This is a genomic window from Microcoleus sp. Pol11C2, from assembly GCF_036701505.1.
In the GTDB taxonomy this organism is placed as follows: Bacteria; Cyanobacteriota; Cyanobacteriia; order Cyanobacteriales; family Microcoleaceae; genus Microcoleus.
The window spans coordinates 54,795-112,465 of record NZ_JAUBQX010000010.1 but is presented as its reverse complement, the minus strand read 5'-3'; the positions used below and the strand labels follow the sequence as shown (position 1 = coordinate 112,465).

At 45.8% G+C, this 57,671-nt stretch carries 51 protein-coding genes, 1 other RNA gene and 2 pseudogenes (1 of these 54 only partly in view); 41 read left to right on the top strand and 13 right to left on the bottom strand.

From position 1 onward, the window contains the following. Positions 1-97, bottom strand: the 5' end (the start) of a protein-coding gene (locus QUA42_RS09120; protein WP_333137006.1) for a putative PEP-binding protein. The gene continues 2,390 nt to the left of window position 1, outside the view; the window shows 97 of its 2,487 coding nt (coding positions 1-97); its start codon is at positions 95-97; the stop codon falls past the left edge of the window. A gap of 72 nt (positions 98-169) precedes the next feature. Between QUA42_RS09120 and QUA42_RS09115 the strand changes: the two genes are divergently transcribed. Next, positions 170-856: a ComF family protein gene (locus QUA42_RS09115; RefSeq protein ID WP_333137005.1), complete on the top strand. Its 687-nt coding sequence runs from the start codon at positions 170-172 to the stop codon at positions 854-856. Positions 857-992: 136 nt separating this feature from the next. On the opposite strand, the gene QUA42_RS09110 is transcribed toward QUA42_RS09115, so the two are convergent. Beyond that, a complete protein-coding gene (locus QUA42_RS09110) occupies positions 993-1,547 on the bottom strand; it encodes a 2'-5' RNA ligase family protein (RefSeq protein ID WP_333137004.1) in 555 nt (184 codons plus the stop codon). A 120-nt stretch (positions 1,548-1,667) separates the two neighbouring features. Here QUA42_RS09110 and QUA42_RS09105 point away from each other — a divergent pair, with 120 nt between their 5' ends. The 16 genes from QUA42_RS09105 to QUA42_RS09030 all read left to right on the top strand — a co-directional run bounded on the left by QUA42_RS09105 (position 1,668) and on the right by QUA42_RS09030 (position 14,992). Continuing rightward, positions 1,668-1,934 (top strand): YciI family protein, encoded by a 267-nt coding sequence (locus QUA42_RS09105; protein WP_006632991.1) that lies wholly within the window; start codon positions 1,668-1,670, stop codon positions 1,932-1,934. A 23-nt stretch (positions 1,935-1,957) separates the two neighbouring features. Continuing rightward, positions 1,958-2,054: signal recognition particle sRNA small type (gene ffs, locus QUA42_RS09100), an RNA gene on the top strand. A 23-nt stretch (positions 2,055-2,077) separates the two neighbouring features. Beyond that, positions 2,078-2,458, top strand: a complete 381-nt coding sequence (locus QUA42_RS09095; RefSeq protein ID WP_333040711.1) for a phasin-related domain-containing protein — start codon at positions 2,078-2,080, stop codon at positions 2,456-2,458. A gap of 198 nt (positions 2,459-2,656) precedes the next feature. Continuing rightward, on the top strand, positions 2,657-3,100 hold the full coding sequence (locus tag QUA42_RS09090; RefSeq protein WP_333137003.1) for a hypothetical protein: 444 nt from the start codon (positions 2,657-2,659) through the stop codon (positions 3,098-3,100). A gap of 34 nt (positions 3,101-3,134) precedes the next feature. Beyond that, positions 3,135-3,710 (top strand): Uma2 family endonuclease, encoded by a 576-nt coding sequence (locus QUA42_RS09085; RefSeq protein ID WP_333137002.1) that lies wholly within the window; start codon positions 3,135-3,137, stop codon positions 3,708-3,710. Positions 3,711-3,800: 90 nt separating this feature from the next. Continuing rightward, positions 3,801-5,147 (top strand): DNA phosphorothioation system restriction enzyme, encoded by a 1,347-nt coding sequence (locus tag QUA42_RS09080; RefSeq protein ID WP_333137022.1) that lies wholly within the window; start codon positions 3,801-3,803, stop codon positions 5,145-5,147. Positions 5,148-5,350: 203 nt separating this feature from the next. Continuing rightward, entirely contained in the window at positions 5,351-5,626 is a 276-nt protein-coding gene (locus tag QUA42_RS09075; RefSeq protein WP_333040705.1) for a hypothetical protein, read from the top strand. Then, positions 5,623-7,689 carry an AAA family ATPase gene (locus QUA42_RS09070; RefSeq protein WP_333137001.1) on the top strand — a complete coding sequence of 689 codons (2,067 nt, stop codon included), beginning with the start codon at positions 5,623-5,625 and terminating at the stop codon, positions 7,687-7,689. Before QUA42_RS09075 ends, QUA42_RS09070 begins: the two co-directional genes overlap by 4 nt. Beyond that, positions 7,679-8,335 (top strand): Uma2 family endonuclease, encoded by a 657-nt coding sequence (locus tag QUA42_RS09065; RefSeq protein ID WP_333137000.1) that lies wholly within the window; start codon positions 7,679-7,681, stop codon positions 8,333-8,335. Before QUA42_RS09070 ends, QUA42_RS09065 begins: the two co-directional genes overlap by 11 nt. A gap of 12 nt (positions 8,336-8,347) precedes the next feature. Next, the gene (locus QUA42_RS09060; protein WP_333136999.1) at positions 8,348-8,668 is read left to right on the top strand and encodes a nucleoside triphosphate pyrophosphohydrolase; all 321 of its coding nucleotides are present in this window, start codon (positions 8,348-8,350) and stop codon (positions 8,666-8,668) included. Positions 8,669-8,760: 92 nt separating this feature from the next. Further along, a complete protein-coding gene (locus tag QUA42_RS09055) occupies positions 8,761-9,231 on the top strand; it encodes a DNA phosphorothioation-associated protein 4 (RefSeq protein WP_333136998.1) in 471 nt (156 codons plus the stop codon). Between the two features lie 10 nt (positions 9,232-9,241). Further along, positions 9,242-10,297, top strand: coding sequence for an endonuclease/exonuclease/phosphatase family protein (locus tag QUA42_RS09050; protein ID WP_333136997.1), 1,056 nt, complete (start codon positions 9,242-9,244; stop codon positions 10,295-10,297). Between the two features lie 51 nt (positions 10,298-10,348). Then, on the top strand, positions 10,349-12,319 hold the full coding sequence (locus tag QUA42_RS09045; protein ID WP_333136996.1) for a DEAD/DEAH box helicase family protein: 1,971 nt from the start codon (positions 10,349-10,351) through the stop codon (positions 12,317-12,319). Between the two features lie 2 nt (positions 12,320-12,321). Next, positions 12,322-12,540: a CxC ATPase DNA modification system associated small protein gene (locus tag QUA42_RS09040; RefSeq protein ID WP_333136995.1), complete on the top strand. Its 219-nt coding sequence runs from the start codon at positions 12,322-12,324 to the stop codon at positions 12,538-12,540. After that, entirely contained in the window at positions 12,537-14,516 is a 1,980-nt protein-coding gene (locus tag QUA42_RS09035; RefSeq protein ID WP_333136994.1) for a hypothetical protein, read from the top strand. The genes QUA42_RS09040 and QUA42_RS09035 overlap by 4 nt, the downstream gene beginning before the upstream one ends. Before the next feature lie 2 nt (positions 14,517-14,518). Next, on the top strand, positions 14,519-14,992 hold the full coding sequence (locus QUA42_RS09030; RefSeq protein WP_333136993.1) for a hypothetical protein: 474 nt from the start codon (positions 14,519-14,521) through the stop codon (positions 14,990-14,992). A gap of 63 nt (positions 14,993-15,055) precedes the next feature. Here QUA42_RS09030 and QUA42_RS09025 read toward each other — a convergent pair whose 3' ends face one another. After that, positions 15,056-16,648: a DGQHR domain-containing protein gene (locus tag QUA42_RS09025; RefSeq protein ID WP_333136992.1), complete on the bottom strand. Its 1,593-nt coding sequence runs from the start codon at positions 16,646-16,648 to the stop codon at positions 15,056-15,058. A 247-nt stretch (positions 16,649-16,895) separates the two neighbouring features. On the opposite strand from QUA42_RS09025, the gene dndB reads away from it, so the two are divergent. The 5 genes from dndB to dndE all read left to right on the top strand — a co-directional run bounded on the left by dndB (position 16,896) and on the right by dndE (position 23,563). After that, positions 16,896-18,029: a DNA sulfur modification protein DndB gene (gene dndB, locus QUA42_RS09020; protein WP_333136991.1), complete on the top strand. Its 1,134-nt coding sequence runs from the start codon at positions 16,896-16,898 to the stop codon at positions 18,027-18,029. A 63-nt stretch (positions 18,030-18,092) separates the two neighbouring features. Next, entirely contained in the window at positions 18,093-19,094 is a 1,002-nt protein-coding gene (locus QUA42_RS09015; RefSeq protein WP_333136990.1) for an HNH endonuclease, read from the top strand. Further along, positions 19,091-20,776 (top strand): DNA phosphorothioation system sulfurtransferase DndC, encoded by a 1,686-nt coding sequence (gene dndC, locus QUA42_RS09010; protein ID WP_333136989.1) that lies wholly within the window; start codon positions 19,091-19,093, stop codon positions 20,774-20,776. Before QUA42_RS09015 ends, dndC begins: the two co-directional genes overlap by 4 nt. Positions 20,777-20,898: 122 nt before the next feature. After that, positions 20,899-22,896, top strand: a complete 1,998-nt coding sequence (gene dndD / locus QUA42_RS09005) for a DNA sulfur modification protein DndD (RefSeq protein WP_333136988.1) — start codon at positions 20,899-20,901, stop codon at positions 22,894-22,896. Between the two features lie 265 nt (positions 22,897-23,161). After that, positions 23,162-23,563, top strand: coding sequence for a DNA sulfur modification protein DndE (dndE, locus tag QUA42_RS09000; RefSeq protein ID WP_190660605.1), 402 nt, complete (start codon positions 23,162-23,164; stop codon positions 23,561-23,563). Between the two features lie 29 nt (positions 23,564-23,592). Here the strand turns inward: dndE and thiD are convergent, their stop codons facing one another. Next, on the bottom strand, positions 23,593-24,399 hold the full coding sequence (thiD, locus tag QUA42_RS08995; RefSeq protein WP_333137021.1) for a bifunctional hydroxymethylpyrimidine kinase/phosphomethylpyrimidine kinase: 807 nt from the start codon (positions 24,397-24,399) through the stop codon (positions 23,593-23,595). Between the two features lie 182 nt (positions 24,400-24,581). On the opposite strand from thiD, the gene QUA42_RS08990 reads away from it, so the two are divergent. Further along, positions 24,582-25,346, top strand: a complete 765-nt coding sequence (locus tag QUA42_RS08990) for an MBL fold metallo-hydrolase (RefSeq protein WP_333136987.1) — start codon at positions 24,582-24,584, stop codon at positions 25,344-25,346. A gap of 56 nt (positions 25,347-25,402) precedes the next feature. Here the strand turns inward: QUA42_RS08990 and ftsZ are convergent, their stop codons facing one another. Both ftsZ and QUA42_RS08980 read right to left on the bottom strand, forming a co-directional pair. After that, entirely contained in the window at positions 25,403-26,677 is a 1,275-nt protein-coding gene (gene ftsZ, locus QUA42_RS08985) for a cell division protein FtsZ (RefSeq protein WP_333136986.1), read from the bottom strand. Between the two features lie 335 nt (positions 26,678-27,012). Beyond that, positions 27,013-27,915, bottom strand: coding sequence for an FtsQ-type POTRA domain-containing protein (locus tag QUA42_RS08980; protein WP_333136985.1), 903 nt, complete (start codon positions 27,913-27,915; stop codon positions 27,013-27,015). A 336-nt stretch (positions 27,916-28,251) separates the two neighbouring features. Here QUA42_RS08980 and QUA42_RS08975 point away from each other — a divergent pair, with 336 nt between their 5' ends. The 6 genes and pseudogenes from QUA42_RS08975 to QUA42_RS27690 form a co-directional block, all read left to right on the top strand. Beyond that, a complete protein-coding gene (locus QUA42_RS08975) occupies positions 28,252-29,583 on the top strand; it encodes a P-loop NTPase fold protein (protein ID WP_333136983.1) in 1,332 nt (443 codons plus the stop codon). A gap of 682 nt (positions 29,584-30,265) precedes the next feature. Next, positions 30,266-35,737 (top strand): WD40 domain-containing protein, encoded by a 5,472-nt coding sequence (locus QUA42_RS08970; RefSeq protein ID WP_333136981.1) that lies wholly within the window; start codon positions 30,266-30,268, stop codon positions 35,735-35,737. Between the two features lie 184 nt (positions 35,738-35,921). After that, on the top strand, positions 35,922-36,728 hold the full coding sequence (locus QUA42_RS08965; RefSeq protein ID WP_333136979.1) for a TPM domain-containing protein: 807 nt from the start codon (positions 35,922-35,924) through the stop codon (positions 36,726-36,728). A 100-nt stretch (positions 36,729-36,828) separates the two neighbouring features. Then, positions 36,829-37,452: a precorrin-8X methylmutase gene (locus QUA42_RS08960; RefSeq protein ID WP_006632961.1), complete on the top strand. Its 624-nt coding sequence runs from the start codon at positions 36,829-36,831 to the stop codon at positions 37,450-37,452. Positions 37,453-37,741: 289 nt separating this feature from the next. Continuing rightward, positions 37,742-37,918: a hypothetical protein gene (locus QUA42_RS08955; RefSeq protein WP_333136977.1), complete on the top strand. Its 177-nt coding sequence runs from the start codon at positions 37,742-37,744 to the stop codon at positions 37,916-37,918. A 12-nt stretch (positions 37,919-37,930) separates the two neighbouring features. Beyond that, positions 37,931-38,221 (top strand): annotated as a pseudogene (locus QUA42_RS27690) (GNAT family N-acetyltransferase); the annotation flags it as partial. 116 nt (positions 38,222-38,337) lie between these two features. Here the strand turns inward: QUA42_RS27690 and QUA42_RS08950 are convergent. Then, on the bottom strand, positions 38,338-39,048 hold the full coding sequence (locus QUA42_RS08950) for a phosphate ABC transporter permease (RefSeq protein WP_333136975.1): 711 nt from the start codon (positions 39,046-39,048) through the stop codon (positions 38,338-38,340). 189 nt (positions 39,049-39,237) lie between these two features. Then, on the bottom strand, positions 39,238-40,065 hold the full coding sequence (gene dapB / locus QUA42_RS08945) for a 4-hydroxy-tetrahydrodipicolinate reductase (RefSeq protein ID WP_333137020.1): 828 nt from the start codon (positions 40,063-40,065) through the stop codon (positions 39,238-39,240). Positions 40,066-40,367: 302 nt separating this feature from the next. On the opposite strand from dapB, the gene QUA42_RS08940 reads away from it, so the two are divergent. The 5 genes from QUA42_RS08940 to ruvC all read left to right on the top strand — a co-directional run bounded on the left by QUA42_RS08940 (position 40,368) and on the right by ruvC (position 45,530). Beyond that, positions 40,368-42,890 (top strand): EAL domain-containing protein, encoded by a 2,523-nt coding sequence (locus tag QUA42_RS08940; protein ID WP_333136973.1) that lies wholly within the window; start codon positions 40,368-40,370, stop codon positions 42,888-42,890. A 116-nt stretch (positions 42,891-43,006) separates the two neighbouring features. Further along, complete coding sequence (locus tag QUA42_RS27685) at positions 43,007-43,153, top strand: DUF6883 domain-containing protein (RefSeq protein WP_445301298.1); 147 nt, start codon at positions 43,007-43,009, stop codon at positions 43,151-43,153. Between the two features lie 199 nt (positions 43,154-43,352). After that, a complete protein-coding gene (locus QUA42_RS08930; RefSeq protein WP_333136971.1) occupies positions 43,353-43,469 on the top strand; it encodes a DUF4926 domain-containing protein in 117 nt (38 codons plus the stop codon). 315 nt (positions 43,470-43,784) lie between these two features. Further along, entirely contained in the window at positions 43,785-44,900 is a 1,116-nt protein-coding gene (gene bchI, locus QUA42_RS08925) for a magnesium chelatase ATPase subunit I (protein ID WP_333136968.1), read from the top strand. Between the two features lie 96 nt (positions 44,901-44,996). Continuing rightward, complete coding sequence (ruvC, locus tag QUA42_RS08920; RefSeq protein WP_333136966.1) at positions 44,997-45,530, top strand: crossover junction endodeoxyribonuclease RuvC; 534 nt, start codon at positions 44,997-44,999, stop codon at positions 45,528-45,530. 7 nt (positions 45,531-45,537) lie between these two features. Here the strand turns inward: ruvC and QUA42_RS08915 are convergent. Further along, a pseudogene (locus QUA42_RS08915) lies at positions 45,538-46,107 on the bottom strand (Uma2 family endonuclease). 261 nt (positions 46,108-46,368) lie between these two features. Between QUA42_RS08915 and QUA42_RS08910 the strand changes: the two are divergent. After that, entirely contained in the window at positions 46,369-46,743 is a 375-nt protein-coding gene (locus QUA42_RS08910; RefSeq protein WP_333136964.1) for a hypothetical protein, read from the top strand. Between the two features lie 106 nt (positions 46,744-46,849). Here the strand turns inward: QUA42_RS08910 and QUA42_RS08905 are convergent, their stop codons facing one another. Further along, positions 46,850-47,119, bottom strand: a complete 270-nt coding sequence (locus tag QUA42_RS08905; RefSeq protein WP_333096050.1) for a hypothetical protein — start codon at positions 47,117-47,119, stop codon at positions 46,850-46,852. A gap of 254 nt (positions 47,120-47,373) precedes the next feature. On the opposite strand from QUA42_RS08905, the gene QUA42_RS08900 reads away from it, so the two are divergent. The 3 genes from QUA42_RS08900 (at position 47,374) to QUA42_RS08890 (ending at position 49,325) form a co-directional block, all read left to right on the top strand. Next, complete coding sequence (locus QUA42_RS08900; protein WP_333136961.1) at positions 47,374-48,597, top strand: hypothetical protein; 1,224 nt, start codon at positions 47,374-47,376, stop codon at positions 48,595-48,597. A gap of 10 nt (positions 48,598-48,607) precedes the next feature. Next, entirely contained in the window at positions 48,608-48,841 is a 234-nt protein-coding gene (locus tag QUA42_RS08895) for a hypothetical protein (protein WP_333136959.1), read from the top strand. A gap of 163 nt (positions 48,842-49,004) precedes the next feature. Further along, positions 49,005-49,325, top strand: coding sequence for a hypothetical protein (locus tag QUA42_RS08890; RefSeq protein WP_333136957.1), 321 nt, complete (start codon positions 49,005-49,007; stop codon positions 49,323-49,325). Between the two features lie 407 nt (positions 49,326-49,732). Here QUA42_RS08890 and QUA42_RS08885 read toward each other — a convergent pair whose 3' ends face one another. From QUA42_RS08885 to QUA42_RS08875, 3 genes are all read right to left on the bottom strand, one after another. Then, positions 49,733-50,068 (bottom strand): ribulose bisphosphate carboxylase small subunit, encoded by a 336-nt coding sequence (locus tag QUA42_RS08885; RefSeq protein WP_333066767.1) that lies wholly within the window; start codon positions 50,066-50,068, stop codon positions 49,733-49,735. Between the two features lie 45 nt (positions 50,069-50,113). Continuing rightward, positions 50,114-50,524, bottom strand: a complete 411-nt coding sequence (rcbX, locus tag QUA42_RS08880) for a RuBisCO chaperone RbcX (protein ID WP_333136955.1) — start codon at positions 50,522-50,524, stop codon at positions 50,114-50,116. A 136-nt stretch (positions 50,525-50,660) separates the two neighbouring features. Further along, positions 50,661-52,091 (bottom strand): form I ribulose bisphosphate carboxylase large subunit, encoded by a 1,431-nt coding sequence (locus tag QUA42_RS08875; protein WP_190660564.1) that lies wholly within the window; start codon positions 52,089-52,091, stop codon positions 50,661-50,663. Positions 52,092-52,703: 612 nt separating this feature from the next. Between QUA42_RS08875 and QUA42_RS08870 the strand changes: the two genes are divergently transcribed. From QUA42_RS08870 to QUA42_RS08860, 3 genes are all read left to right on the top strand, one after another. Then, positions 52,704-54,461, top strand: a complete 1,758-nt coding sequence (locus QUA42_RS08870) for a serine/threonine-protein kinase (RefSeq protein ID WP_333136953.1) — start codon at positions 52,704-52,706, stop codon at positions 54,459-54,461. Positions 54,462-54,699: 238 nt separating this feature from the next. Continuing rightward, positions 54,700-55,992 (top strand): ATP-binding protein, encoded by a 1,293-nt coding sequence (locus QUA42_RS08865; RefSeq protein ID WP_333136951.1) that lies wholly within the window; start codon positions 54,700-54,702, stop codon positions 55,990-55,992. 256 nt (positions 55,993-56,248) lie between these two features. Next, positions 56,249-57,671 (top strand): tetratricopeptide repeat protein (locus QUA42_RS08860; protein WP_333136949.1); only part of this gene is annotated, 1,423 nt, incomplete at its 3' end.

Below are 57,671 nucleotides of genomic sequence, written 5' to 3'. Positions count from 1 at the left end.
GATTTTTCTGGAGCAAACAGCTCAAGTAAAATGCTTTTTCTCCCACTGCATCTCGGTCTGAAGGTTGAATTTTGTCTAACCAGTAGAGGTTTTTCACGCTGCGAGCCTGTCGGTGGAAACTGATTGAAGTTGAAAGTTTTTCCCATTAATCACTTACGACAATTTTAGGATGAACAAGCGACAATGGACGGGATTAGTCAAATCTTTTCTCAATCTATTTCTTAAGTCTAACTGTCCTCTTTGTCAGCGGCCGGCCGCCGGAGAGTTTTGTCCGTACTGTCACAAGCAACTTCAGCGATGTCAGTTAAGCGATCCCGGTCGATTTTGGCATTCAGAGCAGCGTGTTTTTGTGTGGGGTGAGTATGGCGGGGCTCTCAAACGGGCGATCGCAGCTTTGAAATATGACGGCAATCCGCAATTAGCCCAACCTCTAGGCGGCTGGCTAGCAGAAGCTTGGCTGAGTTTTCCGGAATTAGCTATAGACAATCTAACAGTTGTACCGATTCCCATGCACAAAGAAAAGGTCAAGGAGCGCGGTTTTAACCAAGCAGAACTTTTGGCTGAAAGTTTTTGCGAGCTGACTGGTTTGCCTTTGCAGCGGCACGGTTTGGAGCGGGTGAAAAATACTCAGGCTTTATTCGCTCTGACGCCACAGCAGCGCCAAGCGGAAATGAAAAATGCTTTAAGTTTGGGGAAAGATTTTCGTCGTCGCCTTCCGCGCGATCGAGTGCTGTTAGTTGATGATATTTACACTAGCGGTACTACGGTTAAGTCGGCAATTAAAATATTGGAACACTCGGGAATTTCGGTTTATGGAACTGTGGCACTGGCAACTCCGAATAAGAGCGATCGTTAAGTTGTGACTGGCTTTAATTTTAAACAGGTTTGTAGTGAAGAAATGATATTTATCAGGATTTGCTAATAAGATTTTTTTGGGAAAACGAACCGCGAACACGCGAAGTCCGCGAAGGAAGAGAAAGAAGAGAGAGAGTTTAGGCGAAAAGGGGGAATTGGTTGCTGATGTTCCACCGGCTGCCGTCGTGAAGCAGTAAAGTTAACGCGGAAGCGGTAAACTCAAAGTGGAGCGATCGCCCGGAGAATTCCAACCAAGCCGTTTGAAAATTCTCCTTAGTTAAATCGCGAAACGCTACTGTCATGTGCGGTACAAATGGGCGACTTTGAGAAACTCGATCGACTATTCCCAAATTTGCCTCCATATAACTCATCAAATCTTTGTGAATCTCCAGCAATTCGGGCGATTTGACAACATCAGCGTAAATGACGCGGGGCGCGAAAGCAGCAAAACCCGATAGAGTAACCGGAATGGGCAGCCGATTTGCAGAAAACTCCTTCAAACTTTCCTCTAATTTGGGAACATCCTCCGCTAACGAGTGAAAAGGAGGTTGCAGCGTGATGTGCGGCGGCGACTTCAAAGCACCGCGGCTGTTGTAGTGTTCCGCAAAATACTGTTGAATCTCAGTAATCTGCTGTTCAATATCGGGAGGCGGCACTATGGCAATAAAAAATCGCTGTTTTGACTGGTTCATCGGATAACATCGCAGTTAAGAAAGGATGGTGCAAAATGGAATAGAGAGCATTTGCCCTCGATCCCATTGGTGATCACCCATTCCCAATCTAAAATATAAAATCTAAAATCCCAAATAAAAATGCCTTGGTTTGTCAAAATTGAGCAAGGAATTGTCGAAAAGCCTGTCTTTGACCAATACGTGCCAGCTCACAGAGCTTATGTCCGAGAGTTAATTTCTAAAGGACACCGAGCGAAAACTGGCTACTGGGGGAGGCGGGGCGGCGGTATGTTGCTGTTTGAGGCGGGTTCGATGGATGAGGCGAAGGCGATCGTCGCTGAAGACCCGCTGGTGAAGAACGGTTGCGTTATTTATGAAATTTATCACTGGTGTGTGGTTGAAGAATAAATAACTGTGTTATACTCATATATGAACTGGACCCACGCGATTCCAACGCCCAAATCTTGTCAGGACCGGAAGGTAGCAGCAACACGGGATGCTTGTAATAGGCGTGGTCTCCGGTTCACCCAGTTTTATGAGGTGTAGCTCCTATGCCTGGTTTCGGAGATATTTTACAAAAAGCAGTTTACCTTGGTGTCGGGCTAGCTTCTTACGCTGGTGAAAAAGCTGGCAGCAAGTTAACTGAATTACGCACTGAAGCCCAAAAGCTGGCAGACGAATTGGTGAAGCGTGGCGAGATGTCAACGGAAGAAGCTCGTCGCTTTGTTGATGACATGGTGCAACAGGCTCAGCAGCAGCCCCCCGTAGCATCGGCTGGGAACGAAAAACCGGCTGAACCTCGGCGGATTGAAATTATTTCTGAGGAAGAAGATGTCTCGGCAAAAGATGCTAAAGAGACAGGCGGCGTAGACAAGCTCCGCGAACAGGTGCAGAATTTACAAGAAGAATTGCGGCGGCTGAAGCGGGATTAAGCAGGAAAAAGCTCGCTCCGCAAAGCATGAAGGGAACTCAGGATAATACTCTTGAGTTCCCTTTTTGAATATCTCCCCTGTCAGATGTGGACGGATATCAGGCAATAGGTAATAGAATTGAAAGTAGGTGCGATCACTTCACTTGAGGCTGGCTGCACTTGTCTGTAAAATATTTTGTAATAGCCAACTGTCAAATTCATGGAAGATTGGTCTAAAGATTTTTTTGGAGCAATGGAAAATGCTGTTACTGAAGTAGAGCATTTTTTCAGCGAAATGGGCGAAGAGTTTGTCGAAATGCTGGACGTTTTGGCAAAAATGTCGGAAGAGTTTACTGAACAAGTACAAAATAATCTGATTAACGACATTGACGGTTATTTCAATGAATTTGACGGTTTATTGAATGAATTTATCGAACCGATAATTGAAATTTGCCGCGACTTCGACCCGCAATTTGATGAGATAGATTTGTCAATGGTGACTTATGTAGACCCTTCGCCGACGCAGCAGCCGGCTTGTCGCGGTTGTCGCAACTATCACGGTCAAGTTTACGGGGGAAATTTGTTGGTTTGTGCGATGCACCCTACTGGTGTGGAATCGGAGAGTTGTGCTGATTGGGAAACTGACAGCGATGCAGATTTTTGATGGCCCAGTTGAGTTGTTGAGGGGTTAATAGCTTATGGTAACGTCAATTCAGTCTCCGTCAAAGATTTCTCTGGAAGAGTTTATGCTATTGCCAGAGACTAAGCCGGCTAGCGAGTATGTTGACGGTCAAATTTATCAAAAAGCTATGCCCCAAGGAAAACACAGCACGTTACAATTCGAGTTTCCATCTGTTATTAATAGAGTTGGCAAGCCGCAGAAATTAGCTTATGCTTTTCCTGAATTGCGCTGCACTTTTGGGGGACGTTCTCTTGTTCCAGATATTGCCGTGTTTGAGTGGTCGCGCATTCCTATCAATGCTAATGGAGAAATAGAAAATAGGTTTGAAATTGTGCCGGATTGGACAATTGAGATTTTATCGCCGGATCAAAATCCAACTCGGGTCATTAATAATATTTTGTTTTGCTTAAATCACAATGCTAAACTGGGTTGGTTGATTGACCCGGAAGAAAAATTAGTTCTGGTTTTTAAACCGCAGCAGCAACCAGAGGCGAAGGAGAATCAGGATATTTTACCTGTGCTCGATGTGCTGTCGGGTTTGCAAATGTCGGCGGCGGATTTGTTTGGGTTGTTAAGTTTCGATCGCCCGTGAGTTACAGTTGAGTATAGGGAATATTGCATCTAACGGCATTTAAAGGTGAATCGCTCAACGGCTAATAATTCGCAATTTGGATTTCCGAAAATGCCGCCATCGCTGCAATTACGACAGTATCAGCGACTGGCGGTTGCTAATTGGTTTGCGAATCAGGGACGCGGTACGCTGAAGATGGCGACGGGTAGCGGCAAGACGATTACTGCGCTGGCGATCGCCACTGAATTATACAATAAAATTAACCTGCAAGTCCTGCTCGTAATTTGCCCTTACTGCCACCTGGTGAATCAGTGGGCGCGGGAATCCGAGAAATTTGGTTTAAAACCTATTTTGGCTTTTGATAGCGCCCGCAGTTGGCAGAATAAGCTGGCTGGGGGTTTGTATGAAGTGCGATCGGGCGATCGAGCATTTCTCACAATCATCACTACCAATGCTACCTTAATGGGTGATAGTTTGCGATCGCAACTGCGCTATTTCCCAGAAAAAACCCTGATTATTGGAGACGAAGTTCACAACTTAGGCGCGCCCCGTTTAGGAGAAAGTTTGCCGCGCAATATTGGACTGCGACTCGCCCTTTCCGCTACCCCAGAAAGGCATTTCGACGAACAGGGAACCGAAGCTATTTTAGATTATTTCGGCCCGGTTTTGCAGCCGGAACTCACCTTAGCCGACGCCATCCGCCAAAAAGCATTAGTACATTATTTATACTATCCAATTTTAGTAGAATTGACAGAAGCCGAAACCCGCAAGTATTCCCGCTTAACTCAAAAGATTGGCTGGGCGCTTTGGGGCGATGAAAAAGTAGAAGAAAACGATGCTTTAACGACTTTATTAATGCAGCGAGCTCGGTTAATTGGGGCAGCGGCTAATAAATTAACAGCGTTGCGAGAATTAATGATTCACCGTCTCGATACAGCCCATACTTTATTTTACTGCGGCGAGGGTGTGATCGAAGGAAATACGCGCCGAAATAACAACCGCCAACTAACAGAAACTGCGAAGTTATTGGGTTCAGAATTAGGCTACCGAGTTAACACTTATACTGCGGCAACTCCTTTAGCAGAAAGAGAACGATTGCGCCAGCAATTTGAGAGTGGAGAATTGCAAGGTTTAGTCGCGATTCGCTGTTTGGATGAAGGCGTTGATATTCCAGCAATTCGCAATGCTGTAATTTTAGCAAGCAGCAGCAATCCGCGCCAGTTTATTCAGCGCCGGGGACGCATTTTGCGGCCGCATCCGGGGAAGGAAAGGGCAACTTTATTTGACATGATAGTTTTGCCTCCTGATTTGGGCAGAGAAACCTTAGAAGTCGAGCGCAATTTGCTGCGAAAAGAGTTGAAGCGGTTCTTGGAATTTGCCGATTTAGCCGACAATGCTGGGGAAGCTAGAGTTAAATTGCTGCAACTTCAGAAGCGTTACGGGCTATTAGACATTTGACATTTATTAAGGTTCGGTTTATGTTTTAGAAGAGAGAATTATTTGATCGTAGTTTGAGTTGCTAGTTTAGTTCGCGATCGCACGCAGAGTTCAGAAACCAGGTTTCTTTGTAGATTTCTTGTGACTGTTGACAAAACTCGTAGAAACCGGGTTTCTCGCCCATGAGCCTAGACCCTGTATATTTTAATATTTGCAAAAAAAATATGACTGAAAATCTGAATGAAAATCTGATTATGGCATTTAGATATGAAGATAGTGCGATCGCAGCCCTACCGACAAGCATTTTAGCAGAAAAGCGTTCTTCTTATCAAACTCATCAGGAATTCAGCGACGTACAGCAACCTATTACTAGCGCGCCACCGGAAGTGCGACAAATTATTGAGCGGGTATTGGAAATTGAAAAAGATAAGTTGTACATGAGAGCTCCCCGCCACATTAACGATGACATTTTAAAAATTATTAAGGAAGCAATTGTATGAAGTTAATCTCAATTACTCTGTGCAACTTTCGTCAATTTTACGGCAAAAGCCCAGAAATTAAACTAGCTTGGGGTCTGCAAAATATTACAGTAATTCACGGTAATAACGGCGCTGGAAAAACGGCTTTAATGAATGCCTTTACGTGGGTACTTTACGGACAATTTAGCGCGGCTTTTGCGGCGGAAGAACAATTAGTAAACAAGCGCGCTCTGGCTGAGGCGGAAATGGGAAAAGCCGTAGGTTGTTGGGCGGAAATTGTGTTTGAACACGACAGCACGCGCTACCAAGCAAAACGCATCTGTCGTGCTTATAAAAGTGAAAATACTGTAGAACATGGCAAGGCTGAATTGTTTCTGAGTGTAGCAAAAGATAACGGTCTATGGCTGAAGCCGGATCAGCATCCCGATGATATTATCGGGCGGATTTTGCCGGAAAGTTTACATAAATATTTCTTTTTTGACGGGGAGCGAATCGAGCAAATTGTCCGCTATGACAAGAAGGCAGAAATTGCGGAAGCTACTAAGGAGTTGCTGGGGGTGGAAGTCTTGAATCGATCGATACGCCATTTACTAGAAGCAAAAAAATCTATAGAGACAGATTTAAATATAATTGGTAATGCTGAAACGAAGAAACTTTTAAAAGATAAGCAAAAAATTGAGCAAGAATCTGAGCAACTTTCGAGCAGACAAGTAGAAATCGAGCGGGAATTGGCAAACCAAGGGGAGTTAAAAAAAGCAGTTAATGGTAACTTGTTGGAACTTAGCGGTGCTGCGGATTTACAAAAGTTGCGAGACGAATTGGAAATGCAAAAAAGTTTATTGAAGCAACAAATTGTCCAGGCTACAGATGCTCTAAAACGAGCAATTTCTGTGCGCGGTTACACGGTATTTTTGTCCGATGCGGCGGCTGAATTTGAAGTGATTCTCGGGGGTTTACGAGAAAAAGGCGAGTTGCTTTCGGGGATTCAGCGACCGTTTTTGGAAGAGTTATTAGCGCAGCAGCGGTGTATCTGCGGTGCGGAATTAGTGGAGGGTTCTGACTCTCGCCAACAGGTTAGCGGTTGGATGGATAAGGCGGGTGTTGGCGATGTGGAAGAAACAACTATTCGGATTAGCGATCGGGTAAATGAAATTGATAAACAAGTCGCTGATTTTTGGGAGGAAATTGACCGACAGCAAGGCAATATCAGCCGCGACAGAACCGAACTTTCTCGGGTGGAAACGCAGTTAGACGATATTCACAACAAGCTGCGAAATTTTCCTGACGGCGATGTCAGCCGCTTGCAAAAGCGCTTGGATGAAATTGAGGCAAAAATTGGCGATTTGCACCGGGAAACAGGCTCTAACCAGCAGCAGATTGAGAGTTTGAAGGCGTCGATCGCGAATCTGGACAAGCAAATCGATAAGCAGCAACTGAATGAGCAAAGGCAAGTATTAGCCCAGCGCCGGATTGCTGCGACTCAGGATGCGATTGATCGCCTAACAGAAGTGCGATCGCGCTTAGAAAAACAGTTTTGTTCTCAGTTAGAAAAGCGGGTGCAAGATATTTTTAGTCAAATTTCTTTTACTCCTTACATCCCCAAGTTGAGCGATAAATACGAACTGACGCTAGTAGAAAATACGTCGGGAAAAGAATCTTTGGTTGCCGCTTCTACAGGAGAAAATCAAATTCTCAGTTTGTCGTTTATCGGCGGAATTATTGATGGTGTGCGTGAGTGGAGTCAAAAGAATACTTTGATGGGCCCGGATAGCAGTACGTTTCCAATTGTGATGGATTCTCCCTTTGGGAGTTTGGACGAGATTTATCGCAAGCAAATCGCGAATAAGCTGCCGAAGTTGGCGAATCAATTGGTAGTTTTGGTAACTAAAACTCAGTGGCGCGGAGAAGTTGCTCAAGAGATGGAAAGTTGCACCGGCAGAGAATACGTGCTGGTGTACAATTCTCCGAAAGCTGATTGTGAAGAAGATTCGATCGAACTTGGCGGGACGCGCTATCCTTTAGTTAGGCGCAGTCCCAATGAATTTGAATATACGGAAATTGTAGAGGTGGATTATGGCTTCTAATTCGGCAATTACGCAGGTTTTGGAAACGGATATTTGGGTGAAGGCGACGTGGGAAGAGTTTCTGAATTTTGCTGAGGATTCTGCATGGGAAAAGGGCAAGTTTTATTATTATCAAAAACATATGAGGGTAGAAATGTCACCAGTATGGCCATTGCACGGGCGTCAAAATTCAATTATGGCTTGTGTAGTTATTCTGTTTGCAACATTGAGAAATATCCGAGTAGTTCAGTTTACTAACACCAGTTTTCGCAAAGCAGGTATCGGCGAGTTTCAGCCGGATTTAGCTTACTACATTGGTTCCGATTTAAGAGTGCCTCCTGATGATAGCAATTCGGCTGTTGATTTAAATCAATACGATCCGCCTAATTTGATAGTGGAAATTGGGGCGTCTTCTTTTAATGATGATTTAGGCGGCAAGCTGTTGCTTTACGAAGACGCAGGAATTAGCGAATATTGGGTTGAACGTGCAAACACGCGGGAGGTTTTTGCGTTTGCGATTAATGGCGGAGGTAGCGGGAGAATTCAAGAGTCGCGGGTTTTGCCTGGGCTGGAAATCCTGTTAGTAGAGGAAGCTTTGAACCGGAGTCAAACCCACGATGATGGGGAAATTAATCGCTGGTTGATTCAAACTTTTAGTCAAAGTTGAAGGGAGTTGGACGTGGAAAAGGAGTATCATAAGTTGGTGCGCGATCGCATTCCTGAAATTATTCGCCAAAGCGGGAATGAATGCGAGTTTGTAATTTTGTCGGAGGCAGAATACCGTCAAGCTTTGCTGCAGAAATTGATTGAGGAAGCGGGGGAAGCGGCGGAGGCTGATGAGGAATATTTGGTGGCGGAATTGGCGGATTTGTATGAGGTAATAGATGCGGTGATGGCGAGTTTTGGCATTTCGGGCGATCGACTTTTGGCGGAACAAATGAAGCGGCGGGAAGCAAGAGGAGGTTTTGCACAAAAAATTATGTTATTGCGGACATTCTGAAAATTATCTGCGTTTATCTGTGTTTATCTGCCTCTAATCTGCGGTTACTCTCTCAATCAAATTACTCAGTTAAAAATTACATATTAATCCCAATGGCTGCTAACAAAATTAGAATTGCTAAAGATAAAGCCGAGTTAGTCAAATCATTAACTTTATCGGATAACAACTCCGCGCCATTTCAGACTTACGCCGATGTCATCGCGTTTGCCGCAGCGTTGGGAAATCAGCGGAAAAAACGATCGCCCTTGGGAGAAATTTCTAAACGAGAACCGGGGGCAATAGATGTTGATATCTTTGTATCCAGGGGTTACGATATGGCGATTAAATTAATTGCGATCGCCGAAACCAAAAATCCTCAAATTCTCTCCCATCTCGACGAAAAATTGGAAGCACAACGCTTGCAAATTTTTGAAGAATATGCTAATGGTGGACTGGAAATTTTGCGCGAAGAGTTGCGGGGCGCGGCGGATTATACCGATCGCCTTTTGTTGGTTTTGATTTCTGAAAGAGACAACCAACATCGGTCAAATGAAGAATTCGATTTAAGCAAGTTTTTATTTTAATAGGTTCCCAATGATGCACATCCCAAAAGATATAATCAAGAGATGCTTAAAGCAAGCTGAAAAATTTATTGCTTACAGTTACTCAGCATTTATTATCTGCTATTTGCTTCTCAAACTAATCTTTTGGGATCAAATAGGAATTATTGCCTTAGTTAGCACTTTTAGCCCCTTAATTTTCTTACCTACTTTCCTGCTTATCATCATCGCATTGTTAATTATCAAAAAAAGATGGTTCACTGTTATTTCTGCGATAGCCTGCATTCTTCTAATAAGTTGGCTGCACGTCAAATATTTTTCTCCCGCACCCATCAACATCACAGATTCGCAGCCCAGCATCAAAATTTTTTCCCATAACCTGAGTTGGCATAAAACTCAGTCACCTACTTTATTTAAACTGATTCAGAAGCAAAAACCCGATATTATATTTTTACAAGAAATCGTTAGGAAACATACCGAAAGAGCTTTCACCTGGTTAAAAGCAGACTACCCCTATCAAATTGGCACTCCCCCTGTAGGAATTCTCAGTAAATATCCGATTGTATCGAGCGAAATACTGCACTTAGCCGGTCATCCAGAAACGCAGCAGCGGGCTATTATTAAATTTAAGGAACAAGAAGTAGTGATTTATAATATGCAAGCTACTGGCCCGTGGTTGAAACTATCTAAAAAATGGGGTTTTCTCAAAATTCCAGTTTACAAATATGACAAACGTTCGCCTGAAATTCAAGACTTAGTGCAGCGAGTTGAGCGAGAAACTCTGCCAGTAATTGTCGCGGGCGATTTTAATATGACAGACGAAACTCAAGACTATGACAGGGTGCAGAAAGTCATGCAAGATTCTTTCCGAAAATCGGGATGGGGATTTGGTTTTACCTGGCCTCACGGTTGGGAACTTAAATTCTTGGTAAAAAGGTCGAATTGGAGATTAAATTATCCGGTTTTCCGGATTGATTATATTTGGTATTCAAAGCATTGGGGTGCTAAATCTAGTTCGGTTGTGGAGGCAACCGAGTCGGATCATTTGCCTGTAGCAGCCGAACTTATTTTATTGACAGCAGCTAGATAGCGAGAATTAGTCTATACTAGAAAAATTAGCGGGGATTTGGGGGGTGCGGCGTTGAGCTTGAGAGATTTAGCGATTCAAGATGAGTACCGGAGCGATCGCTGCGATCTAATCCAAGAATTTTACATTCCTTGTTTGGAAAAGGCTACAGTCTACAAGCGAGCCGTTGGTTTTTTCTCCAGCACTTCAATGGCAGCCGCCGCAAAAGGACTCACAGCATTGATTCGAGTTGGCGGCAAGATGCAGCTCGTGGCTTCTCCACATTTGTCCCCAGAAGATGCGGAGGCGATCGTGCAAGGAATGCGACAAAAAGAAGAAGTTATTGTCAGTGCTGTTCTGCGAGAATTAGATAAAGAATTTGAGGGGATTGTTCGAGATCGCTGGGCTTGTTTGGCTTGGTTATTGAGTCAAAACATCCTCGAAATAAAACTAGCTGTTACTAAAAATATTCGCGGTCAGGGAATTTATCACGAAAAATTAGGGATATTTGCCGATGCCGAAAACAATATCGTTGCTTTCACGGGTTCGGCAAACGAAAGCTCAACTGCTTTAATTGACAATTTTGAATGCGTTGATGTCTTTTGTTCTTGGCATCCGGGAGTTAGAGAACGAGCCTTAAAAAAAGCCGAAAATTTTCTGAAGTTGTGGAAAAACGAGACGCCGAATGTGGAGGTAATGGAGTTTCCCGAAGCGGCGGCGCGATCGCTGTTGCGGCTATGTCCCGATCGACCTCCTGCACTGGAACCCGGATTGCCATACAAACCTAAATTTTCTGCCTCTGAAGATAAGACAAATTACCAAGTGAACTCCTCAAAAGGAAGTGATTTGTGGGGACATCAAACACAAGCCGTTCAAGCTTTATTGCAGCATCGCTGCGGCATTCTGGAAATGGCAACAGGAACCGGAAAAACGCGCACTGCTTTGAATATTTTGCAGGAATTAACTACAGCACAAGCCATTGAATCTGCCATAATTACTACAATTGGAACCGATTTACTCAACCAATGGGTTAAAGAGTTGTACAGCGTGGCTAGCAATTTAAACCCCCAGTTTCGCGTCCTTCAGCATTATGGCGAATATTGCCAAAAAGATGAGTACGATCTAGACCCCAAAAATAGCGTGTTGGTAGTGTCGCGAAACGCACTGCGCAACGTGCTGCGCTCGCTCAACAACCCCACCAGAAAACGGTTGCTCATAATTCACGATGAAGTTCACGGCTTGGGAAGTCCCGCCAATATTGAAGACTTAGACGGACTATCTCACGGGATTGCTTATCGACTCGGCCTCAGTGCAACTCCAGAGCGAGAATACGATCGCGAAGGAACAGAATTTATTGAAAAAAATGTCGGTGCTGTCATTTATCAGTTTGCTTTAGAGGATGCGATTCGTCGCGGAGTTTTATGTGAATTTGATTACTATCCAATTGAGTATGAATTATCGGAAGAAGACCGACAGCGCATCAAGAATGTCTACAGCCGAAAAGCAGCTCGCAAATCAGAAGGTAAACCCATGTCTAATGAGGAGTTTTGGACGGCTTTAGCAAGAGTTTACAAAACTTCTCGCTCCAAAGTGCCTTATTTTGAAAGGTTTCTCTTGGATCACCCAGAAATTTTAGACAGATGTATTGTGTTTGTAGAAGACCGCCAATACGGCGAATTAGTCTTATCTCTCATTCACCGTTACCGATACGATTATCATACCTATTATGCTGAAGATGACACTAAAAACTTGGTGGATTTCGCTCAAGGTAAAATTTCTTGTTTAGTAACCTGCCATCGCATTTCTCAAGGAATTGATATTCAGTCTCTCCGTTCAGTGGTTTTATTTTCCTCAGCGCGGTCTAAATTAGAAACAGTTCAGAGAATGGGGCGCTGTTTGCGGCGCGATCCAACTAACCCCAATAAACGAGCTGTAGTTGTTGATTTTGTTCGAGTTCAGGATGAAGATACAGAGGAGTTAAATACTGACCAATTGCGCAAACAGTGGCTAACCAGTTTATCTAAAATTAGAGCGGAGGCAGATTAACGATGGCAATAGACAAAAAAATTTATGAGGCAGTTTATGAAGCGGTTAACAACCACAATCAACCGCAAAAAGTAGCTGAAAGAATGATGCTATGGCTCGCACATTTATCAGATGGAAGTGCTACTTTGTCAAATCCAAATGACATTAAAGCTTCGCTGGAAACGATATTAGATGCCCTTAAAGTAGAGGGCGGTCAAGATGAAGAGGAGGAATTAGAATGAGCCGACAATTTACGCTTTTAGGATGGTCGGCTTCGGGTTTAAGATGTCCCGACCATGAGGTGAATCTTTGCCTTCCCGACAATCATCTTTTACCCTATCCAGTAACATTAGTGCAGATGCCTAACGGTACTGGTAAAACAACTACATTAACGATGCTGCGTGCTGCACTATCTGGCTCTGCAAATGAGTGGAACTCAGAAAAGATTCGCGAACTTCGACGCAGCGGTGACTCGGCAACATTTGGTCAGTTTGTGGTCAAAATAGCTGTGAATAACAACCCACTGACGTTTGAGCTGAAGCTAAATTTCGAGCGCGGTAAAGTTGAATACAGAACCAGCTACGGAACTGGAATTAGCGATGGCTTTTTTCCGCCTGCACCGCTGAGGAAATTTCTCAATTCAGAATTTGTTAACCTGTTTGTTTTTGACGGGGAACTAGCTAGTAATTTACTAGATTCTAAACAGACACGCGCTCGCAGTGCAATTGATTCTCTCTTCCAACTATCTTTGTTGGAGGAAGTGGCTAATGCGTTTCAGGAGAATTGGGAAAAACACGCGGAATCGGCTAAAGCAAAATCTAATCAGGGTTTAAATCGCCGCATAAATACACTAAAACGTTTGCAAGAAAAGCGAAAAAGAATTAAGCTCGAACAGGAAAAACTTCTGCGTCACAAATCGCAGCTTAACTTAGGAATACAGGAAGCAGAAACAGACTATGAAACAGCCTTCAGCAAGGATCGGAATATTGGAGAGCAATTACAAAAAATCAAAGTCGATTTAGAGAATAAAGAGAAAATTATTGTTTTAGCGGTGGAAAAGGCGATCGCGAAAATGCGAGACCCTGAAAGACTGCTTCCTAAGTTTGGAGAAGCTCTCAAGGACTTAAAAGCGAATTTAGATAGACTGAAATTACCAACTTCGACTTCAAAAGAATTTTTTGAGGAGTTAGCACAAGCTGAGGAATGCGTGTGCGGCCGCAAAATGAATCAGGTGACTCGCGAGGCCGTGCGCGATCGCGCTAAAAACTATCTAGCCGACGATGAAGTCGGGGTTTTAAATAGCATTAAATCAGATATTGCCATTCATTGCAGCGACGAACCCGAAGTTCCATATCAAGAACTTCAGAAACAGTTAGCAGACTTAGGATACCAAATTACTAAACGAGATAACCTCAAAACAGAAATGAGCGCGATCGAACAAACACGTTTTGCACAAGGCGACTCCGAACTAGAGGAGAAAAAGCAATATTTTGAAAAACTAAAAGAAGAACTTCGCAGTTGTACGGAACGTTTGAAAGAAATTGAGCGATCGCCCCACACCAAACCTAGCGAAGATACAGACTCCCTCAAGGAATTAGATAAACTCATTGAAAAAGCAAAAGATGAAGTCGCTGAAGCCACCAACACCTTAAAGCTCAAATCCCAAACAGAAATTGCTAGGCGCATTCTTGCCGAAGCGCACCAGCAAGCAAGAGAATACCTGCGAAAGTTTATTCTTGAAGAAACCAACCAGCGCATCGCGCAACTGCTATCGAGAGATCCAGTTTTTTTAGAAGACATTCAAGACTCACTGCAACTGCAGGGACAAGGCGGTGCGAGTGTCGGTCAAACCTTATCTGTTAGCTATGCTTTTCTAGCGACTCTTTTTAACCGCAGCGAGCACCAATTGCCTTTTATTGTTGATAGTCCGGCCGGTTCCCTCGATCTCAAAGTCCGTCCCGAAGTAGCGCGCCTCATTCCCTCTTTGTGCGATCAGTTTGTCGCCTTTACTATCTCCAGCGAACGGCAAAGTTTTGTTAATGTTTTGCATCAGGCGGCCAAGCAGCAAGTGCAGTATCTCACTATTTTTCGGAAAACCTCTAGAATGAAGGCGCTTTTGCAGAATGTACCGCCCGATCGCATCAAAGAAACTGTTGATGGAGTCATCGTGAACGGAAATGACTTTTTTGAACGATTCGATCTCGATGAGGAGTTGTAAACATGGACTTTCAATTGCGTAAACAGGCTCGCACGTGGTTTAAGGATATATCTGCTCATTATCCAACTTTGTTTGACTTTTACTATCTTTGTTTGATGGCCGGTTTCGCTTCGGGACGCAGGAATCCTGAAATTCCTTCTGAAGAAGTAGATTCTTTAGTAGAAAACTTTCCGGGTGACTTCCGCGATCGCGGGCGGCGGTTAGTCGGACTTTTAATTCATGCCGATCTAGCTTATTTAGGAATAGATTTAGATGAGCGAGATGCTGTTTACCGCCGAGTCGCAGAGTTAGTCGATCCTAACTCGCCTTCCGATTTGTCTAATGAAGGCATTAAGATAATGAATCAATATGCTCATGGCGGTTTTGATGTTCTGTGCGAAAATTTGAGGGATCGCCCCACATCAATTGAAACATTCGTTAGAAAATACGCTCGCTGCCTCAGCGAGTTACAAACCGCAGATGCAGGGCGATCGTGAAAAAACATCTGCGTTTATAGTGGCACAGGCGTCCCGCCTGTGATTCCAAAAGCGGTGAAAAAATCAACTTAGCACGGGTGGCAATCCCACCTCTTTCGGCTGCACAAATCGGCCGTTAAAACTAATAGCTTTATCCTCAAAAGTCCTCGCTTCCGCTACCGCTTGCCGCAAATGAGCTCGCTCCATATCGTCCTGAATTCCCCCCACCAAATATACAATTAACTTCGTCGCTAAATCCTTTCCAGAAACTAGCACTCGCTTTTTGTTCGGATCGTACAAAATCCCGTACCACGCAGACTCCGGATTGTCCATGTGGCTAAATCCTTCATCCACATCGAATCTGCGGAGTTTGTCGAAAATAGATTTCAGGGAAAGTTTCTTTCTAAATACTAGAATTCCCAAAGCATTAGCTAAAGCAATTTGACCGACTGGACGGAACAAAATATTTCCCTCGCCCCCTGGCTTTTCAAAACTAAATCGGCGCAATTCCGCCGTTTCTTCGCCGCTTTCAATTCTTTGATAGCTGGGTAAAGTTGCTAAATGATCGAACAGTTTTTTAAACTCTTCAATTCCCTCTTTTAGTTCTTCATCTTCGGGACGCATGGGAATTAAACCTTTTCGTTCCGGCTTCCAATGGGGGAATTTGTATTCTAAATACCGTTCGGACATATCTTGCAGCGCTTGCAATGTGGTTAATACAGTTGATTTGGCTGCCACTGTGGCGCTGTCCCAATTGACGCGGGGGTTTCTGTCATCTTGCTCTTTTAATAAGGGATGGGTGACAGCAATTTTTCGGGCCGCGATCGCAAATCCGTTATCCTCGTTCAATAATGCTAGCTGGCCCTGACTCAGCGTTACCGCCATTAGGTTAACGTGCACAAAGATCGATCGCACGCGCCGTTGTGCTTGCTGTCGCGTTTCCCCCGCTACCGCCGCCGGGATAAACTCAATTCCGATTTTTTCGTGAGCTAATTTATACACTGTTTCGGGGTCGATTTGATACTCTTCTGCTAAATCTTCCAGAGTAATTGCAGCGCCGACAGGTTTTTTATTTTTGTTGTATCTTTGCAGGAGTCCGGTTTTAATTAAACTCATTAAACCTTGAACTCCCATCAGCCGATGCTGGCCGTCTAAGGCAAAAATCGAGAGTTCTTTAGAAACATTCAAAAACCCTAAGTTCTCGTTTTTATCAAAGGATGTAAATTCAGTAGCGGATTTGGTTGCTACGCCATTTTTATCCCATTCCTCGGCGTGAGGATTATCTACCCACGGGGGACTGACGACTACTAAAACTGCGGGGAATTTGTGCGATTTTCGGGCTGCTAAATATTGAGTTAGGGCGGCTTGGCGCGACCAATCTAAGGGACGCTGGATAATTTCGTCAATCGTTTCGTCGTCGCGGACGATGTTGTTCGTTTGGAGGTCGAATTTTTGGCGGAAAAGCGGCATTTGCGAGGCGAAACGAACGCGAGAGTCTAACCATTCTAGGGTGACTGAACCGATGTATGCTTCAGTGTTTCCCATCTGGGTTTTTTGTACGAAAATGCGATCATCCTTTCCTAAATAATTATCTAATAAAAGTGCGATTTCCTGTCTGTCGCTATTTTCTTTTTCTAAAATCTTGCTAGCGAGGTCATCCGCTGGATTGGTAGTCATTGGGATTTTTTATATAATTAGGCTATTTTTTTTAAAATATCATGAGTAAAATTTTATGTCAACTCTTGTTTTTTAAAAATTTTTGTGAAATACTGGAGTTATCTGAGAACAGTCCCCGACGGCATACCATATTTGTTGCACGATGTCAATAATTTATTTATTTAAACCGCAGATGAACGCAGATAGACACAGATAAGAGTTATTCCTTTGCGTTTGTCGGCGTGTATTTGCGGTTTCACAAAAAAATATGTCTACTCCTTCCTTTGAATACATTTTGCCGGTCATCCGGGGAATTCAAGCGGGCCGCGAATATTACGTGTCGATGTGTCCGGTGCGTTTTTTGCCGAAATTGTTTCCCTTTGAATCTGAAGAATTGCCCCCGTCTATGCGGGCGAAACGCGCGCTTAACAAAGCTAGGATTCCCGAAATTGCTGATTATTTGGTCAAGAATCCTACAAATTATACTTGTGGGGCAATTGCTGCTTCGATTGATGCGGATATTACTTTTGAAGCAGTGGGAAATGAGGCAGAGGAACGGAAAATTGGTCGCTTGCGGGTGCCGATGGATGCTAAGTTTACTATTAATGACGGACAGCATCGCCGGGCGGCTTTTGAGATGGCTTTGAGGGAAAATCCGCAGTTGGGATATGAGACGGTGGCGCTGATTTTGTTTCTCGATATTGGGTTGGAAAAATCGCAGCAGATGTTTGCTGATTTGAATAATTTTCAAGTTCCTTTGGAGGCGTCGCTAAGTGTACTTTACAACCACCGGGACGATCGCGCTTTTGTGGTGAAGGCTGTTGTTAAGCAGGTTGAGGTTTTCCGGTGTTTGACTGAGATGGAGAAGGGGAGTTTGAACGGACGATCGCACAAGTTGTTTGCGCTGAGTGCGATCGATCGTGCGATCGTGGCTTTGCTGTCCAACATCCACAGCAACAAACACGCAAAACCCTCTCGTTACCGCGCCACAAAACAGGAAAAAGAGGAAGAACTTACTCAGCAAATACAACTGGCGGTTAGTTATTGGAATGCGGTTTGCAGTTTTATTCCTGATTGGCAATTAGTTCTGCACAAGCAAGTGGCGGCGGGGGAAATGCGCCGGGATTCCGTGCACTGTCACAGTGTTGTGCTTGAGAGTTTGGGGGAAGTTGGGGCGGCTTTGCTGTCGGTTTTTCCTGAGAGTTGGGAGGAACGTTTGAGCCTTTTGCAGCAGGTTGATTGGTCGATTTCTAATCCTGATTGGGAGGGTGGGATTTTGTTGAAAGGGGGGATTTCGCGATCGAGGGCGAGTGTTAGTTGGATGACTGATTATTTTAAAAAGCGGTTGGGTTTGGAAATCGCAGATGCAGCAAAGGCGGGACGCCCGTGCCCGAATGAATAAAAATTGTGAAAAATCGTGTAAAATTTAAGACTGGATTATATTTAATCATACCAGGAGGGAGCAGTGAGTACGGGGCAGGAATCAGAATATAAAAATTTAGCTTATTATCGCAATTGTTTTGCAAATCTTAATGTCAACACTTCACAGAAACGCGGTAATGCTCTAAATCAGCCAACACTGCTATTGTCTGTAACTGATTTAATTGCACAAGGTTTGCTCAAGGAGAACCGCATTACCATTTCCGATGAATTAATTAACACCTTCAACCAAAATTGGTCGGCGCTGACTTCTAATCCTTTAAAGGATGATTCTTTTCCTCTTCCGTTTTATCACTTGAAAAACAAAAAACCTAGATTTTGGTATCTTAAATTTAGCGAACAATATGAAGGAGGGCGCCCTCAAACAATCAATACGTTAAAACAAGCTATTGACAGCGCAAGAATAGACGATGAACTATTTAGTCTGTTGCAAGATAGTAATGCCCGGAAAGAATTAATAGATGTACTGCTCTCGGTCTGGTTTTCCTCTAACCAAAAACAGAGCGGAGATATTTTAAACATTAACCAGTCTCTTCAAGATTATACCTTGGATGAATTAGATAGTATTGAATCGGATCATCCAGATATCAAACCAAAGGTGTATTTAAAAAAATCTGTGGTTAGAGAGGCGGTTTTTCGTAAAAGTGTCGTGCATTTGTATGATTACCGATGTGCTTTCTGTCGATTAAAAGTCGTCACTCCCTCACTTAGTCAAAGTATTGTAGATGGCGCACATATCAAGCCCTTCTCTGAGTTTTATGATAATAGACCAGATAATGGGCTCTCACTCTGTAAAAATCATCATTGGGCATTCGACCGAGGATGGTTTGCTGTTGACGATCGTTATCAAATTATAGTTGATAGCGATTTACAAGAGGACTCACCATACCCTAGATTAATGAGAGAGTTTCACGGAGAACAGATTATTTTGCCAAGTTTAGAGCAATATTATCCGAGAATAGATGCGCTTCAGTGGCATCGCAAAAATGTGTTTACTTCAAAATCAAAAGGGAGATCGAGAAAATGAATGAATTACAACAGATGTCACTATTTCCGCCACGCAATATTGGCGATTTAATGGCAGACATAGAAATTTTGAAAAAGGAAATTCAAGAACTTTATTGTCAAGATGAACTCCCACTTGTAATCGGTTGGAGTGGCGGCAAAGATAGTTCGGCAGTCCTACAGCTTGTCTGGTATGCGATTGCAGAGTTGCCAATTGAGAAACGCCACAAAAAAATTCATGTTTTAACAAATGATACACTGGTAGAAAACCCTATAGTAGCTGCTGGAGTACATAATTCTCTAAAACGGATGAAAGTTGCAGCCCAAGAACAGGGAATGCCAATAGAAACTCATTTAACTTATCCAGCCGTTCAAGATACCTTTTGGGCGTGCTTAATAGGTAAAGGATACCCAGCACCTAGAAATCGATTTAGATGGTGTACGGAACGATTGAAAATACAACCAACCGGTTCTTTTATTCGTGAAATAATTAGAACTAGCGGCGAGGTAATTCTTGTTCTAGGTACTCGCAAGGCTGAAAGTGCTAAACGCGCCGCAAATATGGCTAAACATAGGGAGTGGCGGGTAAGCGAACGCCTTAATGCTAATCCCACTCGCCCTAACTCTTATATTTACCTTCCCATTGAAGACTGGCGAACAGATGAAGTGTGGCTTTACTTGATGCAGTGGGATAATCCGTGGGGAAATAACAATAAAGATTTGCTAACTATGTATCGAGGTGCAACAGCAGACAATGAATGTCCTTTAGTTGTCGATACTTCCACCCCTAGTTGTGGAAATTCTCGCTTTGGCTGCTGGGTTTGCACAATGGTAAGCCAAGATAAATCTATGGAGGCAATGATTCAAAACGATGAGGAAAAAGAATGGATGCAGCCTCTACTCGATATTCGCAACGAATTAGACATTCCAGACGATCACCCAAAAAGAGACTTCCGGCGCATCTACGGTAGAGTAGAACTGTTTGAACGCAACATGGGCGACGACACAACCTCCGTCGAACCCATCCCAGGGCCCTACACCAAATTCTGGCGAGAACACTGGCTGAGACGAGTCCTGGAAGCACAAACCCACGTCCGCAAAACCGCACCCCTAGAAATGCGCGATATCACCTTAATTACCCCAGAAGAACTTAGCGAAATCCGCCGAATTTGGCTGGAAGAAAAGCATGAATTTGACGACTCTTTGCCCCGGATTTACGAAGAAGTTACGGGCGAACCTTTTGAAGATTCCCGTCCCGCCGCTGAAAGAAAACTCCTCGGTAGCGATGAATGGACTGCGATCGAAGAGATTTGCAGCGAGGACAAAATGCACCTCGAATTGATGGCAAAACTCCTCGACACAGAACGCCAATATTACACAAAACCCCGCCGTACAGGCATTTACGCCGATTTGGACAAATGCTTTGAAACCAGTTCGCGATCGAAGGAAGAAGCCATTGGCAACGCCCACTACCAACGCAATTTAAAAAAAGCGGTGGAAGATATTAAAGCAAATCCGACGGAAAACATTCAGCAATTCAAAGATGCGATAGCCCAAACCAACAGTTCCGCAAAAAACGATACCGTTGATATTGCCAAACTTAAAGAAGAACTCGAAAGCAACAGCAATCAAAGCAGACAGCTATCTTGGGCAGACATCAAATTTTCTACTCCCGATGTAGGAGATAAAAATAGCAAAGATTAAATCTGTTAAATCACAATTTACCCTGCGTAAGGTGCGTCAGCTATCATTATTATCCACATAATGGATAGCCCAATCGCTGACGTACCTACCAAACAAATCAGCAACCACCGACAACATCTATAATGCAATTCCTCGAACTCGTCCTCAAAAACTTCGGCCCCTATGCAGGCACCCAAACCATCAATCTCCGCCCCGAAAAAGACGGAAATCCCTGCCCAGTCATTTTATTTGGCGGCATGAATGGCGGCGGCAAAACCACCCTCATGGACGCAATTCGCCTCGCCCTCTACGGTGGTCGCGCCCAATGTTCCACCAGAGGCAATTTAAGCTACAGCGACTTTCTCAATCAATGCGTCAACCGCCACACACCCCAATTAGAAGATACCCGCGTCGAACTAACATTTGAACAAGTCCAAGATGACAAATTAGCTCAATTTAAAATAGTTAGATACTGGAAAAAATTAGATATCAAAGACAACTTAAGCATTCTCATCTACAGCGAGATTGTCAGCGATTGGTGGTCGGACAAAGCAATTACTAACACCTGGGACGAATACATCGAAACCCTTTTGCCCGTCGGAATATCCAACCTATTTTTGTTTGACGGCGAACAAGTTAAAGAACTCGCCGAACTCGAAACACCGCCAGAGTTTGTCGTCGGGGCGATTAAATCTCTTTTAGGTTTAGAATTAGCAGAACGCCTCGCCGTCGATTTAGAAATATTAGCCGGCCGCAAGCGGAAAGAAATTGCTGGCAAAAAAGACTTGGCTGCTTTAGAAAAAATCGAACAAACTTTTCAGAAAATTTCTGATGAAATAGAGTTGGCTAAGCAAGAACAAGCCAGCTTTAAAAACGAATTAGATAAAGCTCAAAAAAATCAGCAACAAGCATCAGAAAAGTTTATTTATGAAGGCGGGAAAATTGCCGCCGATCGCAGTCAACTAGACAGACAGCTAAACGACTACAGAAATCAGGCAGAAAAAACCCGTCAATCCCTGATGGAATTAGCATCAAATACCCTACCACTAGCCCTAATTTCGCCCTTACTAAGTGAAGCAAAAACGCAAGCAGAAACAGAAGCCAGCCAGCAGCAAGCAAAGATTGCCCAAAATGTTATCAAACACAGAAGCGCTCGCCTCCTCAACTACATCGCGGAAATCTCGTTAAATCCCCAACAGCTAGATAAAATTCAAGACTTTATCCGCCAAGAAAATCAAGAACTCGAACAGCAAGCAGGAACAGACCTTCCGCCCTGGATGAACGCCGACAACAACAGCATCCAGGAACTAGAAAGCCTCCTTAGCTACCAAATCAAAGCCCAGCAAATTCTAGCCCGCGACCAAATAGAAGAAATCAAAAACATCGAATCAGAAATCGACTTCACAGACAGACAACTCGCAGCCGCAGCTTCCCCCGAAGCCTACGAAAAACTAGAAGAAGAAGTCAGAAAAGCCCAAAAAGCCGTCGCTATCGCATCCGCCGCCTGCGAATCAGCCAACCGCCGCGTCGATGAATTAGAGAGAGAATTAGCCAAAAACCAAAAAGAACTAGAAAACTACAGCAGCGAATACATCACCATCAGAAACAGCCAACACGTCATCGCTTCGATCGCCAAAGCCCAAGCCACCCTGAAACTCTTTAAAGAAAAACTCACTCTCAAAAAACTCAACAAACTCGAAATAGAAATTACCGACTGTTTCCGCTACCTGTTGCACAAAACCGACCTCGTACACAGAGTTGCGATCGACACTCAAACATTTAGCCTCTCCATTTACGATCCAGAAGGCAAACCAGTACCCAAACACCGACTTTCAGCCGGGGAAAAACAATTGCTGGCGATCGCCTTTTTGTGGGGATTAGCGAGAGTATCCGGGAGACAATTGCCAGTGGCGATCGACACTCCCTTGGGCCGCCTCGACTCCTCCCACAGAAACAACCTAGTGGAACGCTATTTCCCCTCGGCCAGCCACCAAGTCATCCTGCTTTCTACCGACACGGAAATTAGAAAAGTAGAATACGAAAAACTCCAAGAATTAGAGGCGATCGCCCACAGTTACCTCCTCAAATACGACTCCGCCAAACACCAAACCACCGTCGAAAAAGGTTATTTCTGGGAATAAAAATTAAGGCTAAAAAATAGCCGCAACCCCTTGACTTTGCCCTGGGGTTGCGGTAGTATATATAGCATAATGGGATGGTGGCGAAAATTTTATTTTTGCCACCATCCCATTATTAAGGATAAATCCTACTACAATCAAAATACCAAAAAAAACCGATTTAATCAAGTCGCGCCGTGTAAAAAAATGTGAATTATTTCTCGTTATCTAGAGGCTTTGCTTCCGCAATATTAACACTTTTTACAATATACCAAACAATCTCAAACTCATGGAACCACCAGTCGATCGCATCCGCCTATCCCAAACAGGCAAAGACCAACTATCAAAACTGAAACGATCGACCAAAATCGATCAGTGGAATATTCTATGCAGGTGGGGATTTTGCCGCTCGCTCGCCGAGCCCAGCATCCCATCCCCAGTACCAATTCCCAGCGACAGCAACGTCGAATTAAGCTGGGATGTCTTCGGCGGCGACATGGCCGATATCTTGATAATTGCCCTCAAACAGCGGTGTCACCAAGACAATTTAGGCACAGAAAAAGAAACTCTAGCTAAACAATTTCGCCTGCACTTGCACCGAGGGATTGGTTATTTAGCCGGCGATCCGAATATTAAGAAAATCGAAGACTTGGTGGCGATCGCTCTATCGCCTGAAAAATTAAGAAATTAACTGACAGTTAACTTCTTCCCTCTTCCTTATTACTTCAACAGCGGGAAAAAATGACCTACTGGCCCTTGGCCTTCCCCAATATCCAAAGCATATTTGAGAGCAGTAGTCACATAATCCTTAGCCAATATCACCGCCGTAAACAAATCTTTACCCAAAGCCAAATTAGCAGCGATCGCAGCACTCAAAGTACAACCAGTCCCGTGAGTATTTCCAGTATCAACAGTCTCAGTCTTCAACACATCCAACCGCGTACCGTCAAACCAAACATCAATTCCCCGCAAATCTCCCGCCATCCCGCCGCCCTTCACCAAAACAGCCTTCGCACCCGATCGATAAATCTGCTGCGCCGCCGCCCTCATATCCTCTAGAGAAAAAATCTCTAAACCGCTCAAAATCTGAGCCTCAAACCGATTGGGAGTCACGACAGCAGCCATTGGAATCAAAACATCCCGCAAACAAGCGATCGCCCCCTCATCAATCAATCGATCGCCCGATCGTGAAACCATCACCGGATCGACAACCAAATTCCCTATTCCCAAAGCCTCAACCTGTGAAGCCACCGCCGCCATAATTTCCCGATTCAGCAGCATCCCAGTCTTCACAGCATCCACCCCAATATCCCCAACCACCGCCTTAATTTGAGCCGCCACAGCCTCCGCAGACAAAGCATCCACCCGCGTCACCCCCAAAGTATTTTGAGCCGTCACACAAGTCAAAGCACTCGTACCGTGCACGCAGTGAAACGCAAAAGTCCGCAAATCCGCCTGAATCCCGGCCCCCCCGCCACTGTCAGATCCAGCCACAGTCAAAGCCACAGGAATTCTCGATTTAACCATCTTTTTCAACCGCAGATAAACGCAAACTTTCTCCAGACACATCCCATCATATCTGTGGCACGGGCGTCCCGCCTGTGCTTCCCCGTGGCACGGGCGTCCCGCCTGTGCTTCCGAAACGGTTAAAATTCCCAAACAAAATTAGCTATGATTAAACCAATTGTAAAGAATTATTGCAAATAACTGTGAAACTCACCCGAATCGACCTCAACTCTTGGATCTTCCACATCGCAGGCCAAACAATCCTTGTCGATCCCTGGCTGGTCGATCCCCTCGTATTTTACGGTCAACCCTGGCTGTTCACCGCCTACCATAACACGCCCGTCGCCTTCACTCCCAGCACCTTACCGCCGATCGACCTCATCCTAATTTCCCAAGGATTAGACGACCACTGTCACAAACAAACACTCGAACAGCTCGATCGCACAATTCCCGCGATCGCCTCACCCACCGCCGCCAAAGTCCTCAGCAGTTTAGGCTACACCAATATCACATCTTTAGCAAATTGGCAAGAGTTAAATTTTAAAGAAAAGTTACAAATTACCGCCGTACCCGGAGCCGAAATCGGGCCGGGACAGGAAGAAAACGGCTATTTGCTCAAAGATTTAAGCAGTGGCGAGACACTTTATTACGAACCGCACCTGCCACCATTAGAAAAAGTCAAACAGAAAATAGACACAGTAGACGTAGCTATCGCCCCAGTCATCGGTCAAATCTTCCCCTTCCTCGGACAAGTCATCATCGGGCCTTCTGAAGCCCTCGGCCTGGCGCAAACACTGAAACCTCGGTTTTTTCTGCCTACAGCCGCAGGAGACATCCGAGCCACAGGCATTTTACCAATGTTAGTGCGATCGGTCGGCAGCATCCCCGAATTTCGCGATTTGCTAGCAAAATCGGGACTCTCCACCCAACTCCTCGAACCCGAACCAGGCCAAACCCTAGAAATTTGAGATTTGAGATTTGAGATTTTAGATTTAATCCGCCATCCAAAATCCCAAATCCACATTTATCTAGGCGGGCGACGGTTACGCAAAAACTCAGGAATATCCAATCCCAAATCCTGCGGCGGTTTCGTTGTCGGATCGGGCGCCTGTTGAGCCGGAGTCGTCGGCCCAGTTGCAGCCCGCCAAGGAGCATTAACATTTTGCGTCCGCCCCGGAGTCGGAGGGGGGGCAACTTCCCCCGAAAAACCAGTAGCGATCACAGTAATCTTAATTTCGCCCTGAAGCCGCTCGTCAATCACCGCTCCAAAAATAATATTGGCATTCGGATCGACAACCTCGTAAATCGTCTCAGCCGCCGCATTCACCTCGTGCAGCGTCATGTCTGTACCGCCAGTGATGTTAAACACTACACCTCTAGCGCCCTCAATAGACGAAGCTTCCAGCAGAGGCGAAGAAATAGCCTGCATCGCAGCCTCCCTAGCCCGCGACTTCCCAGAACCTACGCCGATGCCCATCAAAGCCGAACCCGCATCAGCCATTACTGCCCGCACGTCAGCAAAGTCAACATTCACCAAACCGGGAATAGTAATAATGTCAGAAATACCCTGAACCCCTTGGCGCAGGATATCGTCAGCAACTCGAAAAGCCTCTTGTACCGGCATTTGTTCCGAAATCACAGACAGCAGCTTGTCGTTAGGAATTACGATCAGCGTATCCACCCGGGTTTGCAAAGCCGCAATCCCTTCCTCAGCTTGGCTGGTGCGCCGCCGTCCCTCAAACGTAAAAGGCCGCGTCACTATGCCCACAGTCAAGGCGCCCATTTCCTTAGCTACCTCAGCCACGATCGGAGCCGCGCCTGTGCCCGTACCGCCGCCCATGCCGGCTGTGATAAATACCAAATCCGCATGATTCAGAGCATTAGCAACCTCGTCGCGAGATTCCTCCGCAGCCTTTTGACCGATCGCCGGATTGCCCCCCGCGCCCAAACCGCGCGTCAACTTCTGTCCTACTTGCAAGCGTTTCGGAGCATTTGAGAGAACCAGAGCTTGGGAATCAGTATTCACACACCAAAACTCGACACCAGAAACCTCGCTAGCAATCATCCGGTTAACGGCGTTGCCCCCACCGCCGCCGACGCCAATTACTTTGATTTTGGCAGCACTGCTGGGCATTATGTCTTTGGGATTGACCATAGGATCGATATCAATACTATCTACATTTACATAACCAGACTTGCGTCTAAACGGATTGGCGGAATCTGCAGCCACCGGAAAATTTTTTACTTCTTCCGAAGGGGGACTGTCTTGGTCAGACCCCTGTCTATTATTAAGCTTCATTAGAGTCGGGGATAGTAGATTACAGCTTGTTAACTAAACGCCAATTCACAATCAACTATAGGCTAAGTTGCGCGAAAAACTCACACAGATCGATGCTTAATGTTAGCAATCTCGGATGTGGCAGACCTCGCTAGCCCAGACCTCGCTTGACGCCATCCAGGTACTTGACCGGATTAAGGCAGTTGTAAGCAAGGCAGAAGGAAAAAAAATGGATACTAGCCCCTGACGCGGGGCGCTATCCAAAAACTCGGCTGATTGCAAGCCCTGCGTATCGATCCTGATGGGCCAAAATTCTGCCTATCGATCGATACCTTCTACCTTTTGTTGACAGAGGATCAATTTTGGGCGCGAGTGGGTGCGGGAGTTGAACTCTCCAAACTGCCGGGGAGTTGTGGCAAATGGACGATCGGCGAAGCAGGATTTTTCAAGTCAATGTAGGCTATTTTGCTTGAATCTATCTGTTTTGGCAATTGTCGCATTCGGTCTAAAACCTTAAGTTGCTCCGCAGTCCTGGAACTGTACGGCCCTAAGTGTACGGTACCGATCTCTGTTTTCAAGATCAAGTTGTTCGGGTTTTGCCAATTAATCTCAAACACTTTCACCGTCAAGCCGCTGAGTCCTTGGTAAAACTTCGGCCAAGAGGCGCGATACTGTTCCAAAGGCCCGATGACTTTTAAAGTGGGCAAAGAACGCTGAGGCTGCGTTCCCGGAATGCTGCCGGGCCCGATCGAACTATTCTGCGATCGTACAGCAGTATAACTATCCGACGGCATCCAACCTCCGCGAGCGTCCAGCCACCCCACTTTTTCCTTCTCACTGTTCGATTTCAACACCGCAGTCGGCTGCGCCACGGCCACTGGCAGGCGTTCTGCCACTTCTACAGTCAAACTCGGCGGAAACAAGTTACGAGTCACCTTCGCTTTGGCGATCGGCCCGGTGGACTCCAGCTTTTCGGCCAGGGCCTGCGGTTGAATCCCCCACAGCGACTGCGGGTAAGACAGCGGCACCAAAGACCGCACCGCCTTATCCGACAGCCACTGATTGCCCTCCACCTTCACTTGTTCCGATCGGGCAATTAACCAAGCCGGCTGAGCAATCCACCACAGCAAACCTCCAGCCATTGCGCTCGCTGCCAGCATTTGCCACACAACAGCCGCCAATCGAGCGCGCCTTTGCTGCCGCAACTTTTGGCGCCTGCGCCCTAACTCTGTTTGAGAAACCGCTCCAAAACTAGCCATCTACGTCTTGACAATATAGTAATTAAGGATTAGCACAAATTCAAAACTGTTTAATCTCTCTCTTGAACCCTGTTTTCCCCTACCATTTAATCAGATCCCCACAAATTTACCCAGACTCCTGCCAATATCAGTAATATCACTGAGCCCGCTAAGTAATAAAAAATTATTAATTAAAAATTCTCAATTCCAGTGCCGGGAAAACCCCTTACCAGATCAAGGTTCTTTGGGTATTTAGGGCATTACCCCACAGGGCAAAAGGTTACAAATCAAACTAAACTCAACTAAAGAAAGTTTAGACTTTCGATTAACTTTTTTAACTTTTATTCGGCTTCCATTGTGATCGCACTCGAATTAGACAGATTCTATAAAGCCTGCAACCCGAGCAAGACCCTTGTTGCGGGAGACCCAGGAGATTATCAATACTACATTGATTTTGGTTCCGTGCGTGGTGGCAAAATCATTGAATCTTTACAGCGAACCATTACCCGCATCTCCCCCAACGAGCCAACCTGTCAGCTATTTACAGGACATATCGGGTGTGGCAAATCTACGGAATTGTTTCGACTAAAAGCTGAGTTAGAGCAAGAGGGTTTTTGCGTCGTCTACTTCGAGTCTTCCCAAGACTTAGACATGGGTGATGTAGACATCAGCGATATTTTGCTGAGCATTGCGCGCCAAGTCAGCGAAACTATGGAATCCGCTAAAATCAAACTCAGACCGAGCTATTTTACCAATCTGTTTGCAGAAGTGGCAGAATTTTTGCAGACTCCCATAGATTTGTCAGCGGAAGCCGAGTTATCTGTAGGCATTGCTAGAGTTACTGCTAAAACTAAAGACTCTCCCAAACTGCGATCGCAACTTAGGCAATATCTCGAACCCCGCACCAACAGCATTTTGCAGTCGATCAACGAAGAACTCCTCAACAAAGCTAACGCTGAACTTAAGCAGCAAGGCAAAAAAGGACTCGCAGTCATCGTTGACAACCTAGATCGCCTTGACCCCTCCATCAAACCCAACGGACGCACCCAGCCAGAATATTTGTTTTTAGACCGCGGCGAACAGTTGAAAAAACTCAATTGCCACGTCGTCTACACGATTCCCCTGACTTTGATATTTTCCAACGACTTCGGCCGCCTCGCCAGTCGATTTGGAGTCAAGCCCAAGGTGATGCCGATGGTACCGGTGCAAATGCGATCGGGCGACGACCACATTGAAGGAATGGCACTGCTGCGGCAGCTAGTATTAGCTAGAGCTTTCCCCGCAGTTGCTCCCCATCAACGCATTGATTTGATTTCCCAGGTGTTTGACTCTCCCGAAACTTTAGATCGGCTTTGTCGGATTAGTGGCGGTCACGTTCGCAATCTACTGATGCTTTTGTATAGCTGTTTGCAGCACGAAGACCCTCCCTTCTCTCGCGAATGCCTCGAAAGCGTCATTCAAGAATATCGCGATGACCTTTTGGGAGCCATCAATGACCTGGAATGGGAATTGCTGTTTCAAGTCGTCAAGCGACAAAGTGTAACCGGCGAAGAAGAATCTCAAATCTTGTTGCGAAGTATGTTTGTCTTTGAATACCGCGATCAAGAAGGTCGTTGGTTTGGGATTAATCCAGCCCTAGCAGAAACCAGAAAATATAAGGAGTGGCTGCAGCCCTGTGAAGCAAAATAGTTGGGATTTTTGAGATAGCTTCGTGACTCTGAGAACCCTTAACCACGAGGGACTTAGAAAGTATTTAACTGAAAAATCATCCCTCACAACTCCGAAATCTTACCATCCAATACATAAATCAGTCAGCGGTTTTTGCCACTGGCTGATTTCTGTTGAATGCTTGCTATAGGTGGTGAATGTTATTATCGTGTAAAACTTTGCCGCCACTAAGGACTTTACCCACTCTCAACTCTCATATCTGCAATGTCAGACCCCCTATGTCTGTTTTTATCTGTTGCTCTTAATTTAAACTAATTCCATCCTGGAAGACATTTTTTTGACTGTTGTGCTAAATGCCTGCTACAGATATATCGGAGTTGTTTCCTAATAGCTAGCCGTCGGTATGATCGTGAACTTAGCACTTGGCTATTTATGATCGGTAGTCCTTTATATGTAGCTGAATCAAAAAAACTAAGATAACATTAAAATTTTATTGGGAAGTCTAGCATTCTCTGAGATTCAGAGGTATGATATCTTTACATTGGATCTAATAAATATGTAAGTATTGATAGAACAAGTACGGGAAACTACGTATTTATACAGAGATAAAGCGTCATACAGAGACGGGGATGTCTAAGTAGAGACGCTTTCAGTAACGATTGGCGAGCGTTAGGTAATTGATTAATGAAAAAGAGGTACACGCATGACCGATCTAATTAAGGTACAAGAAACTGCCAACTACAACGAGCGATCGCTCAAAACTCTGGTCAGGTCAATCACAATGTCTCAACACCAATTCTCGCTAATTTTGGTGCGCTGCAACTACGAGCAGTTGCGGCAACAAATAGCGCAGCGGCTGCGAGAAGTGTCCCCAGTTCCAATTCAAGATATCGTCCTGCCACCTTCAGTCAAAACCCTTTACACTACTCTGCAGGCAAGCACTTTCCATGAGGGGTACTCGCCTGTCGGTGCCGCCTCGGCTTTGATGGTATTCGGTTTAGAAACAGTAGTAGCGATCGACGAAGTGATGGCTTCTACCAATCAAGTGCGAGACGAATTTCGCAAAAATTTTTCCTGCCCAGTGATTTTGTGGGTAACAGATGACATCGTGACCAAAATGATTCGTCTGGCCCCGGATTTCAAAAGTTGGGCCGCCGCCACAATTAAATTTGAAATGGGCGTTGACGAATTAATTAATTTCCTCGCTAGGCGGGCCGATACTATATTTAAAATAGGCGAACTCAATCAAGAACTCACCAGCAGCAACGTCAGCACCATCGCTAATTGTGAGACCTGCGAAACCCAGTGCGAAAAACGCGGCCTGGAGCGCGAAATCAGCTCTGGAGAACGCTTTCTAACTTTTAACTCAGGGCCCCAAAACCGACGACCATCAGAAGTCCACTCGTATTCGCCATTGAGTCCGGGCAATACCTTCGATTTGGCGATCGGCTCTTTGCCACGCCGAGAACTAGAATTAGCTTTAAGAGATTTACAAAATCGCGGTGAAGAATTAGAACCAGCCCTCAAAGCCAGCCTGCAATTCGTTCTCGGTCGAGATTACTATGTCAGTGACCAAACCGAAACTGCCTTAATTCACTACCAAGAAAGTTTAGTATTTTGGCAGCAGAAAACGGGCAACTGGGAACTGGCAAACTTGGAACATCCCCAAAACCCAGAAACCTTCTCCTCCTTGTCGAATCCTGTCCCCAAAGTTTTATTTTTAGAGAGAGAAGGCATAGTGCTGTTTCACATAGCCTTGTGTCACCGCTTGCAAGCAGCCAGAAACCCGGTAGCCAACCGCCAGCACTGGGAACAAGCTTGGATTAGCCTCGAACAATCTAGAAACGCTTTCTCCCTTGCCTCACGCCCGGAATTGGTCGCTGAGGTGACAGCACACCTCGGAGAAGTGCTGCAGCGCCTGAAAGCTTGGGGAGAGTTGCAAGCATTAGCGGAAAATTCTTTGCAGTTGCACTTCACTTACGGTACCCCCAGCCAACTAGCTCAAGATTACGGCTTTTTGGCTGAAGTTGCCCTGCAACAGTCGAGGTGGAGTCAAGCCCGCCAGCTAGCCGAGTTGGCTTTGGCGATTTTGGATCAAACGCCTAATGATTTGAGATTGCTGATTGAAGATTTGAGATTGGGGTTTGAGGGAAATTATCCAGAATTTGTGGGCTCTAACGAGTTAAGTAACGAACCCAAATCTAAAATCCAACATCCTAAATCCGACAGGAGTTCGTATCTTTTACTTTTAGCCCGAAGTTTGCGGCAGCTAGGCCAGTGGGAAGCGGCGGTTCATTCTTTGGAGTTGGCTCAATCTCAAAGCGAGCCGAAGTACGACCCCCGACTTTACATCGATATTTTGACGGAATTGCAAGCGGTTTATTTCGAGCAGGGAGAGTACCTTAAAGCGTTTCGGATTAAAAAAACCCAGCGTTCGATCGAATATCAATACGGATTTAGAGCTTTTATCGGAGCCAGCCAATTGCAGCAGCAGCGCCAAGCCGTCAATCCTTCGGGTCCCTCAGCTCAAAACCAAGCTGCCATCGCAGCGTCCATGACAGCTTACTCGCGCCAAACAGATATCAATAGCTTGCTAGAAAGAATTAGCAGGGACGACCATAAATTAACTATTATTCACGGGCCCAGCGGAGTCGGGAAAAGTTCTCTAGTCAATGCCGGCTTAGTACCAGCTTTGAAAAATATTACTCCGGGCGCGCGGGATACATTGCCCGTAGTAGTCAAAGTTTACACCGACTGGCTGGTGGAGTTAGAAAATGCTTTGAACAGCGCACTGTACGACAAACAAGCCGAAGAGGAAAGTAAATTAATCTCGAAAGGACTACAGGAACTCCACAAAAAAAGTTGCTCGGTTATTCCTGCTCGCAGCTCGGAAGTCTCTTCTTTTATTATAGATCAGTTGCGCGAAAATGCCACAAATAATTTGTTGACTGTCCTGATTTTCGATCAATTTGAAGAGTTTTTCTTTGTTTCGACTTCCGTGGCACAAAGACAACTTTTTTATAATTTTTTGCGGTTGTTTTTGAATTTGCCTTATGTCAAGATAATTCTGTGCTTGCGCGAAGATTATTTGCACTACTTACTAGATTGCGATCGTTTTCCTAATCTTGACGCTATTAACAATAATATTCTCGACAAAAGTATCCGCTACCAACTGCGGAGTTTTTCTATCAAAGACGCGCGGGCTGTCATCGGACACTTAACAGAACGGGCGGAATTTTATTTAGAGCCGGCACTGATCGATGCCTTCGTAGAAGATTTAGCAGACGAATTGCAAGAAGTGCGACCAATCGAATTGCAGGTAGTAGGAGCGCAACTGCAAGAAGAAGGTATTACCAGTCTAGCACAGTACCAGCAATTGGGGGACAATCCCAAAGCGGAATTAGTGAAACGATCGCTCGAAGGAGTTATCTCTGACTGCGGGCCCGTTAACGAAGATGCAGCGTGGAAAATCTTGTTTTCTCTGACAGATGAAAGAGGCGTTCGCCTGATAAAAACCAAACACGAACTCTCGTTAGTTACAGGCCCGCAGCCAGCCGATGCCCAGGAAACCGAATTATCGGCGATCGGCAGAAACAGAATTTCCCTACAGCGACAGTTCGCAAAAGACCCTGAAAGCCGACAAAAGAAAACCGACAACCTCGACTTGATTTTAGACATTTTAGTTGGTCACGGTTTGCTATTTCTGCTACGGGAAGCGCCCGAAGACCGCTATCAATTGGTACACGACTATTTAGTGCGACCGATCCGCCAAAGATTCGGCTTAGAAGCCAGACTGCACAAAGCAGAAGCCGATAAAAAAATGAGTCAAGCACAGCTCTATCGAGCCAATACTTTTCTCAAACAACTGCTGGGAGTAGCAGTAATCGGCGTCATGCTACTAACCAGTTCTACCATCGCCGCCGTAAATTTTTGGTGGCGGGCTGTGGGTCAAAAACAGCTAGCTGTCGCTCAAACTCAGCGAGCAGAAATCAGTACCCTGACAGCAGCTTCGGAAGCACTTTATTTCTCAAACAACAAATTTGACGCCATGATGGAAAGTTTGAGAGCTGGTAAAAAGTGGAAACAGATCGAACACTCCCAACAAATGTCTACTCTCAAAGACACCGAAATTCTGATTTCTGCTGCCCTCCAGCAGGCAGTTTATGGAGTCAAAGAACGCAACCGCTTAGAAGGACACGGCGATGTAGTTTGGGGTCTTAGCTTCAGTCCCGACGGCGAAACAATAGCTTCTTCCAGTGTAGATAAAACAGTCAAACTTTGGCGGCGCGACGGCAGTTTGCTGGCAACTTTCAAAGACCACACTAACAGTGTCTCCTGTGTAGCGTTCAGTCCCGACAACAAAACCATAGCCTCGGCAAGTTTAGATAAAACTGTCAAAATTTGGCAAACAGACGGCAGTTTGCTGGCTACTTTCAAAGGGCATACTAATAGCGTTACCAGCGTTGCTTTTAGTTCGGACGGTCAAACGATCGCCAGCGGATCTACAGACAAAACTATCAAACTTTGGAAAACCGACGGCACGCTGCTGAGAACGATCGAACAATTTGCTCCCGTAAATTGGCTAAGCTTCAGCCGCGACGGCAAAATAGTCGCTGTGGCGAGTGATGACGGTACTGTGAAACTGTGGAGTTCTGACGGCCGGTTAATTGCTAATTTATGGCATAGCGAAAACAGACAACCCTCGAAAATTTACACCGTCAGTTTCTCCCCCGATGGTGAAACGATCGCCAGTGCGGGTGAAGATAAAACGGTGAAAATCTGGAGCATCGCTGCACTCAAACACCCACCAACAGAAAATTCAACACCAGCAAAAAAAGGTGAACTGCTAACAACTTTGCGGGGGCACAGCAAGTGGGTATTTGGTGTCAGTTTCTCCCCCGACGGTCAAACACTTGCTTCGGGAAGTGCAGACGGGACTGTAAAACTCTGGAGTCTTGCTGGTGTTGGCGACAAACGTGCAACCGATGCTACCAACATTAAACCAGAGAGTCGCTTACTGAGAACTTTTGAGGGACACGCCGATCGAGTTACTCAGGTGAGTTTTAGCCCGGAAGGCAAAACTTTGGCTTCGGCAAGTTTTGACAAAACTGTCAGGCTGTGGCGGCTCGATGACGTGCCACTCAAAACCCTCGACGGACACCAAAACCGGGTGCAAGGCGTTACTTTTAGCCCCGACGGCCAAAGGCTGGCTTCTGCTTCTACGGACAAAACTATCAAACTCTGGAGTCGCACGGGAGTTTTGCTAGAAACCTTGGAAGGACACACTCAGAGAGTCGCCAGCGTCAGTTTCAGCCCCGATGGCCAGCTACTTGCTTCTGGGAGTTACGACAAAACGGTGAAAGTCTGGAGTTTGACAGAAGATGGCATGAATAATATTCTCCCTTGTCCCTCGGCTCCGCTATTCCCGTGTTCGCCTTCTGTGCTGTTCACTCTCGACGGCCACGCCGACAGCGTGATGAGCGTGAGTTTTAGCCCCGACAGCGAGGTTCTGGCTTCGGCGAGCAAGGATAAGACTGTGAAACTCTGGACTAGAAACGGCAGGTTGATTAAGACTTTAACGGGACACACAGGCTGGGTGACTGGGGTGACTTTCAGTCCCGACGGCTCAATGCTGGCTTCTGCAAGCGATGATGGTACTCTCAAACTCTGGAATCGGGACGGTCGTTTGCTGAGAACTTTTGAAGGAGCTCACAACAGTTTTGTGTTGGGGGTTGCTTTTAGCCCTGATGGCAAAATGCTGGCTTCGGCTGGTTACGACAATTCGGTGAAATTGTGGAAGGTAGACGGGACTTTGGTGGCGACGCTGCTGAAGGGTTCTAGCGACAGCGTGACTAGCGTGGGTTTTAGCCCGGATGGTTTGTTGGTTGCTTCGGGCAGTTATGACCATAAGGTGAAGCTTTGGAGTCGCAGCGGGACTTTGCTGAAAACTTTGACTGGACATAAAGACAGCGTGATGAGTGTGAATTTTAGCCCGGATGGGAAGGTTCTGGCTTCTGCAGGCCGGGATAATCGGGTGATTTTATGGAATTTGGATCTTGACGATTTGCTGGTGAGGGGCTGTGACTGGGTGGGAGATTATCTGAGAACTAATCCTAATGTGAGCGATCGCGATCGGCGTCTCTGTGAGGGGGTTGGGGCAAAATCTCAATTTTAGTCATTTGACGGTTGACGGTTGACTGTTGACGGTTGACTCTTCAAAACTTTCCTTGCCCGAAATCTTCCCCTTGCTCTCGGCTTCCTGTAAAGTAAATAATTGTAAAGAAATATGAGTTTTCTCTTATCCTCTGGTTAAGACCGCCAGCTAGCATTCACAATTAAGACCCGGATTATAAGTTCCTATGTCACAGCTTTTCCCGCGAAAATTTCTAGCCTCTGTTGCCGCATTTTTTCTGGCTTTGTCCGTGTGGACGATCGCACCTGCGGCCCACGCTTTCAATAATCCCGATTTGTTGCCGTCAACTCAGACGCCGATCATTGACTTAGCTAAAGCCCTTACGGATATTGAAGAACAAAATTTGGAAAAAAATTTAAAGGCATTTGAAGCCGAAACTGGCTGGAAACTGCGAGTGCTGACTCAGTACGATCGCACGCCCGGTTTGGCTGTCAAAAGTTATTGGGGGCTAGATAACAAGAGTGTGTTGCTAGTTGCTGACCCCCGAGGAGGCAATTTGCTCAATTTTAATGTGGGCGACTCGCTGTATCCGCTGCTGCCGCGCACTTTTTGGGTGGAACTGCAAACCCGTTACGGTAATCAATTTTTTGTGCGGGACAATGGGGAAGATCGAGCGATTATTGAATCTTTGGAGTCGATAGAAGGCTGTTTGCGTCAGGGCGGATGCCGCGTGGTTCCCGGTTTGCCGAGGGAACAGTGGGTTCTGACGTTAATTACGTCGGTGCTTGGTGGCGTCATCTGTGGGTTTGCTGCTCAGCCTCGGAAGCCGGGACAGGTTGTGGCTTGGCAGTGGGCGCTGATTTTTTCGCCGCTGTGGGGCATTCTGTTTTTTGCTTTCGGACTTGGGCCGGTGGTGACTCGGACTTCTGACTGGTTGCCTGTGGTTCGGAATGTGGCTGGTTTTGCGATCGGAGTTTTGGTGGCATTCCTGACTCCGGTGTTGGGCAAATCTTCTTCATCGTCGGAAACTTAGTTGTCAGTTGGCAGTTGGCAGATTTTACTCAACAGTCAACGAATGACTAAAAGCTGGTAAGCTGATACCTGACAACTCACAGGCGACAGCTATCCAACAAATGGAATGGCACGTAAGCGATGCCCAGAGTCTGGGATTAATCGATAACGAAATTGGCGACCACGGTTTTTCAGCGGCGGAGTACGAAATAGTCCGCCGCGTGATTTATGCGACTGCTGATTTTGAGTACAAGTCTTTAATTAGTTTTTCCGATCAGGCTTTGCAGGCTGGGGCGGCGGCTTTGGCTGCTCGGACTACGATCGTGGTAGATGTGCCGATGGTGCAGGTGGGCATTACGCCCCTCATCCAAAATACCTTTGCGAATCCGGTTTACTGTTCGATGGAGGCTTTGACGCGCCCTCAAAAGGAAAGGACGCGGGCGGCTTGGGGGATTGAAACTTTGGCAAGACGCTATCCTGAAGGGATTTTTGTGGTGGGCCAGGCTCAAACTGCTTTGTCGGCGATCGTGGATTTGATTGAATCTGAGGAAATTCGGCCGGCTTTGGTGATTGGGACTCCTTCTGGATTTGTAGGGGTTGACGTTGCTAAGTCGCGGCTGCATGATTCGATGATTCCTCACATTCGGATTGAGGGCCGCAAGGGTTCTGCGGTGGTGGCTGTGGCTATTGTTAACGGGCTGGTGGATTTGGCTTGGCAAGCTTACGGCCAAGAGGGGAACAGTTGATCGATAAGTTAAGTGTCATGAGTCATGGGATTTTAGATTTTAGATCCCGCTTTGGGCACCCTCTACTGTCACAATCTGTTTTTTCGTAATTTTGTGAACAAATTAAGTTACTTTTTATACTGCGGGATTCTGTGAACCATCATAGATAGTCCTAGACGCATGAGAATCCAGAAACCGGGTTTTTTTAGGAAAATACGCAGGTTGCAGCCACAGATTCGGTAAAAAACCCGGTTTCTTTGTCGGAGTGGGTAAGTCTTGATAGAGTAGAATTCTCTAACAAATTAAGCGAATGTGCCGATTGCAAATTCGCGAAGATGACCTCAGAGGTAGAAAGATCACTGACTTTCTGTGCGAACATCTCGAAAATATGAAGGAGATTACACCACCTGAAAGCGTTCATGCTCTTGATTTAGAAGCATTGCGCTCGCCCGATATTACTTTCTGGACGGCTTGGGAGGGTGATTAATTACTCGGATGCGGAGCACTAAAAGAACTAGATTCAAGAAGTGGTGAAATCAAATCAATGCGTACTGCCAAGGCTCACCGCCGTAAAGGTATCGCCTCGAAGATCCTTGAACACACTATAAAAGAAGCCGAACGGCGTGCTTACGATTGCCTGAATTTGGAAACAGGGGCTTTGCCTGAGTTCGCCCCGGCACGAGCCTTGTATATACGGTATGGGTTCAAGTACCGAGGCCCCTTCGCTGAATACATTGATGACCCGAATAGCGTGTTTATGACGAAAAAGCTCTTGAAGCGACTTCTCTAAATTGGTGTATTTCTTGAAAATCTCGCAATGACGCTTAACTATTATTAGACATCTCCAGAAATTAAGTTTTTGCTGGGGTTTAACTTGCCATCGCTCTTACAAGTGGCGGTTATTTATTAATAATCAGCGGGCGATCGCCTTTTTACGTCTCTGCTTTGATTAGTGCGATCGCGGTCTTTTTTCCTGCCTTTTTTAATTTGTTGGCTCATCTCAACAAACAAATCTCTGCGTAAATAGGGATAGTCGCTTACCCACACGTCACGGCTGGGAATATAAATATCTGAAACTTTGGCAATTCTGCCTAAATCTTCTTGATTTGACATAATTAACATTAAAGCAGCTTGGCCGGGGACAATTCCTTGGTGATCTTTCCGCAAGGGAGCTCGAAGTGTAGTAGTAAATCCGGTTTTGTCGCCAACTTCTAAGTTGATGCGCGGTTCTAGGTTGTCAACTATTACGAGTTGTCCTTTTTGGTTGACTGTTTCTTCTTGACTGGTGATTTCATCTGTAATATATATATCCAAAACTCGGCCTTGCCAAAAACCGCAGTATTGATATTTGCGGCATTCTGCATTCCGCAAACTCGCCCACAAAATAGGCCCCCACAGCCAGTACAAACCAGCTATCAATCCGGTGATTAAAACTAGCGGCCCGACATCGGAACCGGCGAAGTTGTAAACTACCAGGAGGAAAACTACGCTGACTGCTGAGATTAACATTCGCCTCAAAAAATCGGGCGGTTTTCCCCAAATATATTTGTATTGCGCTCCCGTGGCGACGGCGGGAATTAGTTCTTGAAATGTTTCGCGGGTTAAGGGAATTAGCATAGGAAGTTCGGCAACGAGCAATGTACTGGATGCAACGGCTGTCTGTTTGGAAGCGGATTATATTAAGGGATTTAACAGATTTAAGGGATTGATGTTGAAGTCAAAAATCCGAAGTTAGAAGTCAAAAGTTAGAAGTTATATTAATTCCACATTACTAATGACTCATGACTAATGACTAATGATTAATGACTACAATATTTTTTCCAGACCGTAAACGAGCGATCGCAATTCAAGGACTTTGCGTACAGACAGCAAGACTCCTGGCATATAACAAGCGCGATCGCTCGTATCGTGTCGTAAAGTATAAACTTGACCGGCGCCCCCAAAAATTACCTCTTGGTGGGCAATTAAACCGGGTAAACGGATGCTGTGAATGCGAATCCCTTCATCAGCCAGTGAACCTCGGGCTCCGGCTAATTTTTCGGTTTCCTCAACTTCTGGCGGATTGAAAGTTTTTCCCATTTCTGCTAACATTTGGGCAGTTTGAATTGCCGTACCGCTGGGGGCGTCGGCTTTTTGATTGTGGTGCAGCTCGATAATTTCTACGTGTTCAAAATACTGAGATGCTGTGACGGCAGCTTGTTGGAGCAAAACCATGCCGATCGAGAAATTGGGTATGATTAAACACCCAGTGCTAGCTTTGTCAGCAAATTCAGCTAAGTTTTCAATTTGCTCGCTGCTCAAGCCAGTAGTGCCGACTACCGGGCGAATGCCGTAAGCTATGGCCGATCGCACGTTTTCATAAACAGACGAAGGGTGCGTAAAATCTACCATCACGCCTAACTGCTTTTCCTGAGCTGCTAATACCAGCATTCCTTGCAAGTCGTCAGTGATGGGAACTTCTAACGGGCCGCATCCGGCTAATTCGCCGGCATCGGCGTTGAGGCACTCAGGAGAGCGGTCTACAGCCCCAAATAAGGTCATGTCACTAGCATGGGCGATCGCCTTAATTACTTCGCGGCCCATTTTGCCTGCTGCACCGTTAACAATCACCGGAATCGGAAGTTGATTCGCCATCATCTCAAAAATATCCTGAAAGTTTGATCGACTAAATTTTAACGCTTGTGCGAATTTGGGGAAACCAGGAATGAAAGACAGGATTTGTCGGCAAATCTTCAAAAACCCGGTTCCCATTCGAGAAATACTTTGCCAAATCGAGTAATTAGCTTAAAGAAACTCGGTTGCGGCACAAGTTCTGAAAAAATTACATTCAATCTCATATTAAGCTCAATTCTGTAAGAACAGACTTGTGCAAAGCTAATTTGCACCGACATATTTTTTCTGTGACTGCCAAATTCTCTCGAAATCTTCGATATGTCATGTCTGTCGCAACTGGTCTCAACCTGAGTTCTCAAAACCGACGGGTCAGGATTTTGCCTGCAATGCTTGCGGGCGTGACTGTAACGCTGCTGAATATGGGAGTTCGGCAGTTGGGAGGCCTACAAAGCTTGGAATTGGCGAGTTTTGACTCGTTAGTGCGCTTGCAGCCAGATGCGGGCCCCGATCCGCGACTGCTGGTAGTGGGAATTTCTGAGGCCGATATTCAAGCTTTGGGGAGATTTCCGATTTCCGACGGTGCGATCGCTCAAACCTTGGCAAAACTGCAAAAGTATCAGCCAAAAGTTATCGGTTTGGATTTGTACCGGGATTTGCCTCAAGCGCCGGGACACCAAGAATTGTTGGCCGCGCTGAAAGCACCCAATGTTGTGGCGATCAACCAATTGAGCGATTCAGAAAGTCCGGGAGTGCCTGCGCCTCCGGGGATACCGCCCGATCGAGTTGGTTTTAACGACTTCGTGCTCGACCCTGATGGCGTTGTACGCCGCAATTTGCTCTCAGTCTCGCAACCAGAAAAGAATACTGCTTTCTCGTTTTCTGTGCAAGTGGCTTTGTTGTATCTCAAAGACAGAGTACAGCAGAAAAATAGCCCTGTTCATCCCCACCAAATCAACTGGGGAAAGGCAGAATTTGTGCCTTTAACTTCTGACAGCGGCGGCTATGCAAATATTGACGCCAAAGGCTACCAAATTCTGCTCAAATACCGTTCTGGTAAGGAGGTGGCGCGACAAGTCAGTATCAGGCAGGTATTGAAGGGAGAAATTGAAGCAAGCTGGGTTAAGGACAAGATTGTGTTGATCGGGACGACGGCACCGAGTACCAGAGATTTGTTTTTGACGCCTTACAGCCCAGTTAAAAAGCAAAGTCCGAAAATGCCGGGGGTGTTGCTGCACGCGCAAATGCTCAGCCAAATATTGAGTGCGGTTTTGGATGGGCGATCGCTGTTTTGGGTGTGGCCGGAATGGGCGGAAATTTTGTGGAACGGTGCTTGGGCAATGGTTGGCGGGGTTTTGGCTTGGCGGATTCAGCACCCTGCGAGGGCTGGATTGGCTGGGGGTGCTGCATTGATGTGTTTGTTGGGGATTACTTATGGGATTTTTAGTGGGGGTGGGTGGCTACCGTTAGTGTCGCCGACTTTGGGTTTGGTGGTGACTGGTGTGGGTGTCAGTGCTTACAGGAAGCTTTACGATGCTTTTCACGATTCTCTAACGGGTTTGCCCAACCGGGATTTGTTCGTGGATTGCCTGGGGCGGGCGATCGCCAATACTAGGGGCCGGCGCAGCTATGTGTTTGCGGTGCTGTTTCTGGATTTAGACAGGTTTAAGGTGATTAATGATTCTTTGGGTCATTTGGTGGGGGATGAACTGCTGATGGCGGTGGTGCTGCGGTTGAGGGCGATTATTGGCTCCGGGGATACTGTGGCGCGGGTGGGGGGTGATGATTTTGCGATTTTGGTGAGGAATGTTGATGTTGACAGTGCCGTGGATTTGGCCACTCGAATTCACCAAGCTTTAATTGTGCCTTTTGAGTTGAAGGGGCAGGAGGTGTTTGTGACGGCAAGCATCGGGATTGCGCTGGGGGGCGAACCCGCTGCTACTGTCAGGGAACAGCCGGAACACTTGCTGCGGGACGCCCACACGGCGATGTACCGGGCGAAGGCTTTGGGAACGGGAAGGTATCAGGTGTTTAATGCTTCGATGCACGCTTTGGCGGTGGAGAGGTTGCAGTTGGAAACTGATTTGCGGATGGCCCTCAAGCGTCAGGAGTTTTTGCTGCATTACCAGCCGTTTGTATCTTTGGCAAGCGGGAGGATTATTGGGTTTGAGGCTTTGGTACGCTGGCAACACCCGCTGCGGGGTTTGATTCCGCCGATGAAGTTTATTCCGGTGGCTGAGGAAACGGGTGCAATTGTGCCGCTGGGTGAGTGGGTGCTGGAGGAGGCTTGCCGGCAGTTGCGGCTGTGGGAGGAAATGTTTGGTTTCGATCAAGCTTTGATTATGAGTGTAAATTTATCTGGCAAGCAGTTTGCTCAGCCGGATTTGGTCGATCGCATTCAGGTGATTTTGGAAACAACGGGTTTGAGTGCCGAGAGTTTGAAGTTGGAGATTACTGAGAGTGTGGTGATGGAGGATGTGGAGTCGGCGATCGGGGTTTTGAAGCAGATGAAAGCGTTAAATGTCAAGTTGGGAATTGATGATTTTGGTACGGGTTATTCGTCGTTGAGTTATTTGAGTCGGTTTCCTACGGATACTTTGAAGGTTGATAAGTCGTTTGTGGGGCGGATGGAGATTGAAAGCGAGGGGGAGAATGTGGCGATCGTGCGGACGATTGTGGCGCTGGCTCACGCTTTGGGTATGGATGTGATTGCTGAGGGTGTGGAGACGGCGGCACAATTAGCTAGGTTGAGGTCGATCGGCTGCGAATATGGTCAGGGTTATTTTTTTGCTAAGGCGTTACCGAGCGAGGCTGCGACTGCTTTGATGGCTTCCGAGCCGCAGTGGTAGTTGTGGGTTATTAGTTATTAGTTATTGTACGTTAGAGCTAAAATTGAAAGTCGATCTGGTTCCCAAAACAGATCTTTAATCTGTTGGATGCTAAAATTAGTTTTATGTAAACAAACATGAACCTGAAAGAACTTGTCAGCCCTCTCGTTATCGATCCTCGAAAATTAACAGAGTATGCTCTTAATTTAGATAATCCAGTCGGTAGCGATAAAGCTGTAATATTTCAGCGTCGTTTAGGATTTAGCCAAGAAAACTATGAATAGCTGTTAACACAGATTTCAGCTAAAACTCTTGATGCTGAAGCAGTTTTAGGACTAAATTACAAACACGGACAGCGCTATACTGTAGACTTGGAAATTGTGCACAGGGACAGCAGGGGATTGTCCGTAGAGGTGGGATCGTAGAACCGGGTAGTAAGGGGGCGAGACTGGTAACACTATTCGTTCGGAGGTAAGCACGCTCGTGCCAGAATTATTTGATGTAGTCGAATTGTTAGTAACATTACCTGAATATAATTTGCACCAGGGTGTTAGAGGGGCAATTGTAGATGGTTATGATGAGGGAAATTACGAGGTATAATTTAGCGCTCACTCTGGTGAAACGATAGCTTTGTGTACTCTGTCTACCGAGCAGTTTTTAGTGGTTTGGAAGTCGAAAGAAAGGCGTTGGTTGTCTATATCTGAGCTATTAGCTACGATGGTTCAACGTTTGTCTGAGGAACGTCAGCAACAAATTTTAGAGTTGGCGCGTTCTGTGTCTCAGAAATAGTCTGTTTTTGGCGGGGTTTTGAGAGGAATCAGACAAACTCTGTACTTGGATTTCAAGGCTGCCGATCGACTGTTGTCCGCTTGTATGTCACAATAAACAAGCAATTATTATATTTTGAGTTATCCTGTGAGTCCTACTGCCGAAGTCAGCAATACCCTAAATGCGGGCGCTCTACCAACCGTTACCGCTACTCCAGCCCGCCGCGCTGTTTTTCCCTTCACTGCGATTGTTGGCCAGGAGGAGATGAAACTGGCGCTGCTGTTGAATGTCATCGATCCCAAAATTGGCGGGGTGATGATTATGGGCGATCGAGGTACTGGTAAATCTACCACAATCCGCGCCCTCACTGATTTGCTGCCGGAAATTGAGGTGGTGGCTGACGATCCTTTTAACAGTCATCCCAGCGATCCAGATTTGATGAGCGATGAGGTGCGCGATCGCAGTTTATCTCAAACTGACCTTAAAATCGCCCGCAAAAAAGTTCAAATGGTAGACTTGCCTCTGGGCGCTACCGAAGACCGAGTTTGCGGTACGATCGACATCGAGAAAGCTTTGTCGGAAGGTGTTAAAGCTTTTGAACCAGGCCTTTTAGCTAAAGCTAACCGCGGCATTCTGTACGTTGATGAAGTCAATTTGCTCGACGATCATTTAGTCGATGTTTTGCTCGACTCTGCCGCCAGCGGTTGGAATACTGTTGAAAGAGAAGGCATTTCGATCCGCCATCCGGCTAAGTTTATTCTCATCGGTTCCGGCAACCCAGAAGAAGGAGAATTGCGGCCGCAGTTGCTCGACAGATTCGGGATGCACGCAGAAATTCGGACTGTGAAAGATCCCAATTTAAGAGTGGAAATTGTCGAACAGCGATCGAGTTTTGACCAAAATCCGGCGGAGTTTCTCTCGAAATACCAGCGCGAACAAGATGAGATGCAGCAGAAGTTGGTGGAAGCTCAGGAAAGGTTGAAATCGGTAACTATCGATCGAGAGTTGCGGGTAAAAATCTCCCAAGTCTGCGCTGAATTGGACGTAGACGGGCTGCGGGGCGATTTGGTGACAAATCGGGCTGCGAAAGCTTTCACGGCTTTGGAGTGCCGCACAGAGGTGACTGTGGACGATATTCGCCGGGTGATGACTCTGTGTTTGCGGCACCGGTTGCGGAAAGACCCGCTAGAATCAATAGATTCGGGGTATAAAGTGACTAAAGTGTTCGATCGGGTATTCGGCCTAGAAACAACTGAGGGGTAATTGGTAATTGGTAATTGGTAATGGGTAATTGGTGGTAATGAAACCTTCCCTAAATTTTCATACCTTATTCCCCATTTCCAATTACTAATTCTGGCAATGGAAAAACGAATTTTAGGATTAGATCCCGGCTTAGCCAATCTTGGCTACGGGGCAATTTCCTGTCAAATTGTCCCCGGCCAACAAGATAAAAACACCGTTTCCCTGATTGATTGCGGCGTCATACAAACAACGCCAAAACAGGAAATGGGGCAGCGATTGAAAACAATTTACGACGATTTGCACGAGGTAATTGAACAGATTAAACCTGATATAGCAATTGCCGAAAAACTGTTTTTTTACAAGATGGGAAATACCATACTTGTAGCGCAAGCGCGGGGCGTTTTGACGCTCGTATTGGCGCAGTGTGGAGTGCCGCTTTTTGAGTTTACACCGGCTCAAATTAAGCAAGCTTTGACCGGCCGCGGTAATGCGGATAAATCTGAAGTGCAAGAGGCCGTGGCGCGGGAGTTAGAGTTGGGTTATATTCCGAAACCCGACGATGCGGCGGATGCTTTGGCGGTAGCTTTGACTGGTTGGTACGATGATGATATTTGTCCGAAGAAAATACAGTTGGAAATAGGAAAAATTTGATGCAATATCAAATCATCGGCAAATTAAGAACAAATCCGGGCAAGACATCTTCTCCCGATAAACTTACAAGAAATTGTCGAATCTCTACTTCGCCAGAAGGGCGATAAATCTCCACTTTTTCGTCGAGAGCGTTAATTAACCAACCCAAGCGTATATCGCTGTTTAGATACTCCTGCATTTTCTCCTGAAGCGGTCGCAGGGGGTCTAGGCGCGATCGCAATTATATGACAAAATCAGGACAGATTGGCGGAAATTTATCTTGTTGTTCTGCTGTTCAAGCAGACCATCTTTCTAAGCTAACCCAAGCCACGTCTGGAGCGCGATAGCCATTATTAGGCAAGCGAAAAATTGTAGAATAACTAAACACTCTCCCTAGCTGCATTTTACGGTTCCCCAAGCCCAAATCTGTAATTAAATAGGTTTCTCGATTGCCGCTGACTCCGCCTACGGGTGACATAATAATGATTTCTCCTTTAGGTGTCCGTTCAAATTGCCAATCTCGATTCATCTGGCATAAACGGTAAAACTGTTCATCTGTTAGTTCGACAGTATCTAAGTTTAAAGTAACGGTCGTCATTTTTCCTAACTCCCTAAAAATATGAGTCCTGCAAACTTATTTTAGCGCCGCATTTTGTCAATTTTAACATCACTCCCCATAGCCCGGACTTAAGCTTTAATACCAGGGCTTAAGCCCCATCCAGACTATTGCGAGGTGCAAAATATTAGTTAAAAATGTAATTAAGTTCGAGCGCCTAATTCCCACCTCAATCAAAAAATGCTATAATATCAACTTTAATTGCTAAACTTATCCCGCCAGCAGAGAACACAGGAAAATAATATGGTGATTATTACCTCACAACAAATTGCCCAATTTCGCTCACAATTAGCCGAATATCCCGAAGCCCTAAAAGCCCTAGACGCCATCGAAGATTGCGAAGGTAACATTGAAGATGCAGCGATATCTCTAGCAATTCAAGCCGGACAAGAACCCAATATCTCGGAAAATTGGTTAGACGGATTGGCCAAAAGATGCCGCGTTGCTATCTGCAAATCAGAGGTTAAAGAAGAGTTGACAAACGGACAATTGAATGCAGCATTTAGAGATTTAGTAGCAGCAAAAATTTGCCCTAATATTTTGGTGACTTCGGTAATTATTTATGTATTTAAAACAGGGGTGGATGAGTTTTGTGAACCTCTCGAATATAAACTATAAGGCAATCCAGACATTTAAAAAGTAGGTGAGGCGAAGCTATCCCGAAGGGTAGGGAATCGCCCTCATTTCTCAAAACATGATACAACGAGGCGATCGCAACTCTTTTCTACCCCTTTGCACTACTGTACCCAGCCGGCCTCAAATCCGGCGACAAACCCAAAGATTTCCCCAGCAAACGAGCAAGTTGCACTAAAAAATTAGCAGTATCTTCGTCACCTTCGCGCGCCATTGAAGCCGATATCTGGATTAGCATTTGCACAAATCCCGCATCAATTAAATCGGAACGCGAACTCAAAACCTCTGGTTCTTGGCCGTTGGGACAAGTAAGCACTCGCTCGATTAAGTTCAAATAAGCCTCTTGGCGTTCTGGATTCATTTTGGCAGAAGCTGTACAGTAAATAATTTATTATTACGTTTAACTCAGCCCTGTCAATCAGGCGATCGAATAAGCGATCCCCGTTTTTACTCTAGAAACTCCATTCAGTCAGGAATAGACAGAAGCTTAAAGAAAATCTTAAGTTTCTCAATGCTAGTTTAGTTGAGGTAAGCTGCCCCGATGCGCCCCCTAGAATTCAAGCTAAGCTGCGCCAATAATAACCCTAAGATTCAAGGGAATTAAGAATATACAAAATGAAAATAGGAATATTTTTAGGAAATCTAGGAAACCCCGCCATCTACTATCCCAAACTCGCCACAATTACCGGCGGAGTCGCGGCGAGTATTTTTCTTTGCCAATTATTGCAATGGCAATCACAAAAGTCCAACTCCGGCGAATGGGTGAAAACTAACAGCACAGAAATAGAAAAAGCAACGGGTTTAAATCAGGAAGAACAGGAATTAGCGAGAAAGCAGCTAAAACTGCGAGCACTGCTGAAAGAAAAATTAATAAATCCCAACACGGATACCCTAGAACTCTGGGCGGACATTGATGCTTTCGAGGAAAAACTCAATAACTTTGGGACACCGAATCCGCCAGATATTATAACACCGATAAGCCGCGAAAATAACAATCACCCTGTAGCAATCTTCCGCGAAACATCACCCCCAAATCATGTAGTTAAAACCGACAAATATTTCGGGCAGCCCCGCCAGCAAATAGCCGTTGCTGTCACGCCTAATTACCGATTTAGCGGCCCTTGGGATTCCCAAGAACAACTGCACAACTTTCAGCGAGCTTTAGAAGCATATGCTCAAGAGCGCAGCTTAGGATTTGGCAATCCTTCTGGATGGGCCTTTAAAATTATTGACAGCATGACAAAAGGCTTAACCTCAACTTTTTGGGATGAATTTATCGCCGGAATTCCTTTAGGAGAAAGTCAAAAAGTTAAGCGAGATTGGGAAATCGAGCCGGAAGTGCCTTATCCTGCTTTTGAAGAAGAGCGAATTCAGTATTACGTGCACAAAGGCGAACCCCTAGAAGCAGCAGTCTCTAAAGCTCGTGCTGACTTGAGAAACCCGGTTTTGGGCAAAGATTTGTGGGAGGGATTTCTGCGAAAGTGCGATCGTCTTGCTGATGATGCGATCAAAGCAAAACAGCAGGGCGTTGAAACACCATATCTGCCCTCTTCCTTCAACGAAAAACCGCAAATCACCAAGGATAGCGTTATGCAGAAGTTAGGGGCGATCGCCCCTCAATCAGTCTTAAATCAATCCACATCTGAAACAATTGCTGAACCGCTACAACTTGAACAAGAAGAATCCCCAACTCCCGCCGAAATCCCCAGTATTTCCTCTTTGCAAAAAGCATACCAAACTCCTCTCGGCAGAAGTCTAGTAGAAAAACAAATCGCTGCCAACCCAGAATGGGGCTACGAAATAGTTGACGGTGAAATAGTCGAATCAATCCCTTTTTAATGAGGCGGATATGAAACGAATTAGCGAGATTAACCCGCTGGGGGAAGAGCGAGCAAATCCTTCTGAAGAAGAGAGAGAAAGACGGCGACAGGAAAGGTTGCAGCGAGAAAGATATGAAGGATATCAAAAGTTAGTTGAACTCTGCTATTTGGGCGAATATGACATGGCCCAGCAGTTGGCAAATCGACACTTTAATTGGGGTTATGAAATAGTTGATGGGAGTGTGATGGAAAGGAGAGATTAGGTTCGTAGTAAGGACTTTAGTCCTTAAGGTCCAGGTTGAAAGGACTAAAGTCCTTATTACAAACCTATATGAGAATTAGGGTTATGTTATAATTTTAATTAATTAAAACTTAAATAACTATCAAAGATGACAACAACTATTAACCCCAAAAATATAACGCTCGGTGAAGTCAGTCATTTTTTTAAAATTCCAATATCAGCTTAATAATGACACGTACACAAAATTTTTATCCTTAGAATCCTTAACAGAGATAGAACAGTTAGAACTCGCCCAAATTCGCAACGATTTTCGCGAATACCTCTCAGTAGAAAGAGTCTCTGAAGGACTGGTACAGGCTTTAATTACGTTTCCCTTAATGCGATTGGCTGGCTTCTACCGCAGCCCAATCAAGATGAGTCTAGAACAAGACATTGCTAGCATAACTATAGAATATGAAGACACAACGATTACAGGCCGATTTGACATTTTAGCAATCAATAAATAGAAACAAATTGCCGCTGATCTACCATTTTGGATTTTAGTAATAAAATCTAAAAATAGTCTAATTGCTCCCCCCGCTGGTTTGCCCCAACTTCTAACTTATGCCTCTAAAAGTTTAGAATATCAAGAGTCTGTTTGGGAATTTGCAACTAGCGGAGAGTTTTATCAGTTTGTCCATATCTGCAGAGGAAATCCCCCAACCTATCAGCTAATGTCCTTTCTGAGTTAGATGGAACCCGAACCTTCAATTTTGTTGCTGCAAGTTTTAAAAGCTATTTGTAAGCTATAGCAAAAGGAAGAATAAGGATTAAAGTCCTTAGTACAAACATAAAAAAAGAGGCAGAGAAAATTCCCCGCCTCCAATCTCCAATGACTGTTAACCTAAAAGTTAGATTCGCCAGCCAATATTTTTTAGTAGCCTCTGGTGTTCGGCTTGTGCACGATGAAGCTGAGCACTTGGCACTGCTTCACGTTGTCAAAACCCATGACGCGGATGTAGCAACTAGGATTGTCTTGACGGCAAGCTTGAACTTCTGTCATGATTTCTTTGACGCTGCGAGCACCAAACAAAGGTAGCTTCCACAGAGTCCAGTAGCGCATTTCAGCGGCAGAGGTTTCGTTGAATTCTACGCCGGGAATGTAGCCTTGATCCAAGATGTACTGGAGTTGCTTGGCAATTTGCGCGTCTGTCAGCGGGGGCAAATAGGACAGAGTTTCGTAACGACGCTCTTTAGGTAAAGTCTTCATTTTTTGTATCTCTAAGGTGTGTGTTCGATCGCACTTGTCGATCGATTAACTCGACAAATTATCCAGATTCGGTTCAGAATCTATTGATGTTTCAGGATTACTGCTAGAAACAGACCAATTAAGTTGCGTAGTTCGCTCTAAATGCTGGCGTCTGTGTTCCATATTCGCCTGTTGAATGCCAGTACAAACCATTTCTGGCAAATATTCTGTCACATCGTGAGCCAGATACTCTCGCACAGTCATGATCCGAAATCCTAAATCTTGATTTTCCCTCAGCAACTCTTGAATGTATGCTTCTCCATCTTGGATTTTGGCCTTCGTGGAAAAGTCGTTCAACCAGATTGCCAAAGGAGGATTGGTTTCGCTCAACTGAGCGACCACCATCCGCACGGATTGATAGGTTAGGTAACTTGCCAGCACCTTAGCGGTGTCTTTCGCAACTTGTTTGAGATCCATTTTGACCCCAGCCCCCTCAAATTTTAGATTTTGGATTTTAGATTTTGGATGCAAACTTACTTGTAAATCTTCTTCAAAGATAAAGACTTCCTAGCAAGTTTGCGACCTAAAACCTAAAATCTCCAACCAAAAATCCTTAAAGGGTATCCATTGCCTCGAACTCAAACTTGATTTCTTTCCAGAGTTCGCAAGCAACAGCCAGTTCAGGAGACCATTTGCAAGCTTCGCGGATCACGTCGCCGCCTTCGCGCATCAAGTTGCGGCCTTCGTTACGAGCTTGGACGCAAGCTTCCAAAGCAACGCGGTTAGCAGTTGCACCAGGTGCATTACCCCAAGGGTGGCCCAAGGTGCCGCCGCCGAACTGCAAGCAGGAGTCGTCGCCGAAGATTTCCACCAAAGCCGGCATGTGCCAGATGTGGATACCACCAGAAGCAACCGGCATGACACCGGGCATGGAGGCCCAATCTTGGGTGAAGTAAATACCGCGGCTGCGGTCTTCTTCGATGTGGTCTTCACGCATCAAGTCTACGAAGCCCATCGTGATGCCTTTTTCGCCTTCGAGTTTACCCACAACTGTACCGGAGTGCAGGTGGTCGCCGCCGGACATCCGCAAGCACTTGGCAAGCACGCGGAAGTGGATACCGTGGTTTTTCTGACGGTCGATAACTGCGTGCATGGCGCGGTGGATGTGCAGCAAAATACCATTGCGGCGGCACCATTTGGCCAAGGTGGTGTTAGCAGTGAAACCACCGGTCAGGTAGTCGTGCATGATGATGGGGGTTTTGATTTCCTTAGCGAACTCAGCCCGCTCCATCATCTCTTCGCAGGTGGGGGCAGTTACGTTGAGGTAGTGACCCTTGACTTCGCCGGTTTCTGCTTGAGCTTTTTCAATAGCTTCTTGAACGAACAAGAAACGATCGCGCCAGCGCATGAACGGTTGCGAGTTGATGTTTTCGTCGTCTTTGGTGAAGTCCAAACCGCCGCGCAGAACTTCGTAAACGGCACGACCGTAGTTCTTAGCAGACAGACCCAATTTGGGCTTAATTGTACAACCCAGCAAAGGACGGCCGTACTTGTTCAATTTGTCCCGCTCAACGGTAATACCGTGAGGAGGGCCTTGGAAGGTTTTCAGGTAAGCAATGGGAATCCGCAAGTCTTCCAAACGCAGAGCGCGCAGAGCTTTGAAACCGAACACGTTACCGACCAAAGAGGTCAGCAAGTTGGTGACGGAACCTTCTTCAAACAAATCCAAAGGATAGGCAATGAAGCAGATGTATTGGTTGTCTTCACCGGGAACTGGCTCGATGTCGTAGCAGCGACCTTTGTAGCGGTCGAGGTCGGTCAGGAGGTCAGTCCACACAGTTGTCCATGTACCTGTGGAAGATTCAGCAGCTACAGCAGCGCCTGCTTCTTCTGGCGGAACTCCCGGCTGCGGTGTTACCCGGAAAGCCGCCAAAACATCTGTATCCTTTGGGGTGTAGTCCGGCGTGTAATACGTTAGTTTATAGTCTTGAACTCCGGCTTTATACCCAGCCTTTGATTGAGTTTGGGTTTGCGCGTAAGCCATATCTCGCTTCCTAGTATTCGCTTAATTTTTTTGCCCGATCGCAGGCTGTTAAAAATATATCAACAAAGTGTCACTCTCAAATTTTAATATTCTTTTAATCATCATAAGTATTATTTATTTTGCTTTACATTAGGCAAATATTTGTAACATATCTTATGAAAAGCCAGCGGCGAAGGATGCAGGAGGAAAGGCTGGGGATCGCAGAGTGGGGAGGAATTTCGAGCGAGCGAAAGATATTGTGCAGCGAGCCGAACAGCGAATCAATACGGTTTATGTAAAGAATTTAATACTTAAAAATCAGAATTGGTAAGGGGTAATGGATCTGGGCTAAGTAGTTAGAAATACCTAAAGTTGTCGTGGGGAGTTAAGATCGATCGCCCGATCGATCTCAACTACAATTCAGTATGTAGCAATCTAAAATCCAAAATCTCAAATCCCGTGACTCTGGGCCCGCCAACTCAAAAATCGACAGCATAGCACATAATATGGACAGGACTTGTGCTCTCAAACCAAATCCGTCGTTACAGCCATTTAACCTCGCTGAAAACCGGGTTTCTGCGTTAGCAGCGCGTAAGTCTACTATGGATATTTAGCCCCATTTTTACTCTGGTTGTGCCTCACCCCCCTTCAAAAGCCGTTCACTGCATCAATCCAGATTGCCCAAGGCCCTACCCTCAGACTTGGGGCAACAATTTTTGTCATAGTTGCGGGGCTCCGCTGCGACTAAAAAATCGCTACGTGCCTCTACAAAGCCTCGGTTCCGGGGGCTTTGCAGCAATTTTCACAGTTTGGGACACAGAAACTGAAACCGAGCGCGTCCTGAAAGTGTTGCTGGAAACGGCCCCGAAAGCGCTGAAACTGTTCGAGCAAGAAGCTTGGGTTTTGGCACTTTTGCGGCACCCGGGCGTCCCTAGAGTCGAGCCTGACGGTTATTTTCACGTCCAAACCCAAAATTTTGCAGGCGGAGATGGAAATCCTGCGGCGAAGCGACTGCCTTGTTTGGTAATGGAAAAGATTCACGGCAAAACTTTAGAAGAGGTTCTCGACGAGCACCCTCAAGGATGTCCGCAGGAATGGGTGTTTAGTTGGCTGAGTCAAGCTGTGGAAATTTTAGAGGAGTTGCACAGGTGTCAGATTATTCACCGCGACATTAAACCCTCAAATTTGATGCTGCGAGACCCGGAATCGCCCCAAGTTTTGCTAAGCAAGGGTTTGGGCGGACTGCAATTGGTGACGATCGACTTTGGGGGAGTTAAACAGATGGGCGGTGTCGAATCCGTGGGGAAAGATTCTCGGAGTTCGACGCGGTTGATTTCGCCCGGGTACAGTCCGCCAGAACAAATTGTGGGCGGCGGTGTGGTGCCGGCGACGGATTTTTATGCCCTGGGGCGGACTTGTATTCATTTGCTGACGGGGAAGTATCCGGCGGAAATTGAAGATCCGATGACGGGAGAGTTGCGGTGGCGCCACATTGTATCTGTGACTCCGGCTTTGGCGAATTTGTTGGACGATATGGTGCGATCGAATGTGCAGCAGCGTCCCGCGACGGCTGGTGATGTTCGGGCGCGTTTGCAGGAGATTTATGCTAGGAGTAAGGGCAAAATCGCGATCGCCCCAATCGGTCAAGCTATTTTAGAATTCTGCCGGCAAGTAGTGGTGGCGGGGGCGCAAAAAACGGGAAGTTTGATGGTTGTGCTGTTCGGCGCGATCGCCCAAATCGTGGTAGCTTCTCTGGATACGGGTTGGGAAATGGTGCTGGGTGCCGTTGGTGGATGTGCGGGGGCGATCGGCGGTTTGGTTTTGGGCTATGCTTCGCCTATTGGCCCGCAAATTGCCAGTTTTCTGAATGAAGGTTTGCAGCAATTAATTCCTAACATGACTTTCGCTGTCGGGCCGGAAGTGCTGCTGTTTGGATTTGCGGGGTTGGGAACTGCGATCGGTTTGACGGATGCGGGGAGTTTTCGCCAGCAAAAACAGTATTGGCTGTCTGGATTGATGGGAGCTCAGGGTTATTTGTTGGCGGGTTTGTGCTGGATGGAAGCAACAGCTTCTAGTGGTGTGCAGGGGGTTATTTTGGGAGCTTTTGCGATCGCCTCTTTGACTGTGGGAATGGGTTTGCGGAGCCATCAATTAGTTCACGCTTTGGTTGTGGCTGTTTTCTCTACGGGAATGTTTCTGTTGCTGAATGCTTGGAACATTTTTCCGGGGAGTTTCTTTGGGATTTTGTCACTGTCTAACGTTACCTTCGGCTGGCTGCAAGTTTGGGGCTCAATTGTGTTTTTTGGTTTGTTGGGAAGTGCGATCGGGCTTTGTTTGGGAGTAAGTCATTATTTAGTTGTGCCCGTGCTCAGGTGGTTGGGATGGCGGTAGGAATTAACTAATTAAATATTAAACATTTCACCTCAAATTCAGCTCCCCCCTAAATGTTCTTTCTTTAAAAAGACCAACTTTGAGTAATCTTGTCCCCCTTTTGTTAAGGGTGGCTATGGGAACTCTCCGGCTTTAAAAACTATTGTGGGGTTTGCCCCAGATCCGGTCAAAAATCTACAATTAAGATGGTAGAAAGCTTATAATCATGAAGAACATTAAATAATAGCCTCAGAGTGCCATGTCCAAAATATTATTAGAATCCTTTCGGACAGCCTATGCAAATATGGAGTTATCGCCGCTGATAACTCCGAAAGAAGTCGAGAACTTCCGAGTAGAATACGGGACGGAAGTTCTCGAACAATTAGAGCAATTAGTCGAAGATGACCCTTCCGGTAGGGGTAAAATTATTTTTAGCGGACATCGCGGTTGCGGTAAATCTACACTTTTGGCAGAATTTTGCCGCCAGATGGACGATCGTTATTTTACAGTCTTTTTCTCGATTTCCGACTTGATTGAAATGTCGGATGTCAATCATATCAATATCTTGTTTGCGATCGCAGTTCAGTTGATGGATGCAGCAGAAAAACTGGAAATTCCCATCAAACAATCAATTAAAGAATCATTTTATAACTGGTTTGCTACTAAAACTAAAACTAAAATTGACGAATTGGGCGCAAGCGGATCGGTCGGTTTTAACTTGTTTAAGATGATTACAGGGAAGTTAAAAGCTGATGCGACGATTCGTGAAGAAATAAAACAAGAGTTTATTCGCAAAGTTTCTGATTTGGTGGCGACAATTAACGAGATTGCGGCCGTAGTTCGAGAAGGCGCCAAAAAAGACGTAATTGTAGTGATTGATGACCTGGATAAGTTGGATTTAGGTGTAGTTCGCCAAGTTTATCAAGAACATATCAAAGCCCTATTTTTGCCGAATTTTAGGATGATTTTAACAACTCCTATTTCGGCGCTGCGAGATGTCTCTTTGGCCGCTACCGTGGAAACGGAAACTAACGATCAAATCGTGTTCATGCCAGTAACTAAGCTGTTTAAACGCGGGGAAAGCCGGAATGCTGATGCTGTTGCAATGGCGGAACCGGCGGCGAGATTGAAAGAGATTTTAGCTAAACGCTTGGGAAGCGAATTGATCGAACCAGAAACCCTGGATCGCCTTGTCGCATACAGCGGTGGAGTATTGCGAGAATTGATTAGAATTGCAAACGAATGCTGCCGCATTTGTTTGCGGTTGGTGCGACGGAATCCAGAAGCTGCAATTAAAATTAATGCTGAGGTGTTTGAGGAAGCGATTAATAAATTGCGGATCGATTTTGATACCCGTTTAGGGACAACTGATTATGAGATGTTGATAGCAACTTACAGAGATTTTAAACCTGCCGACCCGAAAGCACAAGGCTTTTTGGACTTGCTGCATGGGTTATATGTTTTGGAATATCGCAATGCTGTTTTGTGGTACGACATTCACCCGATCGTGCTAGAATTGTTAAAGCAGCGAGATGATTTTCCGCTTCAATAATTTCTTTTATACTCAACAATTAAACTCGGCGGTTGAAACCGCTAGCAACGCGATCGCACAAATTTTCGGCCCAGCAAAGGGGACTAAGGTAATGTCTGAGTCCAAAGTCGATCCCCCCTAGCCCCCCTTAAGAAGGGGGGGAAAAGAGTGTTCTCAAAGTCCCCCTTAATAAGGGGGGGACAAGAGTATTCTCAAAGTCCCCCTTATTAAGGGGGATTTAGGGGGATCGAGACTTCGATACAAATGACAATCAATTATGTCGAATCTCAACAGTCAAAACCAAGATAATTATGAAGATTTACTCGTGTCAATTGAAGCGGGTAAAGATATTCTCAACTTGCTAATCGCAGTTTGCGATGATAGCGACTGTCGCGATCGCCTGATTTCGTATTATGAAGCAGAACTCGAACCAGATATCCGCCGCTATCGCGTAGAATTGGCGAGGGGTGAACCGAGTTTGCGATCGGCGCTGGCCAATTTAGTCAAACAAGAAGCATATTTGCAGCAGCGGGGAAAAGCCGTGATCACCGTGACGGGTGTGGAGAAACTGCGGTTTTTTAAACAATTTGGCGAAAGTCGATCGGAACAACAAGTGTTTTTTGGCTATTTGCAATGGACGCGGGAAGCATTGCGGGAATTTCCGTTTTCGATTGTCTTGTGGGTGACGCGACAAATTGAAATTCTGATTAGCAATGAATCTCCTGATTTTTGGAGTTGGCGCAAAGGTGTGTTTCGCTTTGATACGAAAAAAACTGCGGCTGTTCCCAAAACTGAATTTGAACCGTTTCGCTCCCTAGTTGAAGAGGACGATCGCGAACCGCCGAGTTTGATTCCGCTGGAAGATTTGCAGGATTTAATCGCGCGAACCGAACAGAAAAAAGGCCTCGAAGACCCCAGTTTGGCAAGTCTTTATGCGAGTATGGGGAAGATTTATTACAGAAGGATCAAGTCGGGAGAGTGCGAAAATTTTCAGGATGAGTATGAATTGGCGATCGACTATTTTAAAAAGGCGATCGCCCTTCAGCAAGAGTTAGATGTGGAACTGGAATTATCAAGTAGTTTAAATTACATCGCCGGACTTTATAAATCCCAAGGAAGGTACTCGGAAGCGGAACCGCTGTATTTACAAGCATTAGAAGTAGACAGGCAATCGCTTCCTGAAGACCATCCCGATTTAGCTAGTCACCTCAACAATTTAGCCGCACTTTATAAATCCCAAGGAAGGTACTCGGAAGCGGAACCGCTGTATTTGCAAGCATTAGAAATAGACAGGCGATCGCTTCCTGAAGACCATCCCGATTTAGCTAGTCACCTCAACAATTTAGCCGGACTTTATAAATCCCAAGGAAGGTACTCGGAAGCGGAACCGCTGTTTTTGCAAGCATTAAAAATAGACAGGCGATCGCTTCCTGAAGACCATCACGATTTAGCTATTCACCTCAACAATTTAGCCGGACTTTATAAATCCCAAGGAAGGTACTGGGAAGCGGAACCGCTGTTTTTGCAAGCATTAGAAATAGACAGGCGATCGCTTTCTGAAGACCATCCCGATTTAGCTATTGACCTCAACAATTTAGCCGAACTTTATCGTGATCAAGGCAGGGACTCGGAAGCGGAACCGCTGTATTTGCAAGCTGTGGAAATAGACAGGCGATCGCTTCCTGAAGACCATCCCAGTT

What these genes read in the sequence shown, in the direction of transcription:
- dndD (WP_333136988.1), top strand. Translation starts at nt 20,899, where the DNA reads ATGCAATTCCTCGAACTCGTCCTCAAAAACTTCGGCCCCTATGCAGGC.
- QUA42_RS09035 (WP_333136994.1), top strand. Translation starts at nt 12,537, where the DNA reads ATGAGCCGACAATTTACGCTTTTAGGATGGTCGGCTTCGGGTTTAAGA.
- QUA42_RS09070 (WP_333137001.1), top strand. Translation starts at nt 5,623, where the DNA reads ATGAAGTTAATCTCAATTACTCTGTGCAACTTTCGTCAATTTTACGGC.
- QUA42_RS09065 (WP_333137000.1), top strand. Translation starts at nt 7,679, where the DNA reads ATGGCTTCTAATTCGGCAATTACGCAGGTTTTGGAAACGGATATTTGG.
- QUA42_RS09075 (WP_333040705.1), top strand. Translation starts at nt 5,351, where the DNA reads ATGACTGAAAATCTGAATGAAAATCTGATTATGGCATTTAGATATGAA.
- dndB (WP_333136991.1), top strand. Translation starts at nt 16,896, where the DNA reads ATGTCTACTCCTTCCTTTGAATACATTTTGCCGGTCATCCGGGGAATT.
- QUA42_RS08970 (WP_333136981.1), top strand. Translation starts at nt 30,266, where the DNA reads ATGACCGATCTAATTAAGGTACAAGAAACTGCCAACTACAACGAGCGA.
- ruvC (WP_333136966.1), top strand. Translation starts at nt 44,997, where the DNA reads ATGGAAAAACGAATTTTAGGATTAGATCCCGGCTTAGCCAATCTTGGC.
- QUA42_RS09110 (WP_333137004.1), bottom strand. Translation starts at nt 1,547, where the DNA reads ATGAACCAGTCAAAACAGCGATTTTTTATTGCCATAGTGCCGCCTCCC.
- QUA42_RS09050 (WP_333136997.1), top strand. Translation starts at nt 9,242, where the DNA reads ATGATGCACATCCCAAAAGATATAATCAAGAGATGCTTAAAGCAAGCT.
- QUA42_RS09030 (WP_333136993.1), top strand. Translation starts at nt 14,519, where the DNA reads ATGGACTTTCAATTGCGTAAACAGGCTCGCACGTGGTTTAAGGATATA.
- QUA42_RS09085 (WP_333137002.1), top strand. Translation starts at nt 3,135, where the DNA reads ATGGTAACGTCAATTCAGTCTCCGTCAAAGATTTCTCTGGAAGAGTTT.
- QUA42_RS09090 (WP_333137003.1), top strand. Translation starts at nt 2,657, where the DNA reads ATGGAAGATTGGTCTAAAGATTTTTTTGGAGCAATGGAAAATGCTGTT.
- dndC (WP_333136989.1), top strand. Translation starts at nt 19,091, where the DNA reads ATGAATGAATTACAACAGATGTCACTATTTCCGCCACGCAATATTGGC.
- QUA42_RS08955 (WP_333136977.1), top strand. Translation starts at nt 37,742, where the DNA reads ATGTGCCGATTGCAAATTCGCGAAGATGACCTCAGAGGTAGAAAGATC.
- QUA42_RS08965 (WP_333136979.1), top strand. Translation starts at nt 35,922, where the DNA reads ATGTCACAGCTTTTCCCGCGAAAATTTCTAGCCTCTGTTGCCGCATTT.
- QUA42_RS08875 (WP_190660564.1), bottom strand. Translation starts at nt 52,091, where the DNA reads ATGGCTTACGCGCAAACCCAAACTCAATCAAAGGCTGGGTATAAAGCC.
- QUA42_RS09095 (WP_333040711.1), top strand. Translation starts at nt 2,078, where the DNA reads ATGCCTGGTTTCGGAGATATTTTACAAAAAGCAGTTTACCTTGGTGTC.
- rcbX (WP_333136955.1), bottom strand. Translation starts at nt 50,524, where the DNA reads ATGGATCTCAAACAAGTTGCGAAAGACACCGCTAAGGTGCTGGCAAGT.
- QUA42_RS09115 (WP_333137005.1), top strand. Translation starts at nt 170, where the DNA reads ATGAACAAGCGACAATGGACGGGATTAGTCAAATCTTTTCTCAATCTA.
- QUA42_RS08895 (WP_333136959.1), top strand. Translation starts at nt 48,608, where the DNA reads ATGAAACGAATTAGCGAGATTAACCCGCTGGGGGAAGAGCGAGCAAAT.
- QUA42_RS08905 (WP_333096050.1), bottom strand. Translation starts at nt 47,119, where the DNA reads ATGAATCCAGAACGCCAAGAGGCTTATTTGAACTTAATCGAGCGAGTG.
- QUA42_RS08900 (WP_333136961.1), top strand. Translation starts at nt 47,374, where the DNA reads ATGAAAATAGGAATATTTTTAGGAAATCTAGGAAACCCCGCCATCTAC.
- QUA42_RS09040 (WP_333136995.1), top strand. Translation starts at nt 12,322, where the DNA reads ATGGCAATAGACAAAAAAATTTATGAGGCAGTTTATGAAGCGGTTAAC.
- ftsZ (WP_333136986.1), bottom strand. Translation starts at nt 26,677, where the DNA reads ATGAAGCTTAATAATAGACAGGGGTCTGACCAAGACAGTCCCCCTTCG.
- QUA42_RS08980 (WP_333136985.1), bottom strand. Translation starts at nt 27,915, where the DNA reads ATGGCTAGTTTTGGAGCGGTTTCTCAAACAGAGTTAGGGCGCAGGCGC.
- QUA42_RS09025 (WP_333136992.1), bottom strand. Translation starts at nt 16,648, where the DNA reads ATGACTACCAATCCAGCGGATGACCTCGCTAGCAAGATTTTAGAAAAA.
- QUA42_RS09080 (WP_333137022.1), top strand. Translation starts at nt 3,801, where the DNA reads ATGCCGCCATCGCTGCAATTACGACAGTATCAGCGACTGGCGGTTGCT.
- dndE (WP_190660605.1), top strand. Translation starts at nt 23,162, where the DNA reads ATGGAACCACCAGTCGATCGCATCCGCCTATCCCAAACAGGCAAAGAC.
- QUA42_RS08950 (WP_333136975.1), bottom strand. Translation starts at nt 39,048, where the DNA reads ATGCTAATTCCCTTAACCCGCGAAACATTTCAAGAACTAATTCCCGCC.
- QUA42_RS09055 (WP_333136998.1), top strand. Translation starts at nt 8,761, where the DNA reads ATGGCTGCTAACAAAATTAGAATTGCTAAAGATAAAGCCGAGTTAGTC.
- QUA42_RS08865 (WP_333136951.1), top strand. Translation starts at nt 54,700, where the DNA reads ATGTCCAAAATATTATTAGAATCCTTTCGGACAGCCTATGCAAATATG.
- QUA42_RS27685 (WP_445301298.1), top strand. Translation starts at nt 43,007, where the DNA reads ATGAACCTGAAAGAACTTGTCAGCCCTCTCGTTATCGATCCTCGAAAA.
- dapB (WP_333137020.1), bottom strand. Translation starts at nt 40,065, where the DNA reads ATGGCGAATCAACTTCCGATTCCGGTGATTGTTAACGGTGCAGCAGGC.
- QUA42_RS08910 (WP_333136964.1), top strand. Translation starts at nt 46,369, where the DNA reads ATGGTGATTATTACCTCACAACAAATTGCCCAATTTCGCTCACAATTA.
- QUA42_RS08940 (WP_333136973.1), top strand. Translation starts at nt 40,368, where the DNA reads ATGTCTGTCGCAACTGGTCTCAACCTGAGTTCTCAAAACCGACGGGTC.
- QUA42_RS09105 (WP_006632991.1), top strand. Translation starts at nt 1,668, where the DNA reads ATGCCTTGGTTTGTCAAAATTGAGCAAGGAATTGTCGAAAAGCCTGTC.
- QUA42_RS08885 (WP_333066767.1), bottom strand. Translation starts at nt 50,068, where the DNA reads ATGAAGACTTTACCTAAAGAGCGTCGTTACGAAACTCTGTCCTATTTG.
- thiD (WP_333137021.1), bottom strand. Translation starts at nt 24,399, where the DNA reads ATGGTTAAATCGAGAATTCCTGTGGCTTTGACTGTGGCTGGATCTGAC.
- QUA42_RS08960 (WP_006632961.1), top strand. Translation starts at nt 36,829, where the DNA reads ATGGAATGGCACGTAAGCGATGCCCAGAGTCTGGGATTAATCGATAAC.